The organism is Pelobacter seleniigenes DSM 18267 (genome assembly GCF_000711225.1).
Taxonomy (GTDB): domain Bacteria; phylum Desulfobacterota; class Desulfuromonadia; order Desulfuromonadales; family Geopsychrobacteraceae; genus Seleniibacterium; species Seleniibacterium seleniigenes.
Genome location: NZ_JOMG01000001.1, coordinates 346,029 through 403,699 on the forward strand (window position 1 = coordinate 346,029; position 57,671 = coordinate 403,699).

General features: G+C 52.9%; 46 protein-coding genes, 2 pseudogenes and 1 riboswitch (2 of these 49 cut by a window edge). Of the genes and pseudogenes, 8 read left to right on the forward strand and 40 right to left on the reverse strand.

All coding sequences use genetic code 11. The features are described from left to right. The 3 genes from N909_RS0101530 to N909_RS0101540 all read right to left on the reverse strand — a co-directional run. Nucleotides 1-78: the start of a flavocytochrome c gene (locus tag N909_RS0101530; RefSeq protein WP_029910332.1), read on the reverse strand. Its footprint begins 1,716 nt before the window's first position; the window shows 78 of its 1,794 coding nt (coding positions 1-78); the start codon lies at nucleotides 76-78; its stop codon lies beyond the left edge, outside the window. 517 nt (nucleotides 79-595) lie between these two features. Continuing rightward, the gene (locus N909_RS0101535) at nucleotides 596-1,450 is read right to left on the reverse strand and encodes an HAD family hydrolase (RefSeq protein ID WP_084167335.1); all 855 of its coding nucleotides are present in this window, start codon (nucleotides 1,448-1,450) and stop codon (nucleotides 596-598) included. 264 nt (nucleotides 1,451-1,714) lie between these two features. Next, complete coding sequence (locus tag N909_RS0101540; RefSeq protein WP_029910338.1) at nucleotides 1,715-2,299, reverse strand: DUF938 domain-containing protein; 585 nt, start codon at nucleotides 2,297-2,299, stop codon at nucleotides 1,715-1,717. Between the two features lie 334 nt (nucleotides 2,300-2,633). Here N909_RS0101540 and N909_RS24275 point away from each other — a divergent pair, with 334 nt between their 5' ends. Further along, on the forward strand, nucleotides 2,634-3,227 hold the full coding sequence (locus N909_RS24275) for a TetR/AcrR family transcriptional regulator (protein WP_051689435.1): 594 nt from the start codon (nucleotides 2,634-2,636) through the stop codon (nucleotides 3,225-3,227). Continuing rightward, nucleotides 3,224-3,718 carry a GNAT family N-acetyltransferase gene (locus tag N909_RS0101555; RefSeq protein WP_051689436.1) on the forward strand — a complete coding sequence of 165 codons (495 nt, stop codon included), beginning with the start codon at nucleotides 3,224-3,226 and terminating at the stop codon, nucleotides 3,716-3,718. The genes N909_RS24275 and N909_RS0101555 overlap by 4 nt, the downstream gene beginning before the upstream one ends. Nucleotides 3,719-3,844: 126 nt before the next feature. On the opposite strand, the gene N909_RS0101560 is transcribed toward N909_RS0101555, so the two are convergent. Beyond that, the gene (locus tag N909_RS0101560; protein ID WP_051689437.1) at nucleotides 3,845-4,138 is read right to left on the reverse strand and encodes a glycogen-binding domain-containing protein; all 294 of its coding nucleotides are present in this window, start codon (nucleotides 4,136-4,138) and stop codon (nucleotides 3,845-3,847) included. Between the two features lie 1,073 nt (nucleotides 4,139-5,211). Then, complete coding sequence (locus N909_RS0101565) at nucleotides 5,212-6,405, reverse strand: rhodanese-like domain-containing protein (protein ID WP_029910350.1); 1,194 nt, start codon at nucleotides 6,403-6,405, stop codon at nucleotides 5,212-5,214. 318 nt (nucleotides 6,406-6,723) lie between these two features. On the opposite strand from N909_RS0101565, the gene N909_RS0101570 reads away from it, so the two are divergent. Next, complete coding sequence (locus N909_RS0101570) at nucleotides 6,724-7,176, forward strand: rhodanese-like domain-containing protein (protein ID WP_029910353.1); 453 nt, start codon at nucleotides 6,724-6,726, stop codon at nucleotides 7,174-7,176. A gap of 3 nt (nucleotides 7,177-7,179) precedes the next feature. On the opposite strand, the gene N909_RS24285 is transcribed toward N909_RS0101570, so the two are convergent. The 13 genes and pseudogenes from N909_RS24285 to dctP form a co-directional block, all read right to left on the reverse strand. Continuing rightward, nucleotides 7,180-8,970 carry a sensor domain-containing diguanylate cyclase gene (locus N909_RS24285; RefSeq protein ID WP_051689440.1) on the reverse strand — a complete coding sequence of 597 codons (1,791 nt, stop codon included), beginning with the start codon at nucleotides 8,968-8,970 and terminating at the stop codon, nucleotides 7,180-7,182. Between the two features lie 387 nt (nucleotides 8,971-9,357). Continuing rightward, nucleotides 9,358-9,456 (reverse strand): annotated as a pseudogene (locus N909_RS26455) (transposase); the annotation flags it as partial. Nucleotides 9,457-9,641: 185 nt separating this feature from the next. After that, the gene (locus N909_RS0101580; RefSeq protein ID WP_029910359.1) at nucleotides 9,642-10,691 is read right to left on the reverse strand and encodes a hypothetical protein; all 1,050 of its coding nucleotides are present in this window, start codon (nucleotides 10,689-10,691) and stop codon (nucleotides 9,642-9,644) included. A gap of 607 nt (nucleotides 10,692-11,298) precedes the next feature. Then, on the reverse strand, nucleotides 11,299-13,482 hold the full coding sequence (locus N909_RS0101585; RefSeq protein WP_029910363.1) for an RCC1 domain-containing protein: 2,184 nt from the start codon (nucleotides 13,480-13,482) through the stop codon (nucleotides 11,299-11,301). A 118-nt stretch (nucleotides 13,483-13,600) separates the two neighbouring features. Beyond that, nucleotides 13,601-14,176 (reverse strand): hypothetical protein, encoded by a 576-nt coding sequence (locus tag N909_RS0101590; protein ID WP_029910366.1) that lies wholly within the window; start codon nucleotides 14,174-14,176, stop codon nucleotides 13,601-13,603. 129 nt (nucleotides 14,177-14,305) lie between these two features. Next, entirely contained in the window at nucleotides 14,306-14,857 is a 552-nt protein-coding gene (locus N909_RS23520; protein WP_029910369.1) for a tetratricopeptide repeat protein, read from the reverse strand. A gap of 396 nt (nucleotides 14,858-15,253) precedes the next feature. After that, entirely contained in the window at nucleotides 15,254-15,904 is a 651-nt protein-coding gene (locus tag N909_RS0101600; protein WP_051689441.1) for a transglycosylase domain-containing protein, read from the reverse strand. A 308-nt stretch (nucleotides 15,905-16,212) separates the two neighbouring features. Continuing rightward, nucleotides 16,213-18,861, reverse strand: coding sequence for a cation-translocating P-type ATPase (locus tag N909_RS0101605; protein ID WP_051689442.1), 2,649 nt, complete (start codon nucleotides 18,859-18,861; stop codon nucleotides 16,213-16,215). A gap of 57 nt (nucleotides 18,862-18,918) precedes the next feature. Then, complete coding sequence (locus N909_RS0101610) at nucleotides 18,919-19,596, reverse strand: transposase (RefSeq protein WP_029910378.1); 678 nt, start codon at nucleotides 19,594-19,596, stop codon at nucleotides 18,919-18,921. 518 nt (nucleotides 19,597-20,114) lie between these two features. After that, nucleotides 20,115-20,906, reverse strand: coding sequence for an alpha/beta fold hydrolase (locus N909_RS0101615; protein ID WP_029910382.1), 792 nt, complete (start codon nucleotides 20,904-20,906; stop codon nucleotides 20,115-20,117). A gap of 46 nt (nucleotides 20,907-20,952) precedes the next feature. Next, on the reverse strand, nucleotides 20,953-22,230 hold the full coding sequence (locus tag N909_RS0101620) for a TRAP transporter large permease (protein ID WP_029910385.1): 1,278 nt from the start codon (nucleotides 22,228-22,230) through the stop codon (nucleotides 20,953-20,955). 4 nt (nucleotides 22,231-22,234) lie between these two features. Continuing rightward, on the reverse strand, nucleotides 22,235-22,726 hold the full coding sequence (locus N909_RS0101625; RefSeq protein WP_029910388.1) for a TRAP transporter small permease: 492 nt from the start codon (nucleotides 22,724-22,726) through the stop codon (nucleotides 22,235-22,237). A 102-nt stretch (nucleotides 22,727-22,828) separates the two neighbouring features. Beyond that, complete coding sequence (gene dctP / locus N909_RS0101630; protein WP_162179097.1) at nucleotides 22,829-23,842, reverse strand: TRAP transporter substrate-binding protein DctP; 1,014 nt, start codon at nucleotides 23,840-23,842, stop codon at nucleotides 22,829-22,831. Between the two features lie 129 nt (nucleotides 23,843-23,971). On the opposite strand from dctP, the gene N909_RS0101635 reads away from it, so the two are divergent. Then, the gene (locus tag N909_RS0101635; protein ID WP_084167339.1) at nucleotides 23,972-24,934 is read left to right on the forward strand and encodes a LysR family transcriptional regulator; all 963 of its coding nucleotides are present in this window, start codon (nucleotides 23,972-23,974) and stop codon (nucleotides 24,932-24,934) included. A 627-nt stretch (nucleotides 24,935-25,561) separates the two neighbouring features. Here the strand turns inward: N909_RS0101635 and N909_RS0101640 are convergent. Continuing rightward, entirely contained in the window at nucleotides 25,562-26,590 is a 1,029-nt protein-coding gene (locus N909_RS0101640) for an IS110 family RNA-guided transposase (protein WP_029910397.1), read from the reverse strand. A gap of 94 nt (nucleotides 26,591-26,684) precedes the next feature. Next, the gene (locus tag N909_RS0101645) at nucleotides 26,685-27,368 is read right to left on the reverse strand and encodes a transposase (protein ID WP_029910400.1); all 684 of its coding nucleotides are present in this window, start codon (nucleotides 27,366-27,368) and stop codon (nucleotides 26,685-26,687) included. Between the two features lie 217 nt (nucleotides 27,369-27,585). Here N909_RS0101645 and N909_RS0101650 point away from each other — a divergent pair, with 217 nt between their 5' ends. Then, nucleotides 27,586-28,776, forward strand: coding sequence for an alpha/beta fold hydrolase (locus N909_RS0101650; RefSeq protein WP_029910402.1), 1,191 nt, complete (start codon nucleotides 27,586-27,588; stop codon nucleotides 28,774-28,776). 414 nt (nucleotides 28,777-29,190) lie between these two features. Here N909_RS0101650 and N909_RS0101655 read toward each other — a convergent pair whose 3' ends face one another. From N909_RS0101655 to yiaK, 13 genes and pseudogenes are all read right to left on the reverse strand, one after another. After that, nucleotides 29,191-29,877, reverse strand: coding sequence for a transposase (locus tag N909_RS0101655; protein WP_029910405.1), 687 nt, complete (start codon nucleotides 29,875-29,877; stop codon nucleotides 29,191-29,193). Nucleotides 29,878-29,945: 68 nt separating this feature from the next. Continuing rightward, nucleotides 29,946-30,950: pseudogene (locus tag N909_RS0101660) on the reverse strand (IS4 family transposase); the annotation flags it as partial. An 86-nt stretch (nucleotides 30,951-31,036) separates the two neighbouring features. Beyond that, complete coding sequence (locus tag N909_RS25145; protein WP_211253906.1) at nucleotides 31,037-31,252, reverse strand: hypothetical protein; 216 nt, start codon at nucleotides 31,250-31,252, stop codon at nucleotides 31,037-31,039. A 91-nt stretch (nucleotides 31,253-31,343) separates the two neighbouring features. Beyond that, nucleotides 31,344-31,649, reverse strand: a complete 306-nt coding sequence (locus N909_RS0101665) for a hypothetical protein (RefSeq protein ID WP_029910411.1) — start codon at nucleotides 31,647-31,649, stop codon at nucleotides 31,344-31,346. 404 nt (nucleotides 31,650-32,053) lie between these two features. Continuing rightward, the gene (locus N909_RS0101670; protein ID WP_029910414.1) at nucleotides 32,054-32,371 is read right to left on the reverse strand and encodes a DMT family transporter; all 318 of its coding nucleotides are present in this window, start codon (nucleotides 32,369-32,371) and stop codon (nucleotides 32,054-32,056) included. Nucleotides 32,372-32,391: 20 nt separating this feature from the next. Continuing rightward, entirely contained in the window at nucleotides 32,392-34,203 is a 1,812-nt protein-coding gene (atzF, locus tag N909_RS0101675) for an allophanate hydrolase (protein WP_029910417.1), read from the reverse strand. Next, entirely contained in the window at nucleotides 34,200-37,811 is a 3,612-nt protein-coding gene (gene uca, locus N909_RS0101680; protein WP_029910420.1) for an urea carboxylase, read from the reverse strand. The genes atzF and uca overlap by 4 nt, the downstream gene beginning before the upstream one ends. Nucleotides 37,812-37,826: 15 nt before the next feature. Continuing rightward, complete coding sequence (locus tag N909_RS0101685; RefSeq protein ID WP_029910423.1) at nucleotides 37,827-38,480, reverse strand: urea amidolyase associated protein UAAP2; 654 nt, start codon at nucleotides 38,478-38,480, stop codon at nucleotides 37,827-37,829. 12 nt (nucleotides 38,481-38,492) lie between these two features. Next, nucleotides 38,493-39,218, reverse strand: coding sequence for an urea amidolyase associated protein UAAP1 (locus tag N909_RS0101690; RefSeq protein WP_029910426.1), 726 nt, complete (start codon nucleotides 39,216-39,218; stop codon nucleotides 38,493-38,495). A gap of 108 nt (nucleotides 39,219-39,326) precedes the next feature. Beyond that, a complete protein-coding gene (locus N909_RS0101695; RefSeq protein ID WP_051689443.1) occupies nucleotides 39,327-40,130 on the reverse strand; it encodes an ABC transporter ATP-binding protein in 804 nt (267 codons plus the stop codon). Next, entirely contained in the window at nucleotides 40,130-40,954 is an 825-nt protein-coding gene (locus tag N909_RS0101700) for an ABC transporter permease (protein WP_029910432.1), read from the reverse strand. Before N909_RS0101700 ends, N909_RS0101695 begins: the two co-directional genes overlap by 1 nt. 133 nt (nucleotides 40,955-41,087) lie before the next feature. Further along, a complete protein-coding gene (locus tag N909_RS0101705; RefSeq protein ID WP_029910435.1) occupies nucleotides 41,088-42,155 on the reverse strand; it encodes a putative urea ABC transporter substrate-binding protein in 1,068 nt (355 codons plus the stop codon). Nucleotides 42,156-42,233: 78 nt separating this feature from the next. Beyond that, nucleotides 42,234-42,343, reverse strand: a riboswitch (guanidine-I (ykkC/yxkD leader). A gap of 135 nt (nucleotides 42,344-42,478) precedes the next feature. Further along, complete coding sequence (gene yiaK, locus N909_RS0101710; RefSeq protein ID WP_051689444.1) at nucleotides 42,479-43,486, reverse strand: 3-dehydro-L-gulonate 2-dehydrogenase; 1,008 nt, start codon at nucleotides 43,484-43,486, stop codon at nucleotides 42,479-42,481. A gap of 546 nt (nucleotides 43,487-44,032) precedes the next feature. Between yiaK and N909_RS0101715 the strand changes: the two genes are divergently transcribed. Beyond that, complete coding sequence (locus N909_RS0101715; protein WP_051689445.1) at nucleotides 44,033-44,893, forward strand: alpha/beta fold hydrolase; 861 nt, start codon at nucleotides 44,033-44,035, stop codon at nucleotides 44,891-44,893. On the opposite strand, the gene N909_RS0101720 is transcribed toward N909_RS0101715, so the two are convergent. From N909_RS0101720 to glpX, 3 genes are all read right to left on the reverse strand, one after another. Next, entirely contained in the window at nucleotides 44,890-45,558 is a 669-nt protein-coding gene (locus N909_RS0101720) for a class I SAM-dependent methyltransferase (RefSeq protein ID WP_029910445.1), read from the reverse strand. The genes N909_RS0101715 and N909_RS0101720 overlap by 4 nt on opposite strands. Nucleotides 45,559-45,679: 121 nt before the next feature. Continuing rightward, entirely contained in the window at nucleotides 45,680-46,462 is a 783-nt protein-coding gene (locus N909_RS0101725) for an MlaD family protein (protein WP_029910448.1), read from the reverse strand. A gap of 256 nt (nucleotides 46,463-46,718) precedes the next feature. Beyond that, nucleotides 46,719-47,726, reverse strand: a complete 1,008-nt coding sequence (gene glpX / locus N909_RS0101730) for a class II fructose-bisphosphatase (RefSeq protein WP_029910450.1) — start codon at nucleotides 47,724-47,726, stop codon at nucleotides 46,719-46,721. Nucleotides 47,727-48,301: 575 nt separating this feature from the next. Between glpX and gltB the strand changes: the two genes are divergently transcribed. Both gltB and N909_RS0101740 read left to right on the forward strand, forming a co-directional pair. Beyond that, nucleotides 48,302-52,864, forward strand: a complete 4,563-nt coding sequence (gene gltB / locus N909_RS0101735) for a glutamate synthase large subunit (RefSeq protein WP_036682635.1) — start codon at nucleotides 48,302-48,304, stop codon at nucleotides 52,862-52,864. Next, nucleotides 52,857-54,335, forward strand: a complete 1,479-nt coding sequence (locus tag N909_RS0101740; RefSeq protein ID WP_029910456.1) for a glutamate synthase subunit beta — start codon at nucleotides 52,857-52,859, stop codon at nucleotides 54,333-54,335. Before gltB ends, N909_RS0101740 begins: the two co-directional genes overlap by 8 nt. Nucleotides 54,336-54,446: 111 nt before the next feature. On the opposite strand, the gene N909_RS0101745 is transcribed toward N909_RS0101740, so the two are convergent. The 4 genes from N909_RS0101745 to ptsP form a co-directional block, all read right to left on the reverse strand. Continuing rightward, the gene (locus N909_RS0101745) at nucleotides 54,447-54,893 is read right to left on the reverse strand and encodes a hypothetical protein (protein ID WP_155005836.1); all 447 of its coding nucleotides are present in this window, start codon (nucleotides 54,891-54,893) and stop codon (nucleotides 54,447-54,449) included. A 243-nt stretch (nucleotides 54,894-55,136) separates the two neighbouring features. Further along, nucleotides 55,137-55,757, reverse strand: coding sequence for an OmpW/AlkL family protein (locus N909_RS0101750; protein WP_051689446.1), 621 nt, complete (start codon nucleotides 55,755-55,757; stop codon nucleotides 55,137-55,139). A 517-nt stretch (nucleotides 55,758-56,274) separates the two neighbouring features. Next, nucleotides 56,275-57,183, reverse strand: coding sequence for a shikimate dehydrogenase (aroE, locus tag N909_RS0101755; RefSeq protein ID WP_155005837.1), 909 nt, complete (start codon nucleotides 57,181-57,183; stop codon nucleotides 56,275-56,277). A gap of 263 nt (nucleotides 57,184-57,446) precedes the next feature. Beyond that, nucleotides 57,447-57,671: the 3' end of a phosphoenolpyruvate--protein phosphotransferase gene (gene ptsP, locus N909_RS0101760; protein ID WP_029910467.1), read on the reverse strand. 2,268 nt of this gene lie beyond the right edge of the window; 225 of the gene's 2,493 nt are visible here — the last part of the coding sequence; its start codon lies beyond the right edge, outside the window; its stop codon occupies nucleotides 57,447-57,449.

Sequence of the window (57,671 nt, forward strand, 5' to 3'; positions counted from 1 at the left end):
TTTGGGGCCGCTCCTGAAACTGCTACAAGCAGTTACTGCCAAAACCGTAACCAGAATGAATAGATATCGTTTTTTCACAAACTATCTCCTTCCAAAAAAAATGAAATTTACAGAATTTCGGCAAATTAGCACACAGAAGACACAAGTCAACATAGTGACATTAAAGACTTTTACGCCTTTTCTGCCGGTTTTGTCGTTATTGGTATCAGGACCGCCAAGTGGCGATTAGAAGGCCTTCTGAACCGGATTACTGTTTGCAGGAAAGGCTGTTACGTATGACGGGTTGCAAAAAATGGTATTGAATGTCTAAAAACAGGGCGAATTGCCCCCGGGGAAGAAAAGTGCAATGTCCCGAATGGCGCTAGTTTAAGCACTTTCGTAGCAAACTCGGAACTGTCCCAAGCCCTATCTGGGGCTGTCCCAAATGTTTGCGGCCCTTGGAACGCTGGCGGTTTTGCTGCCATCTACTCTTAAGCTAGCACCATTCTGCGATGCCTCTACCTAACAAAATCAATGACTTAGAAATGCGTTATTGATTTTGATCGCCCATCGGTGGGCGCGGCAGGCTGTTTTCCTGATTTTGGGGAATCATCTCTTAGCGACCTTTAAAGAACGCCCCAACAATTTCCGAAAAACCATCTTCATGATTGGTAAATAGTATGGCGGGATATTGATTTCTCAATTCCTCAGGTGCATTTTTTACGGTATAGGAAATGCCGGTAAACTCGAGTAAGTCGATGTCGTTATAATCGTTCCCAATGCCCATGGTTTCCGTTTTTGCAATACCCAGTTCATGGCACAGCCATTTAGCGGCATGCCCCTTGGAAACTGTTTCTGGAAATACTTCGAGCCAAATGTAATCGGCATTCACCGGCGACGTGGCCCGAATCACCTTTATGTCGTTTCTGACCTTGTACAAAGCGGCTTGAATGGATGCAAACAGGCGCACATCGTTTTCAATAATGCACATCATCTGTCCGGCATGTTCAGGCAGTGCTTCAAGGGGTAATAGTTGGCAGTCCTGTATATTCCGTTCAAGGTATCGCGCAAATTCGCTGCACAGCCCTGCCCCCTGATGAAACCAGAACTTATTGTTGTTTGGGATGGGTTTAAACACGACAAAATTCTGCTTCAGCTCAATCAGATTTGCGCACAGGACCGGGGCCGTTCCTTTTTCAAACTCTTCCCATTTCAGAAGTCGTTTGCTTTGCCAATCATAAACTCCGGCACCCGATGAAAAAATCACATAATCAAGGGGGACGTCCTCAGCAATGACCGCATTCACTTTAAATAAACTGCGTCCTGTCGCAGCAACAATTAATACTCCCTGCTCCTGCAGATAGTGCAAATGTTTCAGATTTATGGCTGTAAGCAGATGATCGTTATTGAGCAACGTTCCATCGAGATCAGTAATAACCATTTTTATCGATGTTCTGGTTTTTCTTTCCATAGGGGTTCTCGAATTTTTCTTATTTAGAGAGCTCCAGATATAAGCCCCCCAAATGGGACAAATCTGAATGGCGCTCGTTTAAGCAACTTTGCAGTAAACTCGGGACTGTCCCCAGGATCATCGGGGGCGGTCCCAAGAGTTTGCGAGCCATGAAAGCAGTAGCGGTTAGCACCGCAAAGACCTGGGACAGCCCCCATGCGGGGACAGTCCCGGTTTTGCTGCCATCTCCTCTTAAACTAGCACCATTCGAGGCAGATGTATTTTTTAGAAAGCCTTCCAGACCAGAAGAAAATTGTTCGTTGGCATGGGGATTTTTTCCACCAGCTGCAGGCCTTGCCCCCAGCTGACCAATTCTTCGACTGAACGGATTCCGCCATAACCTTTATTTTTAAGGGTTTGATCAAAATCCTGATTGCTTTTACTGGTATATTTTCCATCCATATTCATCGGCCCGTACTGGCAGAAGACTCCGTCCCGAGGTAAATTGGCGGCCACCAGTTCCATCATCAGCTTTGCTTCCGCTGGTTGCATAATGTGAGTTGTGTTGGCTGTAAATACGCCGTCAACCTGAATAGCGGGCCATGGATCACGGCCGATGGTAAACTCAAGCGGAAGCACAATATTATCCAATTTTGATTCGCTGATCCAGGCTTTCACGCTGGCATGATTTTCAATCCTGTCACTGGTATGCCAGACGAGATGAGGTAGCTTCTCAGCAAAAAACACCGCATGCTGCCCTGTTCCGGAACCAATCTCCAGCACGTGTCGAGAGGATGCAAAATAGACTTTCAGCTGATCCAGAATGGGTTGTTTATTTCTTTCACAATGAGAAGCAAAATCTTTGGACATAAGATGACCTGGCTTGAGAATATTGTTGCTTTATTGTTGATTCTTTTAGAAAAAATCATCCTGTAGCGCTTTTATACTCCTTTTTTCGGATTCATCTCTAATTTTATTGACCTTTTCCTGCCGCATAGTTCCGACCCTGCGAGCCTTGATCAGCTTGTGCAGAAAGATCATGAGTCGCCACTGTCCATCGCCGATCTTCGTGTCCTGCCGAGAAAGTCGTTTTAGGGGAAATGTCACTCGTTTTTCTCGGGAAGGCCCTCTCCGATGGTGAAAAAGTGTTTTGAGGAAATATTATCTCTTTACGAGACGATACGTCTCGTCTATTATAAGACTTATGAAAATCAATCCACAAAAAACAAAACGCAGATCCACACTCAAGCACCGGGCGATTCTTGAGGCCGCTGCGACCTGTATTGCTCGCCACGGGTATGCCGCGACCACTATTGAGGCCATCGCCGCAGAAGCCAGTGTTGGAAAACAGACCATTTATCGCTGGTGGTCGTCCAAGTCGGCTTTGTTCGTCGAAGTCTATACGGAGATTGTCAGCCGCGAGGCTCTCGCCATATCGTACACCGGAAGGGCCAGGAACGATCTTGAGGCGGTTCTCAAAGCCTTGTTTACTCTCTACCGGCAGACTTGCGCCGGTGCAATTCTAGCCGGATTGATCGGCGATGCAGTTATGGATACAGCAGCGCGAACTGCGCTTGCAGAAGGCCTGGTAACAGGGCGCGCCGATATTGTGACCGATATCATCCGCAGCGGTATCGCTCGTGGAGAGCTTTCTGCTGTGCCAGAGATTGTCAACGAAGTGGTCGTTGCGATGGTCTGGAAACGGCTGGTGATAAATATTGAAAGCTTGAATGATGATTTTGCCGTCAACCTTGCCACGCTTGCCATTTCAGCTGGAAAAACAGGAGTTCAACTATGACGACAAGCTTGATATTCGGCAATTACAGACCCGGTGTCATCGCCGCGAACATTACCCTGCATATGGACTATTATGCACAACTGTGGGGATTTGGGGTGCGATTCGAGGCCAAAGTCGCTGCAGAAATGGGTGAATTCCACGCACGCTATGACCCTCAACGCGATTTCTTTCTCGCCGCCTACAAAGCGGACGGATCGCTGCTTGGGACGATCACTATCGATGGGATTGCAGCCACGGAGGAAGGGGCTCATTTGCGTTGGTTTATCGTTGCTCCGGCAGCACAGGGTCTTGGCCTGGGCAAGGAGCTCATGCAACAGGCCGATTCTTTCCTACGTGAGCGTAATTACCGGAACACCTATCTGACGACATTTTCCGGCCTGGATGCCGCACGTTCTCTTTACGAACGGTACGACTTCAGACTGGTCTCCGAAAATGCAAGGGACCCCTGGTCGGGGATGGTCGGTATCCAGCGTTTTGAGCGCAGGCTCTAAAAATCTCGCCGGCATCTGTTTGCTCAGAATGCGCTGGGACGAATTGCCCTTTTACGGATCAATTCCTTTTATGAATTAACATAGCTAGGTCCGACCCCGCACTACCAATGTCCCTAGTTTTAAGTTTTAGTCCACAACCTTGAGATTGTTATAGCTTCCGAACTCATTTTCAATCGTCGCTGGGTTTTCCGTATCGTTTTCCCAGTCCCCATCGACAATATACCGATATTCATAGGTTCCTTGAGAAAGCGTGACCATGATTCGCCACCTTCCTTTGATATCTTTGTTCATCGGGTGTTTTGTACTGTCCCACTGATTGAATGAACCGACAAGAGACACGCTACTGGCAAACGGGGCATAAACAGTGAATTCGACAGGTTTGCTCAGATTTTCTTTGGCTTTTGTCTTTTTATCAGTCATGTGCACCTCTCTGGCTTTGAAGTGTAAACCTATTTTTCTCAGCCTGATTCCAGAATATCAAAACCTCCGGAAATAACAACGAGACCGGGTCAACTTCACAACGAATGGGGTGCGACTGGGGTCGGACCAACACATTTATCTATTTTTAAAATGAAATAGAGTGAATGACCCTCAATATTCTGCCTTAGAGCATGATTTTCTAAGCTAAAATGCGATAGCTGCTTTCCTCCTCACGAAGGACATACCCCTCTGGGCCGTCCAGGAGGGTTCTCTGCCTCCCCTGATGCCCCAAAGCCAGCGTCACTTTCCCCACAAAACTCTCATTCCCAACGGCGAGGCTTTCCGACCAGCAAGAATGACGTTCCAAGTTATTATTGTGTAGAGTTTCTGACGTTCCCCCGGTTTCGTGGACACAGGGGGAACGTCAAATAGCGTATTTAAACGCAATAATTGCCCTCTTAAAAATTGATTTCTTTTATGAATCAATCACATCGCCCCCAAGATAAAACATTTTTAGAGACTGTAATGCTGACGGGACAGACGGCCGCAAGCAAAAGATTTCGACTTTAAAACCTGTGCGGAATAATACATTCTGAAGAGGTATTACCCCGGTCAATGAGAATAAACTAGAATTCTGACAAAAAGAAAAAAGGGGGCAGATTTATTTTTTAGAGGGTCGGCCAAGGGCCACGCAGTTCTATTCGCCGCTTGAGCCTTTCCTCAACCTGATCAGCGAAACGTCCCTCCCCTGTTAGTTGACCACGCTGCACTACTTGCTGAATCACATTTTGTGAATATGATCGGCCATAAGGCAAAAGGCGTACACCTTACGATGGTATCCAAGAAGAGAGCCTCCGACGCATCAGAGGCTCTCTTCTTGGAATCGTCTACTTAGTTGCCATCCGGAAACTCCGCAGGGCAACGGCTAAGTTTTCAGATTGGAAACGAGCAATTTTTCGTTGTGGCAAGGAAATCAAGGGGTTGCGCGGAGGCGTAGTCCTTTACGCCGCACAAGAAAACCCGCAGATTGACACCGCCACAGCGGAAAAGGGCCGTATCCGGATGAAAACTACTTAGTGCTTCTTCTCAAAAGTATAGCTGCCATCAGCATTTACGATGATGGTTGAGTCCAGATACTGCAGATTGCTTTTGTTGCCATAGTCGGTATCCAGAATCGCATAGAAAGCACCACCGGCACGGCTGCCAGTTGCACAGTGGAGGGCGATACGGCCTTCTTTGGGCAGCTTGGCAATGGATTCCTGTTCTTTGGAGTAGAAGTCTTCATCAAAGATGTTTATAGCACCGGGAATATGAGCTGCGTCAAAGTCTTCTTTAGAGCGGACATCAACGACAGTCAGTTTTCCGGCAGCCAGAAGCTTGGTGAACTCTTCCGGGGTAATGACTTCCGGAAGGGCATTTTTAGCAACTGCCTTTTTCTTTACGCCACTCGCTTCATTACCCCACAGAGGTAACCCGGCTTCCTTCCAGGCGGGTTCGCCTGCGGCATAAACCGAGACGTTTTTATAGCCCATGGACAATGCCAGGGTGGCGCTTTCATGACTCAGTTTGCACTTGTAGCCGCCGCAATAAAAGACCAGCGGAATATTCTTGTCTTCGGGGAGCAATCCCTTTTTGGCTTCAAACTCTGCTTTAGGCAGCGACAGAGCTGAAGGGATGAAGGCTTGCTGGTATTTTACGCCAGGGCGGGCATCAATGATCAGTAACGGCTCTTTGCCCGGTTTAGTGACCAGTTTTTCAAGCGCCGGAGTCTCAATTTCTGCGTAATTTCCTGCTGCAATCCAACCAGGCATTCCTTCATACCAGACTTTGACATTTTTATAGCCCGCTTTCATGGCAATCTGGGCAGAAGCCGGGCTCAAGCCGCAATGCAGCCCGCCACAGTAAAAAATCAACATCTTATCTTTGGCCAGTTTATCCAGGTTTTGAGGCAGAAGAGGTTTCGGAATATTGACAGCACCCGGCACATGGCCTTCTTCAAACTTAACGGCAGGACGCGCGTCAATCAACTGGAATGACTTATTCTGCTCCAGTGTTTCTGCCACCAGTGTCGCACCGGCAAATTCTTTGCTGAACAGCGCCATCACTTCTTGAGTGGTTATTCTCAGCTTAGGATCCTGTGGGACATTTTTCTGTTCAGGAGCTGTCACTTTGTCAGCTGCTGCTTCCTTTACGGTTGTTGAGGCACAGCCTGTAATCAAAAAGGTTGATGTCAAAATCGCTAACAGCAGTAGAACCAGTTTCCTCATGCTTATACTCCTCCTGAAGGAAAGGGATGCGAAACAGGCCAGCTCATATCCGGGAACGGATCCTTCTTCCCATGGCTTTTCAATCCTGATTATTGAACGCCGGGCGATACCCTGTGTGGCTGCGACCAAAACCTGATTGTCCAGACATTGCGAAAAAACATTCGTTCCAATCTAAAGACCTGGCAGTCGGTGTCAGAATTTTCCAGATATCAACATGTCAACAAATATGTTAGTTTTCCCCCTATATATACATATAGAGAAAATACATGTCCATCTTCATTTAACAGTCTTCCATGATTAATTCTGAGGAGATCGAGAATGGTTAAAGTCATCACCCTGATGGGGGCCCTTGTTTTTGCCGCTTCCGTAGCGGTTGCCGCTGAACCGTTACTGGAAAACTACATCAGGACCTATGATTACGCTGCCCGTCTGGAAATGAAAGTCAGTAGCCAAAAACTGCTGGATATGCTGGAAGATGGCAAGGCGGTATTGGTGGACATCCGCTTCAAAGAAGAACAGGACGCCTGGGGACCCAGTTTTGCGTTGAAGATTCCGTTGAATGAGCTTCCTGAGCGTCTCGGAGAACTTCCAGCGGACAAGATTATTGTCACCGCCTGCCCGCATAAGGATCGGGCAATTATAGCCATGACCTATCTGCGCTCCAAAGGGATTGCCGCGCGTTATTTAACCGACGGGCTGCTTGGGCTGCTGGCTAATCTGCGTGGCGATGATGCCAAGTATTTTCTGGAGATGTATAAGCAGAACAAATAGTTGTCATTCCTGCTTTGCATTGTTATGAAATACCGCACCTTCAATGCGGTTTCTGCCATTGTTTTTGGCCTTGTAAAGCAACGCATCACACGCATTGAGCAGCTCTTCGGCTAGAACTTCCTGTGCACCGGTCAGGGTCAATACGCCGATACTCACAGTCACATGATCTGAGACTTTCGAACCTTTATGTGGAAGGGCCAGGGCTTCAATCCCGCAACGAACCTGTTCTGCCAGTGCCAGGGCATCTTGGTGCTCGGTTGCCGGCAAGATACAGACAAATTCTTCACCACCGTATCGGGCTACAGTGTCCGTCGGACGTTTAAGCGTTTTTGCAAAGACCAGCGCTACGGCCCGAAGACAGTCATCTCCGTGTAAATGGCCATAAATGTCATTGAATTGTTTAAAGTAGTCAATGTCCACCAAAAACAGAGAGAGCGGTGCTTCAGACCGGTTTTGACGTTTAATTTCACTGGCGAAGGTTTCATCAAAAAGGCGCCGGTTCACCAGGCCGGTCAGCGAATCTTTGCTGGCCAGTTTGGCGAGTTCCCGGTTCATGGTTTCAATTTCGCGGGTTGATGTGTCAACCAGACGGTGCAGGACGCGCATGGTGCGGAATTGCCGTGACTCTTCCAATTTGGGATCGTATTTTTCTGAGTCTGATGCCGCTACGGGATCTCCTTCGGATAGGGATAAAACGGTCATCGTCTGGCTGAAGAAATACGGCTTCCCGGATTTATGACTGAAATATTCGCCGTAGCAGAAGAACCCGCAGGCCGGTGCAAGATCTTCCAGCGATGACAGCTCCACCGTAATATCTGCGCCCAGGATCCACTTCCGGGAGACGCAGGAGTAGATGAAAATCGATTGCGGATTGTAGGCGCGCACCTCTTCATTGATCAGCTGAGAGCCAATCGCCAGCAGTCCGGCGTGGCAGAAGCCGAAGCGTAACTGTTCCCCTGGATAGAAGTCGTGGATATAATGAAACGATCCATCTTCATTGACGCCCGTAGCATGAATCGCCATGGGAATACCGTCGCGTTCGATAATCAGGGGGAAATCGGCAGCGGACAAGGGCAAACCGTCAGCAACTTCCTGCCCCAGATAGTGGGCATAAATGTCATAGGGCGACATGTCGTCAATGGAATAGACGACCGGTCCCTGGGCTTCGGTGATGGTCAGTTTTTTGCCGATGGGAACCCAGCTCAGGTTGTAGGCGTTATCCGCCCTGAGCGCCTTGCCGGATAATGACGCTGCGGCAATCCCGTGTTCGGTCAGTCCGTGCTGAGTGAACACAAAAGTTATCGCGCCTTTACCGTTATCTCCAGCCTGTCCGCCGGCAATGATGGCACTACCGCTGCGGGAATGGATGGCATCCAGCAGTGGTTCGCCATTGATTGTGTGCTTGTTCTTGATCCCGCATCCGAGCACGATGAGCGCCTTGGTATCCGGTCGGCACAGCGCATCACCTATTTCCTGACCGGCACCTGGCAGATCGTCATTTTGGGTGACCAGGTGGGAACAGATGCACGAGTGTTCAAACATCAAAATACTGATCAGAATCTGTCCGTCCAGAGAGCGGGCATCAATAATCTCACCAGCGGTGCTGGTTCCGATCAGGGGTACGCCGGGAAAACATTGGGTGATGTGTGAGACAAGCTTGAGAACGACAGCTTGATCCTGTTCGCCACTGAAGACCTGAATCAGGACCTGTTCCGGGGGGTAAGAGTTCACCTGATCCTTCACTGCGTCCAGATCGGCATAATCGTTATAGACGATATTGATAGTTTTGATCATAGACGCTCATGTCTTTGCTGGTTAGTTTGCGAGATATGTTATTCATCTACTCGTGTCCCGTTCGGTTAATTATATGTATTAATTTTGAGTCCTTTTTGTTGCTGTCAAGGCGTGCCGCAGGCCTAGCTTAGGCTAAGCCGAGAAGGCAGAACGTAGACAGCGGCAAAAAGGACCGAAATCGGAATAGAGAACTAACCGTACGGGACACGAGGTCTTGAGTATACCAATTGCTTCTAAACTCATGCAGCGCCCCCTCCACGAATCTGCCATCCTCCCCTGAGTCGAGCTAATAAATGAATTTCAGTATGTGATAGGTTGGGAGATACTAGGGACATCCATGATAAGTAAAGTCAAGGGGAAAGCAGAGGTTTCCCTTTACCTCGCGGGCCTATCAATCGCAAATTTAAGCAGGAAAACCTGCTTGTGGCATCGATGAGTGATGTGCCAAACATGATCGGGTAAACAGTAACAATTTGCACGTGGCATTTCGTTTCCCCCTATGATTTTTAGGTGAAAATAGCAAGTCTAAATACGACAATTGCCCTTTTATGACTTAATTTCTTTTATAAATCAAACACATAACTAGATCAGACCCTGTAATCAGAAAATTTAAGTTACTTGACCAGGCCCACCTCCAAGCCGGTAATGCTCCGCTGCCCAGACCGGATAGCCTACCTTCTCAAAAAACCCTTAAAGCCAACTCCCCCTACGGCAAAAATATCAATGGCATTCATACTATCCCGTGCATGGCGCCGCAGATGAAATCCATCACCGTCCTTGGCAACCTTGTAAAGAGTTTCCTTATATTTTTCATTTCCCGAGGTAGCAAGAGCCTTACAGAGCCAGGCGATTTCGTCGACTGAATGGTTCTCATCGATATCCAGATAATTGTCTAGAATTTTCCTGTTTATGACTTCATATAGAGCTGGGGCTTTCATCAACCCGCCCCTGACGATATGCTTGGCAGCAATAATGACAGTTGCAATCGAGTCTGAATTAATTTGTTCAAGATATTCTTTTTCAATTGCAGACATCTGTATATTTGGCTTTTTCAGAAATGATTTTTTTTCAGGCGCGGCAATAAAAATTTGATTATTTGCCAATAACTGATTGATCGATTTATGAATTTCTTCTGAGACAACATCAATTTCGTTCTGGTTTAACCATGGATAAAAAGGAAAGAAAATCCAACCAGCATACACATCAAGATCGACAGAGAAATTCAATTTTTCCAGAACTTCCGTCCCTTCCAGTATTGCAACCTCCACGCTGATAAAATCATGGTGTCGAATATAGCTTGGGATCGCTCCTAAACTTAAACCAGTAAAAATATCTAACAAGCCTGCATCTCCATACCACTTTTCGGTGATTGTAACCGCTATCTGATGGGAGAATCTCATATTTGAAGATTTGTCATAATAGATAAATTCGTAGCCATCTTGAACAAGTAAAGCTTTAATTTTATCGCGATAGAGGTACCGTGTGAATTGATTATGAGCCTTACCCGATGGCCAAAGATAGTCAATACTAACCGGCAAGAGAGAGCCATTGAGCGTCATCACTTTTGAATAGTGATTCTCGTTTTTGATGGGAACCCTGACAAGACATCCAGTTACTAAAAATGAAAAAAGCACGATAACTGTAGCTATTGATAAAAAGCGTAACCATCTTCCCTGCTGTTTCGATCGGCGTATCGATTTTAATTGTGCATTGAGATCCATCGCCCTCTCCTTAAATATTAGTGAAAGAAGTTTTCCGAAATGGTTTATGATTCCATTCCAAAGAAGCACGAAATCACCTTTTGCTATCCATTATGGTTAATAGGCAAATATTATGCCGATCATAAGAAAGCCCCTTAACCACCTTAAAATAGGTATATTTAATCGAGACAGGAACAGTAGAAAAGCAAACAAAAATTAAAAATAAGTGCAAATTATGTCAGAAGGTGTACAAAAATAGCTCAAATGGCGTTATTAGGAAGGGATTTAAACAGTTTAATCATTGATCAAATTTAGGTCTTTGGGGGTCGCTATTGTTTTTAAAGTGAAATGAGTGAATTAATTCTCATCTTTTTTATCTTAAAGTATGGTTTTCTTAAGCTCAACGGGGCAAGACCGCCTTTAGCTTTTCTCGCACAAAATTCAATAGAGAACAGAACTTTATTCTTCAAAAGCCAAGAGCAGGCCTGCCCCTCTTCTCCTCGATTAGGGTCACCCCAGAGATCAGCCCGTTTATATATAGGCCTTTGCATAGTAGCTAAATATTGAATTGAAAATCACACATAAATTATGTCTTGCCAATTTCCTCATATCTCGTTCCAATGAACCATTATGGGAAATGCACTTGGCTGGGTGTTTCAACAAATGCCGTCCCTTCCCCCAATTGTCCCCAGATATTCGTCCCCCAACTCCACAAGGAACCATCCGTTTTTAAACCAATCCCATAAGACTGGCCTCCCGCCTCAGCAGCTTCCCAGTCAAGAGCGGTGCCTATGCGTGTCGGGCTAGAGAGACCCAAAATGTCTGTATTCAGGGTGCCAACGTTATAAAGAGGAACACCCCAATGCCACAAACTGCCATCGGCTTTTTGTGCAACCACGTATGAACTTCCTGCTGAAACGCCTTGCCAGTCGGAATCCGTACCAATTTGGACTGGAAGATAGCTGCCATAAGTCGTACCTGTCACAAGTCGCCCTGCGTTATTTGTTCCCCAAGCCCACAAGGTACCGTCTGTCTTCCGCGCGACACTGAAACCATCACCGCCCGCACACTGGCTCCAGTCGGTATCACTGCCAACCTGGGTTGGCACAGTGTTGTCGATTAGCCCAGAACCTAATCCAAGCTCGCCATCCGTATTGCGCCCCCAACTCCAAAGAGACCCGTCAGATTTAATGGCCAACACATGTCCATATCCGGCATCAATTGCCGTCCAGTCGGTATCACTCCCAACCTGCACCGGGCTCGACTCCGCCAGAGTGTTTCCAATACCAAGCTGCCCAAAATAGTTTTCTCCCCAGGCCCAGAGGCTGCCATCGGTTTTTATCCCAAGGAGATAAGAGGGGACACCATGGCCCGCAGTCAGCAGGGTCCAGTCCGAGTCTGTTCCGACCTGAACCGGATCATCAACAAATCGAGGAGTTATGTTCACACCGTCCACGGCGGATATATAACCCCAGCACCAGATCGTTCCATCTGTTTTCGTCGCACAGGTGAAATCTTGTCCGAGGGCAAACTTTTCCCATTCGCTCTGGTCGATCAACTTGGACGGGAAATCTCTGCTCAAGTAGGTTCCATCACCTAATTGAGCATTGTTGTTTTTGCCCCATCCCCACCAGGAGCCATCCACTTGACGCGCAACAACATGCGTTGGTCCGGCAACAATTCGATTCCATGTGGATTCTGCGGCGATCGGCACCGGTACGTTCTTGCTGCCTGCTGTCCCCAGCCCCAACTGCCCGCTGTTATTGAAGCCCCAACTCCAGATCGAGCCATCGGATTTCATGGCAAAGCAGGACTCCTCACCGGCGACAATATTGGCCCAATCGGTCGCGCTTCCAATCTGTATCGGGATTAAACTGGCTTTCTCCTGAAAATCTGCTAACTGGCGGAAACCGTTGCTTCCCCAGGCCCAGAGGCTGCCATCTTTCTTCAGGCCTAATGTATGGCCATAGCCTGCTTGGGCCTTCGCCCAGTCTCTGTCGCTGCCGACCTGCATCGGACTGTTGGTAATACCGCTAGCCCCAACCTGACCGAAATCGTTGACTCCCCAACCCCAGAGGGTGCCGTCCGACTTGAGCCCCATTGAATGGCTAAAGCCTGCCGAAATGTCGATCCAGTCTTTGGCAGCCCCAATCTGTACCGGATCATGCCGTTCGATGGATGTCCCGTCACCTAGCTGCCAGAAATTATTTTTGCCCCAGGCCCACAAGCTTCCATCAGTCTTGAGAGCAAGCGTGTAATCATACCCAACCGCTACCCTCTGCCAATCATGATCCGAACCAACCTGGACGAAGCCGTTGGTGTCCTTGGATTCCCAGAGGCTGCCATCGGTTTTGATCGCCGCAGCATGACTCCACTTAAGGTCCATTGTCGCCCAATCGGAGTCATTGCCGATTTGGGTCGGCAGAAGAATATCTGCCGTGGAACCGTCTCCCAGGAAACCTGATCGATTTCTACCCCAGGCCCAGAGTGTGCCGTCTGACTTCAGGCCCAGGTTGCTGAGATATCCGCTCGCAACCCGGCTCCAATTATTATCGCTGCCAACCTGGGCGAGCGTTTCACGACCTGTTGTTGTGCCATCACCCAACTGTCCAGAGTCATTGGCACCGCTACTCCACAAGGTTCCATCCGATTTTAAAAACAGGGCATGTGCCGCTCCACCAGCCATCGGAGCAGCAGGCAAGGCTGTTCCTTCAGACATTTCTTCGCCACCACCACCTCCTCCTCCGCAAGCGAAAAGAAATAAACTGAAAACGCAGAGAAGCAGCCACCAGACAATTTTTAATTTCAGCATGAACACCCTCCTTGCAGTAGCATTTAAAATCAGGCATAAAAGTTTTAAACTTCAACCATTTTTTTAACTGCAATAATCATCGATGAAATACTTCCTCTATTATGGAAGATCGCTTAATTTATCTAAAAGATATTTTTTCGTTATCTTTTTTAAGTTCATTGAGTATTTTTTTGTTTTCCAGGCAGGACTCAATAGACTTTTGGATAGCAAAAACAATGATGATGAAATATAGAATAATTCCTTTTTCGCTATATTGATAAATCATGAAAAATGAAAAAGCGATAAGAGAGATTGACGATAGAAGGACTCTTTTTATTGAATAGTCAATTGTCCCAAAAAATATTATCGATATTGTAGATAGCACTGATAATGCTATGGCAAAAAATTTATAGGAAAAAAACAGGAGCGCAATAGACAACAGAGGGAGTAACATAAAAAAAGAAAAATAAAAAATTGAAAACCTTGGCGGGTTATTTTTTCTTGCGCTAACCCTTTCTTCGTCTACCGGAAGAGTCACAGCACCACGAATAATGATTATATTTGAGGCAATTAAAACGAATAGTAGCCAAATAATCCAAATTGGATCTGGGAGAAAACGAATAATTGCTGCGCCAAATCCCCCCCAAAATGGCCAGTATTTGGCAATGGAATATGTCGTTTCGCTGGGCTGATAAATTTCTTTAAGAATCTTCATAAAAAAACCACAGAGGACCAACTAATTTTTAGGTGAAAAAGCATGTTTAAGCCTAATAATTGCCCTTTTACGGATTAACTCCTTTTATGAATTAACCACATAGTTAGGTCCACCTCCGTACTCTGTAACCTAGCGGCAAATGCCTTTACTTTTTGCATCATTGTAGGGTCTACAATCACCCAACTGACATGCTCTTTTGTAGTCATTACATGCATTATCATTATTTTTTAAATGCACGTAGGTTAACCCTCGGTTGTTATATGCAAGAGCATATGAATCGTCTATTTCAATGGCTTTAGAAAAGTCATCAAGGGCTTTGCTATATTCGTCGATTGTCCCATAAACCCAACCTCTACCATTGTATGCTTCGGCAATGTTCGGATCGAGTTCGATTGATTTTGTGAAATTTTGGATAGAAAGGTCGTATTGCTTCAGATTGTAGTAGGCAAAACCCTTGGTGTAGTAAGCTCGGCCATATTCCGGGTCTTTCTGAGAAGCCAGTTCTGCATATTTTAAGGCCAATTCAGGATCTGAATACTTTCCATTTTTCCAGAGTTTTACAGATAACTCATTAAGTTCTTGAACGCTCATAGTGTTGAGTGATTCAGGCGAAGGCTTATTTGTTGCTGCGCACCCAGCGAGAAAAGTAAGACAGACGAGCATAGTAGCAATTTGTTTCAATGTTCCCTCCTGTATTTTCCATACAACGAGTCTACAGAAAAACCTAAACACCAATCATCCTACAGCTTAGACCCTAATTTTTGTTATGACCAATTACCAGCCGATAGGCTGGCCTGCTTTTCAGTCACAAGATTGATTCTTTCAGAAGAAATCATCCCATAATATCCACTTTATCTGATTTATCTCTGACTTTATCGACCTTTTTCCACCTTGTTGTTCCAAACCAGTGAGCCTTGGTCAAATTGTGCAGAAGGGTCATTAGCTGCCACTGACTATCATTCGTCTTCGTATCCCACGGAGTAAACCGTTTTGTAATACGGGAAATGTCCCTAGTTTTTCCTTGGTGAAAACTCCAGGATGGCGGGTTATGTCATGATTAAATTCTCTGCAATGTAGCTACGGTCGACGATTACTCTCAGAACATTGGTCTAAGAATATTTGAGACACATGCTCGTAGATACATTCACCATTCAATACCTGTTTGATACGGCGCACCCTTTCTCTCGACGCTGCTGTATTTGGCCTGAGCCTGTTTGGCCCCGGGAGCATAGCGACTAATGATAAGTATTCATCATCATTTAATTCTGATAGCGATTTGTTAAACCAAGAATGTGCTCCCTGGTCAAAGCCAAACAGTTGCTTGCCGTCTTTTTCGCCCAAATATGCAGTAGACATAAAGGCTACAAGCTGGGTTTCCTTTGATATGTTGGGATTTACAACAAACCGAGCAATCAATGTTTGCTCTATTTTCTTGAAGCCTTTCGTAAATTTGTCAAAAAAAAGTCTCTTTACCAGACTTTGGGTGATTGTAGTGGTTGTTAGTGGACTAGGCCATTCTATACCGGTGTGATCAAAGAATGCAGGATCTTGGATTTTTATTAATATTTCCTGGCGCTTTTCATTTAAACCAAGATCCCTTGGTGTTACTGAAGCATAGGGTAAAAATTGATGATCAAGCTTTTTGTATGCAATTCCTACGGCATATGCTTCATATGCAACCAATGCCCCGCATAAAAGCGCCAATAAACATATCAGTTTTCGTCTCATGATAATTTTATGCCTAACGAGTCTGTAGGAAAAACCGCCCTACAGCTCAGATTCTCAATTTTGTTATAGCCGGGCACAGGCCGATGGACTCCCCTGCTTGTTCGTCTCTCTCCCTCATATTTTGCGCGATGGTCGAATGCTGTTCGATCAAGCACAAATTTAAGCAGAAAATCCTGCTTTTGACATCAATAAGTAATGTGCCAGACATGGCCGGGCAAAAAATAACGATTCACACGTGGCATTTCATCCCCCCTCTGATTTTTAGTTAAAAATTGCGTATTCAAGCGTGACAATCGCCCTTTTACCGATTAATTTCTTTTATGAATTAACCACATAGCTAAGTCCGCCCCCGCACTAGCAGTCAGCTGATAGATCAGGCTGATCGCGGCGAACAGCACCCCGGCGCCGAATAACAACGCGAGGTCGGCAACGCCGAGCGGGACGATTTTGAACATCGCCGCCAGCGGCGTGTACATCAGCAGCGCCTGCAGCGCTACCGACAGCAGGGCCGCCGCCCAGACCCAGCGATTGGCCCAGAACGGCACCTGGTAGCTGGTGCGGATGACGAAGGTCAGGATCACTTCGTAGAGGACAACGAAATTGAACACCATGGTCTGCGCGTGAACCAGCTGTGCGGCAGACTCGCCGGCGCCGCCGAAATAGAAAAACAACAGCAGTGCCAACAAGCTGCCGACCGAGCCGAGCACCCCAAGCAGGGCCAGCTTAGCCGCCGGCAGAATCCCCTCGGCGCGCGGTTTGGGCCGCCGCGACATGATGTCGCTGCCATAGGGATCGACGCTGTAGGCCAACGCCGGAGCACCATCGGTCACCATGTTGATCCAGAGCAGCAGCACCGCGGTCAGCGGCAGGTTCATGCCGAACAGCGCCGCGCAGAAGATGATCAGCACCTCGCCGAGGTTCCCCGAGAGCAGCAGCATGATCGATTTCTGGATGTTGTCGTAAATTCCGCGCCCTTCCTCGATGGCATTGACGATGTGGGTGAAGCTGTCGTCGAGCAAAACCAGGTCGGCCGCTTCCTTGGCGACCTCGGTGCCGCTGCCGACGGCGACGCCGATGTTGGCTTTTTTCAGCGCCGGCGCGTCGTTGACGCCATCGCCGGTCATGGCGACGGTGTTGCCCATCTTCTGCAGCGCGTCGACAATCTGCTGCTTGTGCTCAGGAGCGACGCGGGAGAAGATATTAACGTTCTCCTGCAGCGCCTGCTGCAGCGCGGCCGCATCCAGCCCGGCCAGTTCGTCACCGGTCAGCGCCCGCCCTTCGATGCCGATCTCGCGGCCGATCGCCTTGGCGGTTTCGCCGTAGTCGCCGGTGATCATGATCACGCGGATTCCGGCTTGCCTGGTTCTGCGCAGCGACTCGACCACATCCGGGCGCGGCGGATCGATCATCGCCTGCAGGCCGAGAAAGGTCAGTTCCCGCTCCTTCAACTCTTTCGCCTTCGCCTTGCGGGCAAAAGCGAGGACACGCAACGCCCGCGAGGCATAACTGGCGTTCTGTCGTTCGATCTGCTGCCGCCACGCATCGCTCAACGGCTGCTCCTGCCCGTCGACCAGAATCGTGCTGCAGCGATCCAGCAGCTGCGTCAGCGCCCCCTTGCAGTATGCTGTCGCCCCCGTCTCGTCGCCGACCAGCACCGACATCAGCTTGCGTTCGGAGCTGAACGGCAACTCGGCGAGCCGCCGCCGCTCGTCGCTCACCCCGACTTTTACGGCGCTGGTCAGCAGCGCCGCCTCGGTCGGGTCGCCGGTCACCTGCCAGCGGCCCGACTCCAGCTGCAACGAGGCGTTGTTGCAGAGCAGACCGCAGACAAACAGCTCCTTGACCAGCGGGCCGTCGACCTCCCCTTCCGGCACATAGCCGCTGCCGGAGAGCGTTATTTCGCCAGCCGCCGTCCAGGCGTAACGAACGGTCATCTGGTTGGCGGTCAGGGTTCCGGTCTTGTCGGTGCAGATCACGTCGCAGCTGCCGAGGGTCTCCACCGAGGAGAGGTTGCGGACCAGGGCTTTTTTTGCCAATAGGCGCTTGACCCCAACGCTCAAGGCGATCGTCACCACCGCCGGTAACGCCGTCGGTACCGCCGCGACCGCCAGGCTGATGGCGATCAGAATCAACTCCAGCACCGCATGCTGGTCGAACCCATTGGCCAGATAGTCTTTGAAAAAGAATAGTGCGAAGACGATCAGGCAGATCGCGATGATGACATAGCTGAGTTTTCTGCCGAACTGGTCGAGTCGTCTCTGCAGAGGCGTCTGCTCCTCCTCGGCCGCCTTTACCAGCTCGGTGATTTTCCCCAGCTCGGTCTGCATACCGGTCGCCACCACCAGTGCCAGGCAGTTGCCGGTCGCCAGCGTCGTCGCCGAATAGAGCATGTTGCGGCGATCGCCGAGCGACACCTCCCGCGTTATCGTTTCCGGGCCCTTTTCCACCGGGACACTTTCACCGATCAACGCCGATTCCTCGACCTTCAGCTGCACGGCCTGGATAATCCGCAGATCGGCCGGCACCCGATCGCCCGCCTCCAGTAGCACGACATCCCCCGGCACCAGCTCGCTGGCCGGAATCACCTTGCGCACCCCGCTGCGCACCACGGTCGCCTGCACAGTGCTGATCTTTCTGAGCGCTTCCAGCGATTTGTGCGCGCTCAACTCCTGATAGAAACCGATGATCGCGTTCGCCAGCAGAATGATCAGAATGATCACCGAGTCAACGTACTCGCCGATCAGCAGCGAAAAAAAGACCGCGAACAGCAGGATGTAGATGATGAAACTCTTGAACTGATTGATAAAGACCAACAGCGGGTTGATAATGGTTCTGGTTTCCAGTTGATTCAGCCCGTAACGCTTTAGGCGACTTTCCGCCTCATCTTTGGTCAGGCCTTCAAGCCCCGATTGCAGATGCTGAAACAATTCGGCGTGTGTCAAGCGGTGGAAATCCATTCCGCCTCCTCCCGGTTGGTTTTGAAACAGACAGGAATGAATAAAGTTAAGGAAAAACTAGGGCCCCCCCCCAGTTTTTCTGGGTCTCCCCGGCTTACGAGGCCTCAATGTAGCATTCAACTGATATTCCATGTTGTCAATAAAGTTCTCCGAACCGAACGGGCGACCGGTGCGGGTGGCGCTACGCAGCTTGGCTTCCGCGTCCTCATCGCTGTTTAGAATGAATTCGGCATACCGGCTTCTGTCTGTTTCTTCCAACCAGGATGGCTCCTGTAAAAGATCGTCCTGAGCCAGTTTCAAATGGGCTTTGGCGCTGGACCAACGATAATCCTCGGCATAGCCCACCAGACCGACCTTGATCGGATTACGCTCAATGTACCGTGCCACGGTCCAAAGGTGTTCGTCGTTTTCGACAATGCAGGAGAAAAAGCGATTCTGCCAAATACGACCGCTCTGATTCAGCTTACGATTGAGATATTGCGTATAGACCTGATTGGTCAAACCGACAGCACGGGCAAGCGCGTTTTCTTTTTCCGGGACAACCAACAGATGAACATGGTTATCCATCAGGCAATAAGCCCAAATGGGTAAATGAAATGCTTTGCTGTACTTACCCAGCAATTGTAGGTAGGTCTGCCTGTCCTCGTCGTCGAAAAAAACAATAGAGCGGTTATTGCCACGCTGGGTAACATGGTGAGGGTATCCGGGAGCAACTATGCGAGCGATTCTTGGCATGAGGGAGAGTCTAGCGGCATTGCAGTTTTAAGACAACGGTTAAATAGGGGCAGTGTCCCTAGTTTTTCACAAGCGGAACATCCGGAAGTGACCCCAAAAAACGCTTTAGTGATGTAACCCCAATGGCAACGTTACACCGCAGGGACCATTTATGTATAATTTCGGTAGGTTAAATAACATGAGAGTCTTTTTATCGTGCGGGAAAAGCCCCAAACACAGGGAAGTTCTTTACTTATAAAAACTAGAATCCGATCAGACAGGTCATGTCTGATCGGATAGTACTTAAAGAGAACTGTACCCCAGTCAAAAATCCTAAGGTGTGCAGAAAAAAATAGTTTTGACTGGATTTATGAAATATAAATGGAAAGGTTTAAAATATCCGAATAATTCACTTCATAACTTCTTAGTTTTAAAATGACCTTTCTCCGATTCAGGAATATAAATAAAGTTTGTTGACTCTCGATTCTGATAAGTCAGAATTGGCAGGTCAATGTTCCCTTGGGAAATCCCAAATCAACTCAATTTAGGAATGTGGTGATGGCCTCCAAAAAAGCTTCTAAGTTATCGATATTTACAAGATGTGCAGCTTTTGGTATTTCTTGAAAGCGGGCATTTGGGATAAGCTCCGCTGCTCGACGAGCCACTGTAGGAAACGGGCTCAGCGATAGCGCTCCGGCGAGCACCAACGTCGGCGCAGAAATGGCACTCAATAACGCAACAGATAGCGGAGGCCGTTCCTTGTCTTGCATCTGAAGGATCAGTGATTGTGCATTCGCAAGAGAAATCGATTTCAACTCAGGCGAGCGATCCTCCCATTTAGGCTCTCCACAAACACTGTCTAGGTAACAAGCCACGCCATCACGCATCTTGCCATCCATCAGCATTTTCAGTGCGGCATTTTGCTTCGGTGCCAAAGATTGCACTGGTCCCTGGCCTTCTATGGAACCGCCAGGCTCCATCAATACGAGCGAAGTGACCAGATCAGGACGCAAGCTGGCAACACGGGCTGCAAGATAACCGCCATAGGAATGACCGATGAGATTAATGGGTCCACGACCAATTTTCTCCAGAAAGGCGATCACATCCTCGGCCTGATCTAGTGCGCGATAGGTGCCGTCTAACGTCGTATTTGGCAACGGCCAGTGGAACCGTCTGCTCAGAGCAATGCAGCGGTGGGTCTCAGATAGCGAGGCGATGGTGTCTTTCCAGTATCGCATATCCAAGGCCGATCCGTGGATGAAAACAACTGTGGGTCCACTCCCCTCTTCAACGTAGAAAAAATCATATTCTCTGACAGTTATCTTTTTCACTGTCTACTATCCCCTGTGTATTGGAATGGAAAATTCAAAACGTGCTTCATCTATAAACCAGCGTTGGAAGCCAGAGCGACACCTGGGGCACGTACGTCACGAAAATCAATAGCAGCAGCATGATGATAATGAAAGGTAGTACACCTCGGGTTACTTCAGCCAACGGTGTCGATGTCGACGACGAAAGTACAAAAAGATTGAGGCCGATAGGTGGTGTGATCAGCGCTAGCTCCATGTTGACAACCATCACAACTCCGAAGTGGATTGGATCAATGCCAAGTGCCCCCAGAATTGGCAAAATGATCGGCAAAGTGATCAACATGATCGCCATCACTTCGAGGAATGTCCCCAGGACAAGGAAGAATATATTAACGACGATCAGAAACTGCCATGGCTTGAGATTTGCTCTAACAATGAATTCGGCGAGTTGCTGCGGCCCACCTGATCCAGTCAGCCAGTGACCAAAGGTGATAGCCGTCATTATGATCGCGAGGATCGTTGCGGTCCGACGCATCGATATTCCAATTATCGGTATAACATCACGTAGTTTGCATCCATCATAAAAAACGACGCTAACGATGATCGATAGCAAGGCCGCGACCCCTGCAGCCTCGGTCACTGTTACGATGCCCGAATAAATACCACCTAAGATGACCACTGGGATGGACAGTGCCGGGAGGGCTGCCCAAGAACGCTGCAGCGCCTCTTTCCTGCCTATCTGTGATGACTTTAGATAGTCTTTTCGCCTTGACGTCATAATTGCATAAATGATGAACAGGCCCGCCTGAATCAGTCCCGGAATAAGTCCAGCCAAGAACAGCCGCGGGACCGATTGTTCGGCAATCATTGCATAGACTATAAAGGCCAAACTTGGTGGGATCAAAATGCCCAAAGTGCCAGATGCACCGATCAAACCAACCGCAAAAGACCGGTCGTACTTCTGGTCAACCATCGCTGGCACGAGGATAACGCCCATAGCAACGGCTGTGGCGACTGAGGAACCACATATCGCTGCAAACACTGTGGTTGCCAAAACACCGGCAACCGCAAGGCCGCCAGTCATTCGTCCCACCACGACTTTTGCGAAATCCATGAGTGAGGCAGCAATTCCACCGCGTTCCATGAACGTCGCAGACATAATGAAGAATGGGATGGCCAGTAACGTTAGAGAATTCAGGTGATCCATATAAATCTGGGAAACACTCATGATTGGGACGCCTTCAAACACGATCAAGCCGCCCGATATCACCCCTAATACGATATAAACTGGGACTCCCGCTGCAAGCATGGCAAGCAAAACAACAGTCACAATGATATATTCCATATGACTAGACCTCTAACGATTCTGTATCGGTGGACTTACGGGACACTAATTGTGCCCCATAAACAATACATTGCAGCAGCATACCAACAGGCAATGCGAGATAATAAAGTGCCTTAGGGAATTGCAGCGATGTGTCACCAGTCTCACCGATCATGAGAGCGAATGACACCATCTGCCACCCAGCCCAAACAAGAACTGCTGAAAAGCAGAAGCCAACTATCAACATTACAGTACGGTATATTTTGTGCCCCACGCCCTTTAAGTTCGCAACCAAGAAGTCTGCACTAATATGCTCGCCACGTCGGGCTAGCTCCCCGAAAGACAGAAAAACACCCCAGATTACGGCGTAAACGGTGACCTCCGCGCCCCAGTCAGTAAGAATCGACGGCGCAAAATATCTGCCCACGACTTCATAACACACTACAAACAGAGCAATTAAGCCGATGATGCCGGAAATGAACTCGGCACCTCGGCTAATGTATCCAATTGTTTTCATAACTTCCTTTCCCCAACCCGGTGCCGGTGGTAGCGCATCGAGATCATTTCCGATGCGCTACGATTATTCAAAGACGTTGGAAATTGTCCGGTGAGAGACGACTCAGTTCGAAAGCTTGGTGAGCTCGGATAAAACCAGCTCGATAAAATCGGGGTTGATACCAAGTTCTTTGACAAGTGCAGGTTGGCCCATCATGAGTTTTTCGCGTGTCGCTTTGAGGACGACCGGATCGGGATCCACAGTTTCAATCCCATTCTCAGCGTTGACCCTCCGTGCTTCAAACTGAATGTCCAGCGCTGTTTTCCGCGCATCAGCGACCAAATCATTCCAAGTCTCTTCAATCAATTGCTGAATTTCGGAAGAATAACTGTTCCAAGCCTTCTTTGAAATCATCGGAACATATTGAAGGAAGGCCTGCCGGTCCTCGAACCCGTATTTTATGCCGCTGTCAAACAGCTTTGAGCTACGGACCGATTCCTGTGTACTCCAAATCCCATCAACTGTGCCTCGCTGCAACGCCTGTGGAACGTCTCCCCATGAGATAATCACTGGCGTCGCCCCGAGAGCTTTGTATCGTTGTGTCGTGGCGGCACCACCCGGCACACGCATCTTTAATCCGACCATATCTTCAGGAACCATTATTTTCTTTGAAGTCGTAAAGACACTTCCAAAACCTAAATCAAAATAGCCACCAATGACTTTCACCTGCAGTTTTGATTCGATCAACTGATTAAGCTTCTTGCCAGCAGGGCCATCCCATAATTTGCGGATCGTTTCGGCGTCTACGCCATAGAACATCGGCAAAAGCGGCACATTTGCTTCAGGAATGACTTTGGTCAGATGTTGATGGAGCGGGGCACCCATATCAATGGCACCCTGAGCCAGCGCGATTGGAACTGTAGCACCACTGTACTTTGAACCAGACGAGTAGACATTCACCTCGATCGCACCTTTCGATCGTTTGCGCAGTTCCTCAGCGAACTTGACCATCGCCTTGCTGCGAACATGCGTCGGTGCCGATTCTAACGCGATGTCAAGCTTGTAATCTGCAGCCGCCGCATTTGTACTGAGAAATGCCACCATGCTCATTAGAAGAATCGCTACAAGATTTCTCATATTTCCATTCTCCTCCATTGTTAGCTCGCCTCGCCCGTCGAGGGATCCTTTTATAGTGTCAAGTAAGCATAAATGTCTTAGCATATTTAATAAAATAATATTGCATAATAAGTGATATCACGGTATGAGATGAGTATGGTTGACTTTCGGGACATACATCTTCTTGGTGATTTCATCGTTGTGTGCCGCACACGCAGTATCAGTGCTGCAGCGCGCGAACTGAACACAGTTCAGTCCGCTGTCACTCAACGTATCCACAGACTCGAACAGGCCTGCGACACCCAACTTCTGACCCGACATTCGCGGGGCGTTTCACCAACAGGTCAGGGCAAAGTTCTCTTGCAATTTTCGGAAAAAATCGAGAGCTTATTGTATGAGGCCAATCAGGAAATGCACGATTGGCTATCATCACCCTCGGGCAAGGTTACCATCGGAATGCCGCCGTCAATCACGCCGGTTCTAGCCACACCGCTAATCGAAAATTTCACCTCTGAACTGCCTAATATTGACTTATCGGTGACTGAGGCAATGTCGGGTTACCTTGAGGGATGGCTGGAGAATGGCGACACTGATTTTTCCATTGTGTTTCAAAGACCCAGAAAAGCTGGTATCCACGCGACACCGCTTCTGGATGAAGATCTTTTCTTGATCGTAACGCCAGACCTGGCGGCGGGGTTGCCTAGTACAGTCTCAATTCAAGATATCGCTCAACTGCCCTTGGTCGCCCCCAGTCGAATGCATTCTACGCGCCACATGTTGGAGTCTGCGGCTTCTGAAGCAGGGCTGGAACTGCACGTTCTCTCAATTGATGCCGGAAATCTCTTGATTCGACAGAGTATTATCAGAAAGATGGGAATGGTGTTATCTCGAGCAGCAGCAGCACCAGAACTGGAGGCTGGAAGCCTTGTAGCGATTCCAATCACAAAACCAAAATTTACAAGAACTGCTTATCTATTAGAGAGAAGAGAGGCCTCTGGATCGCATCTTATCAATGTGGCAAGATTGCAGATTTTATCGACGGTTTCCATGTTAGTAAAACAGAGGATTTGGAAAGGAAGGCCGCGAAGTGCATTAAGTGATCCTATCGGCTAATTTTCGAATGCTGCAGCACTCTGTTTTGTCATGCATGTCCATCCGGATTGCAACGTAGTGTCCCAATGTGATGAGCCATCAAAAAAGCTCCGTTTGCGGCGCAAAAATTCGGATTAGTCGGTTGTGGCTGCTTTTTCACACGTCAGGAATGTCCACATATCGCCGAACAAAGGACATCATAGAGGCTGTCAAGAACGGCGGCGGAACTTTCCGGTAGAGCGAAAATATCCAACCTTACAGGGTCATTATTTATCCGATGTTGTTTTTCAGCCATGTCACTTTTGTCTCCTTCCTGACGGGAAAATCAGGGACATCCATGATAAGTAAAGTCAAGGGGAAAACGGAGGTTTCCCTGACCTCGCGGGCCTACTCCCGGTGGCGACTCTGTTTTTCCTTGTCCCTTGCATCCTTCGATCTTTTTGATCCGTTCTTTTGGTCCGCTAAATCAGCGACCAGACATCCATGTGCTGTCTCCGGGATATCATTCCTTCACAGAAGATTGAGTTTGGGCCAACCCGCCAGCCTTGACACACTCCCAATGTCGTGCAGCGAAGCTCACGTAGTCCCTAATCCGCAAGGCCCGGCGGGAAGATCGTTTGATGTAAAGATGATCTGTTTTTCTTCAACTCAGGCGACCTGAGATTGTCTCTCCTCAAAAGCAGTACCACGTCGATCAACGGCCAACAGATATTCAACCAGCTTGCGTGCAACAGCTAAAGTGGCTCGGTTGCAATTGCCTTTGGTCAACTCTTTTTCATGCAATTCCGCCAGTTGAATATTCCATCGTGGGGCTAGCTTAGCGGCTTCAATGAGCATGGTCTGCAGGTGCTTGTTGCGTTTTTTGGAGAGTGGCCCGCGTTGTTCTTTCCCGGCCGATTCCCGTTGTGCACTGCAGAGTCCGCAATAGCTGATGGCTTCCCGACTGGAGTGAAAGCGGGTTGGATCACCGATCTCCAACACCCAGGTCAAAGCCATGATCTCTCCAACCCCGGCAATACTCATCAAAAGCTCAACCCTCCGTCGAATCAGCTCATTCTCTCGAAGAGTCCGAACCAGTTTCTTCTGGATGGCGGTAAACAGCTCAAGATTGCTGCGGCTCAGTTGTAACAGCTCTTTGACCGAATCGGGCACAGCTTCTACCCGCCCCATCAGTTGATTGAAGTATTTGCTCCCATACAGCCGTTTTTTGTCGTAGGTCGCGCCGACCTCCATCATCAACCCGGCCATTTTGTTCTTCATCTGCGCTGCTGTGCGAACGACCATGTTCCGATAGCGAAGAGTGCGCCGCAATTCCCGTAGCTCTTCGGACATCATGTGGCATTCCGGCAGAAGATTGACGCGCAGAAGATCCGCCAACTTCTCTGCATCAGCCCGGTCGTTCTTCTTTTTGGCCGCGGTAATCGCTTTGAGCATTTCCGGGTGCGCGACTTTTAACTCAACGGCGTGGGGCTTGAGAAAATCGTAAATCCAGCCGGTAAACAGCGTTGCCGCCATGGCTCCCATCCAGGGACAAGACAATTCTGCCAGCCAGTGTCGTAGTGCGTTTCGTTCTGCGTTCACAACCCCTTGTCGAACGTTCTTTCCGCTCAGGGTTTTAATACAGAAAGCAATGGTTTTCTTGTGGACGTCCAAGCCGATGTAGTAAATACTTTCCATGGAAGCCTCCTCTCTGGGTCTGACTCGGTGCGATTGATTCGACCCTGCCGCTCATTATGAGCCGTCCGCCAGTTGGAGGCTTCCGCTTTCTTACTTATGCATTCAAACACTTCCCCGTTTTTCTAGGTCTCCCAGGCTTACGGGGCCTCAATGTGGCATCCAACTGATATTCCATGCTGTCAATAAAGTTCTCCGAGCCGAATGGGCGACCGGTGCGGGTGGCGCTACGCAGTCTGCTTTCCGCTTCCTCATCGCTGTTCAGAATGAATTCGGCATACCGGCTTCTGTCTGTTTCTTCCAACCAGGATGGCTCCTGTAAAAGATCGTCCTGAGCCAGTGTCAAATGAGCTTTTGCGCTGGACCAACGATAATCCTCGGCATAGCCCACCAGACCGACCTTGATCGGATTACGTTCAATGTACCGTGCCACGATCCAAAGATATTCGTCGTTTTCGACAATGCAGGAGAAAAAGCGATTCTGCCAAATACGACCGCTCTGATTCAGCTTACGATTGAGATATTGCGTATAGACCTGATTGGTCAAACCGACACCACGGGCAAGCGCGTTTTCTTTTTCCGGGACAACCAACAGATGAACATGGTTATCCATCAGGCAATAAGCCCAAATGTGTAAATGAAATGCTTTGCTGTACTTATCCAGCAATTGCAGGTAGGTCTGCCTGTCCTCGTCGTCGAAAAAGACAATAGAGCGGTTATTGCCGCGCTGGGTGACATGGTGAGGGTATCCGGGAGCAACGATGCGAGCGATTCTTGGCATGAGGGGAGTGTAGCGGCATTGCCGTCTTAAGACAACGGTTAAATAGGGGCAGTGTCCCTAGTTTTTCAAGTGTTTTTTTTAGCAAGACTGTTGAAGTAGCGATATATTTATAGAAGCTATTTAAGAGAGCCTGGCGAGGCTTCTCTGTCTGCCTTCAATTTTGAGGGTGGTAACCTAATTGCCTACGGGCACTATCAAAGATGATAAGGAGGAAGTGATGATGTTGTTTAAGGATGCATTGACTCGGGAGGTACGTATGAAGCAAAAAATTCTGGTAAATTTAACAATCTTGATTTCACTTTTTCTCTTTTTATCATCGATTGCAAATGCGTCAGCTCTCTGGCCTGGTGAGGAAACTATTGAGGCCGCAGGGTTCCCAGCAGTGGTTAAATTTGAAAAAGGAGACCCCAATAAGCCTTTGGTCGTTTTTGTCCCAGGAGCTCACCATACCGCGCGGGTTGCTTATGGACATGAGGGATCGCGCAAGCAAGATTTTATTCAATTTTGGCTTCATGAGCAGGGCTATAATTTTTTGGCAATTTCATACCCAATTGAAACTAAGAGCGGATTAATGAACAATACATACCCCAATTTCACCATACAAGATTGGGGGAAACAAGCTGCTGAAATTACACATAAAATCTTAATTGACAACGGATTAAGTGGTAAAGTCATTCTCATTGGATGGAGTATGGCTGGAAAAGTAGCTCAACCGTTTGGTGCGGCTGCTAAAGAAATTGGAATGGACCTTGATTTTTATATCTCCTTTGCAGCAACACCTCCGACTATCGGACTTGTTGGCATGAGTAAGAAAATTGCTATGGCACCGAGCGGTTTAGCGGATAGGTCTAAAGATGTGCCGAACTGGTACGCACAGGTCAAGGCTAATGAATCTTTAAATGGTGGTCGTGTAATTATCCCATGGAAAATATTTGAAGATGAGTATACTGGCAATATTCCTGTTCAACTCCAAGGCTATGGTCTGAGATATAAAAAAGGTGAGAAAGAGTTTGTACGTAATTTTTGGGAAGAGATCGAAGAAGCGAAACCTTATGATTATGCAAATTTTCCGCTAGTGGCAACGGTAATGCCAGCTAGTGCAGTAGATGGCCGTCATGCAATGACTGATTCTTCCGCATGGGCAGTTTATATTGCAAATAAAATTACATGGGATTACTGCAAAGGTATTGATCTGAAAAAACTTTCAGAGAGCAAATTTAGGAGTCTTACTAATTTGGTGAGGACTGCTCCACAACGCCTTTCTTCTGAAACTTTTAAGGGGAATCACTTCTTCTATGTCGGGGAGGCTGGTGCTCGTGAAGCGGTTGTTCGAATTATGACTCTGGAGCAGGAAGTTCACGCTTTTAAAGAGGAGCTGAGTGTCATTCTTGGAGTCGATATAAAATAGAAAAGTTTCAAGATATGAAGCACTGGATCTGTAATTGAGTTTTAAAGGTATGCGAATAGTGCCGATTGCCAACTGTGGGTCGGCACTATTTTTTTGACGGTTTTTTCCTTTTTTACGCAAGAAAGAATTCCAGTCCATTGCACTCCCTCAGAGCTGGTACCAATTTTTCGGACAGTGCATTAAGGTGGACAGCCACGCACTGAGGAAAGAGAGGAACCCATGGGAGATATTAGGGACACTCCCGAATGGCGCTAGTTTAAGAGCAGATGGCAGCAAAACCGGGACTGTCCCCGCACGGGGGCTGTCCCAGGTCTTTGCGGTGCTACCCCCTACAGTTTCATGGCTCGTAAACTCTTGGGACAGCCCCCCGATGCCCCTGGGGACAGTCCCGAGTTTACTGCGAAGTTGCTTAAACTAGCGCCATTCGGGACACTCCCCAGTTTTTCTAGGTCTCCCCGGCTTACGGGGCCTCAATGTGGCATTCAACTGATATTCCATGTTGTCAATAAAGTTTTCCGAGCCGAATGGGCGACCGGTGCGGGTGGCGCTACGCAGCTTGTTTTCCGCGTCCTCATCGCTGTTCAGAATGAATTCGGCATACCGGCCTCTGTCTGTTTCTTCCAACCAGGACGGCTCCTGTAAAAGATCGTCTTGCTCCAGTGTCAAATGGGCTTTGGCGCTGGACCAACGATAATCCTCGGCATAGTCCACCAGACCGACCTTGATCGGATTTCGTTCAATGTACCGTGCTACGATCCAAAGGTATTCGTCGTTTTCAACAATGCAGGAGAAAAAGCGATTCTGCCAAATACGACCGCTCTGATTCAGCTTACGATTGAGATATTGCGTATAGACCTGATTGGTCAAACCGACACCACGGGCAAGCGCGTTTTCTTTTTCCGGGACAACCAACAGATGAACATGGTTATCCATCAGGCAATAAGCCCAAATGTGTAAATGAAATGCTTTGCTGTATTTGCCCAGCAATTGCAGGTAGGTCTGCCTGTCCTCGTCGTCGAAAAAGACAATAGAGCGGTTATTGCCACGCTGGGTGACATGGTGAGGGTATCCGGGAGCAACGATGCGAGCGATTCTTGGCATGAGTGGGAGTGTAGCGGCATTGCAGCCTTAAGACAACGGTTAAATAGGGGCAGTGTCCCTAGTTTTTACCCGATCTTCGCTTGAAATTTCAAGAACGCCAGCACCAGATACGCACACAGGGCAATCCAGAGCTGAGTCATCACGGCATTGCGCGAGGTTCCCAGAAAGCTCTTGATGCGCAGGTTTTGCTTGATCCATTTGAAGAACAGCTCAATCTGCCAGCGTTCTTTGTACAATTCAGCGACCGTTGCCGCTGGAATGTCCAGCGCATTGGTCACAAATTCGTAAGTGATGTCGGTCTCCGCATCCAGATACACGACCTTGCGGAAAGTTCCCACGATGCCTTGCAGCTGAATCTGTTGATCCAAGAGGACCCCTGGACTTTTCCGGCCCCGACGCTTCTTGCCGGGAATGGTGACCGCATTGCTTTTCAGCCGGGCGACAAAGCGGACTTCTGCTTTCGTGAGCTCCTGATACCATGTGTAGTCAGTGTAGCCCCGGTCGAAAACAACGTAGGAGCCCTTGGGAAAGCCCAGTTGCCGAGCGACCTTGATTTCATGCTCCTTGCCTTCAGTCAGATCGACAAAGGCTGGCAAATAGCCGTCTGCATCCAGACCGATATGAAGTTTAGCGGCCCCTTTCTCTTTGCGGTACTTTGCCCAGGGAAACAGGGACAGCGTCAGGTCAATCATTGATGCATCCAGGAGAAAGAGCTTCTCCTTGAACTTAAACCGCTTTCGCGGTGCGCAACTCTGGCAGCGAGCCAATAACTGCTGAAACAAGGCCTCGTACATCTGATGAGGCTGTGTTTCATTCGCTCTGGCCAAGGTTGCCCGGCTGAATGGCCTGACACCAAGGTGGTAGAGCTTGCTGCCTTGAGCCGCGATATTATCGGTAATATCCCTTAGACTGTTGCGGCCGGTCAGTTGGGCTGTCAACAGGGCTATAAATTGAGTCCAACGGGAAAACGAGCGGAATTTCTGACCGGCGTGATGTTTGTTTGCCAGAGCCTGAAATTCATGTCTCGGGAAAATACGTACAATTTGAGAAAGAACAGTGCTACAATGCGCCATGGCTTGGAACTCCTTGTTTTCAATGTGATTTTGGCGAATTCATTGTAACACAAGTGGGCTCCAGGCCATTGTTTTTATTGATCAATCTATGAGACAGCAGTGAAGCTCTCTTTCGTTTCTTGAGGAATATCCCTTGCTTCTTCAAACTCTTTTACCATATCAAGAGAAGGAATGGTCGGTGTCCTGTGCTCTTCGCTATATGAGTCAGCCACCAATTGATACCAATGCTGAGTGGTATAAGCTCCGCAATGAGGGCAGCTAAATGCCGTTTTAGATATCAATGGAGTATTTTTTTCTGACATTGCTTGATTCCTTGGTTGCCCCTAACGCCGCCATAAACGGCGCGAGCTTGCGAGCGTCCGGCGACCGTAGGGAGCGAATTTAATGGCCTTGTTATGTGTTTGATTCACGGTTTGCAGCCTCAATTAGGTCGTAGCCTTTATTTTTAAACCAAATCCCAAAACAAACTGCGACTGACATTAGGATTAGCAAAACTATTAGAAAATCAGAACCATCAACGACTACCGCTATATAGTTTGATATTTTTTCTTTTTCTCCCTCAAAGAGCGCCTTACCAAAGTAAAGAAAAGGTGTTACGAAAATAGCGTATATGACACTCTCTTGGAGCTTCTCACCTAATTTCACCAAAGACTCCCCATGGGACTTTTTTACTTCCGGTGTTCTAGAATTTATATCCATATTTCTCTCTATGTCTTTGAATCAGAGGGCCCTGACACATAACGGTAAATAGACAGTCTGCATAAAACTGCAAACACAGAAAGTCAGAGCTATATAAAATCCTTTACAGAATTTCCGATAAATTTAATTTCCACCATGGATTTCATATCTTTAAAAGCATATCAACCTCTTACCTACCAGATATATACAGACTGTATAAACCGGTACAGAAGCCATCTATCGGGATTTTGATACAATTAAAAAATTCCCCCACACTTCATAACCACATCCCCAACAAAAAGAGCCGCAATCTGTAGATCCCCCAATCTCCCAAATTACGGCTTTTCATTTGAATACCTGAAAAACAACGTCTATAAAACTACACTCAAACAAGCATCATTACAAGATTTTTATATTTCAGCAATTCACCCCGAATAAAACTTCAACCCGACCAACGAAAAGATCAACACCGACAGAAAAAACATCCTTCCGAAATTGACGGGATCGCCGTAGATGGCAATCCCGAGGATGACAGTACCGATAGAACCGATGCCGGTCCAGACGGCGTAGGCGGTGCCCATGGGGATGGTCTGCATGGCGCGGGAAAGGAAATAGAGGCTTAAGCCCGCACCGAGAATGACGCCGGTATCGGGGAGGATGCGGGTGAAGTTGTCCGACGCTTTCAGGCAGGTGGCGAAAAAGACCTCGAAGATACCGGCGATGATGATGTTGATCCAGCCCATGATGATCCCTTTCGGCGCCGTCAGCCCTGTTGCGCTGTCAGGTAATTGCGCCAGCCGCCCAAGTGGGTGATCTCCTCGGCGGCGGCGATGGCCCAGGGTTCACAGATAAAACCTTTCACCGTTGAGCCATCCGCCAGGATCAGGCTGCCGATCCCCAAGGGGGCGGGAACTTCTGCGGTGAACTCGCCGAAAGCCTCGGCGGTCAGGGCCCAGACCTCGACCTCCAGCCCTGCCCCGCTAAAGTCCGGGTCACGGATCAGGCCCGGTTTGGCCGGTTTGGTTCCGGCCAGGGCGTAAAGGCGGTAGTCGCCTGCCGTTCTCGTGGTGGCCTGCAACCTGGCCCCACGTCTGGTCAGCTGATGGTTGAGGGGCTGGCCGCTCAGGTGGGCACCGACGACGGCCAGTTGTATCAGCTCATCCGCAAGGTTCTCCTTCATCTTTGATTCATCAGCCAGTGGATATTCAGTGCCCCCGACCTGGAGCGATGCGCTCTCGGCACGATGCAGGCGGTCGGCCAACCGGGCCAGGTCGCTGTCGCAAAAGGCCGGAGCAATCAGAGTCACGCCGAAGGGCAGGCCGTTGCTGGCGCGGAACCCGGCCGGGACGGCCACGGCGCTGCAGTCGAGCAGGTTGACGAAGTTGGTATAGGTGCCCAGGCGGCTGTTGAGTTCGATGGGATTTGCGGCCACATCCTCAACCCGGTAAATGGTCGGCGCGGTCGGCAGCAGCATGACATCCATCTGCTGCCATTGCCGGTTGCAGATTTTGGCGAGCTCGCGCAGGCGATACTCTCCCTTGAACGCTTCCACCCCGCTGATCCGGGTTGCCCCTTCGACAATGGTGCGCACGGTCGGGTCCATGTCCGCGCCATGTTCGGCCAGAAAGTCACCGATGGCGGCGGCCCGTTCCGCGACCCAGGGACCGGAATAGAGCAGTTCGGCACTCTGCTGGAAAGGACGATAATCGATCTCGACCCCTTCCCCGCCAAGAGCCTGTAAAGCACTGATGCTGGCGGCGTAAAGCGCAGCGGCCTCGTCATCACCGAAGAATTCGCGCTGATCCTGCGGCAGGTAGCCGAAGCGGAATCGTTCGAGGGGCAGCGAGCGCTCATGCATGGCTCTTGAATAAGGATCGCTGTCATCCTCCCCCTGCATAATCCCGCGCACCAGGTCGGCTTCACCGCAGCTGGCGGCGAACACGGTGACGCAGTCGAGGGAGCGACAGGCCGGGACCACGCCGCTGGTGCTGACCAGTCCCTTGGTGGGTTTGACCCCGACCAGATTGTTGAAGGCCGCAGGCACCCGACCAGACCCGGCGGTGTCGGTTCCCAGGGCAAAGCTGACCAACCCCGCACCGACCGCCACGGCCGAGCCGGAGCTGGACCCGCCGGAGACGTAATCGGCATCGAACACGCAGCGCGGAGCACCATGGGGAGAACGGGTGCCGACCAGACCGGTGGCGAACTGATCGAGGTTGGTCTTGCCGATCAGGATCGCCCCGGCCGCCAGCAGTTTGGCGACTACAAAAGCATCGCTGTCAGGCTGATAAGCATAAGCGGGACAGGCCGCGGTGGTGGCAAAACCCAGGCAGTCAATATTGTCCTTGACCGCAAAGGGGATGCCGTACAGCGGCAGGTTTTCCACCCCGCCGGGCTGTTCGATCAGCCACTGCGCCCGTGCCAGCAATTGCTCACGACTGGCGCGGCTGATCCAGACCGCCCGATCCGGGTAGGCAGCGCAGCGTTGCAATACCTCTTCCACCATTTCCACTGGGCTCAGACCGTTGCTATAGGCCTCGCGCAAGCGGGGAATTTCCAGACTGGCAATCTTCATGATGCGACCTCCTCCAGGACGGCCACGGCCTGCCCGGCCTGGAGCGCCTGCCCCGGCTGACAGAGCAGCTCGCGGACAATGCCGCTCTTGTGGGTTTTGATATCCAGTTCCATCTTCATCGATTCCACCACCAGCAGTGTGGTCCCGGCCGCGACCCGTTCACCGGGCTGCACCTTGACCTGCCAGACATTGCCGGGCACCGCGGCCGGGGCGATAAAACAGCCCTCGGGCACCTTGACCGGTTCGACATCGCTGAGCGGGGTATCGGGCTCGGCGACAATCTCGCTCAGGCCCAGGTCCTTCCAGCGCAGCCGCTCCGCTTCAAAGGAGCTTTGCTGATGTTGCTTGAAGGCCGCGATGGACTCATGATTATCCGCCAGGAAGCGGTTGTAATCCTTGAGGCTGAACTGATCCTCTTCAATCCGCACCTGGTATTCGCCATGAGGAAACTTGTCACGGGCGTCAAGCAGCTCTTCGGCCGAGACCGGGAAGAACCGAATCCGGTCAAAGAATTCCAGCAGCCAGGGCTTGCCCTGAGGGAAGACCTCAGTTGCACGGAAGCGATTCCACATCTGGATGGTGCGGCCGACAAACTGGTAGCCGCCCGGCCCTTCCATGCCGTAAACGCAAAGATAAGCCCCACCGATGCCGACCGCGTTCTCCGGGGTCCAGGTTCGCGCCGGGTTGTATTTGGTGGTGACCAGGCGCTGGCGCGGATCGACAGGCGTCGCCACCGGTGCGCCAAGGTAAACATCCCCCAGGCCGAGAACCATGTAATCGGCGTTGAACAGCACATCCTTGACCGCCTGCTCATCCGCAAGGCCGTTGATACGGCGAATGAACTCGATGTTGGACGGACACCAGGGGGCTTCGGGATAGACCAGTTCCTGATATTTGCGGATCGCCAGGCGGGTCTGCTCGTCATCCCACGACAGGGGCAGATAGACAGTACGGCTCGGCACCACGATTTCATCGATGGCCGGCAGTTCCTGTTCAGCAGCCGCCAGCATATCGATCAACTTGCTGCAGGGGAGCAGACGGCTATCGTAGTGAATCTGCAGGGAACGGATGCCCGGAGTCAGATCGATAATCCCGGCGATCTTCTGCTCGGTAACCCACTGCTGAAGGGTGTGGACCCGAAAGCGCAGGTTGAGATCGAGCTGGGCGGGACCGAATTCGATGAGCAGATAGTCGTCGCCGCAGCGCCGGTAGCAGGTGGCCATGTCGCCGACCTGACCATGACGCAGGATCGGACTGGCCGGATCGCCCGCAGCCTTGTTCGGGATAATAAGCTGGGGAGCCGTCGGCTTGAGCCCGGCTAGGGCGGTGTCCTGGGCCTGGCGCTGGGCCGTGGCCACAGTTTCATCGACCTGCACAAAACGCACTTTGTCCCCAGGTTTGAGCTGGCCGATCTTCCACAGATCGGCCTGAATGATGGTGGCCGGGCAGACAAAGCCGCCCAGGCTCGGGCCATCCGGACCGAGGATAATCGGCATATCGCCGGTAAAGTCGACGGTACCGATGGCATAGGCGTTATCATGAATATTGGACGGGTGCAAACCGGCCTCGCCGCCATCCTCGCGCGCCCAGTGCGGTTTCGGCCCGATCAGCCGAACCCCGGTGCGGGCGCTGTTGAAATGGACCTCGTAGGCGGTGGCGAAGAAGGTCTCGATATCCTCAGTGGTGAAGAAATCGGGAGCCCCATGGGGACCGTAAAGGACCTTGAGGGTCCAGTCGTTGGTCAGCTCGGGCAACAGTCCGGCGGCGACCGTATTCACCACCGGTGCCACCGCTCCCTCCCCTGCCACCCGCAGGACATCCCCGGCCTTGAGCACGGCCGTGGCATGGCCGCCGAACCGGCCGAGGCTGAAGGTGGCCTTGCTGCCCAGATAATCGGGGGCGTCAAACCCGTTGCGCACGGCCAGGTAGCTGCGCTGGCCGGGACCGTCGATCTCGGCCAGTTCCAGAGTCTGCCCCGGCCGCACGCTGACTGGCTGCCACATGGGGAGAGGTTCACTGTCGAGCAGCGCACGCATGGGCGCACCACCCAGGGCGATGACGGTCTCACAATTGAAGCTGAGCACCGGCCCGGTCAGGGTCATCTCCAGCCCGCAGGCCCCTTCATCGTTACCGACGATGCGATTGAGCAGGCGGAAAGAATAGTGATCCATGGGTCCGCTCGGCGGCACCCCGACATTCCAGTAGCCGAGGCGGCCCGGATAGTCCTGCAGACTGCTCTGCGCGCCGGGCAGCACCACATTGATGGTGTTGGCCTGGTAGGGGAGCGCGTCCAGGGCCTTGGTATGGACCCGCCCTTCACAGAACAGCGAGGTCGTGCTGATCTGGGTCAGGTAAGCGAGGTTGGTCTCGATGCCGTAGATGGCGCTGTGTTGCAGCACCTGCTGGAGCTTGGCGACGGCCTCGGCGCGGGTCGCCCCGCTGACGATCAGTTTGCTGAGCAGGGGATCGTAAAAGGGGGAGATCTCGCTGCCTGTTTCGACCCAGCCGTCCACCCGGCAATCTTCGGGAAAGACCACCTTGGTCAGAGTGCCGGAACTGGGCTGAAAGTCCTTGCCCGGATCTTCGGCATAAACCCGCACTTCGATGGCCGCCCCCTGCGGCTGCCGCACCAGGGAACTTAACGGCGGCAGCTCATCGGCGGCCTGGCGGATCATCCATTCCACCAGGTCGACGCCAAAGACCTCTTCGGTCACACCATGCTCGACCTGCAACCGGGTGTTGACCTCAAGGAAGTAAACCGCGTCACTGCCGGTGTCGTAGATGAACTCGACGGTTCCGGCCGAGGCATAATTCACCGCCCGCCCCAGCTGCACGGCATAGGCGGCCAGCTCGGCCCGTTGCAGGTCGGACAGGCCCGGCGCGGGAGTTTCCTCAATGACCTTCTGATTACGCCGCTGCAGGGAACAGTCGCGCTCGCCCAGAGCGATCACTTCCCCTTTGCCGTCACCGAAGATCTGCACTTCGATATGTCGGGCTTTGGCGACGTATTTTTCCAGAAAGACCCCGCTGTTGCTGAAGTTGTTCTGACTGAGCCGGCGCACGCTGGCAAACTTGCTTTCCAGTTCGGCAGCTGAATAACAGAGTTGCAGGCCGATCCCACCCCCGCCGGCGGTACTTTTCAGCATCACCGGGTAGCCGATCTGGGCCGCCGCGGCCAGCGCAGCGGGAAGATCTTCGATAAGCTCAGTGCCGGGGAGCAGCGGCACGTTACTGCTGCGCGCCAGCTCCCGAGCGGTGTGCTTCAAACCAAACTGGCTGATCTGCTCGGCCGTGGGGCCGATGAAGCGGACCCCGACCGCGTCCAGTTGGCTGGCGAAGTCAGTATTCTCACTCAAAAACCCGTACCCGGGATGGACCGCATCGACCTGATGTTCGCGGCACAGGGCGACGATTTTAGCGGCGTTGAGATAACTTTCCGCGGCCGGAGCCGGGCCGACGCAGTAAGCTTCGTCAGCCAGACGGACATGGGGCGCGTGACGGTCGGCCTCGGAGTAGACGGCCACCGCAGCGATCCCCAGCCGCCGCAGGGTGCGGATAATCCGGCAGGCGATCTCGCCGCGGTTGGCGACCAGGACTTTTTTGAACATGATCTCCCCCCGCGGTCAGGCTGCAACAGCGCCGTCCCAGACGAGGATTTCCACCGGAGTCGGGTTGTAGGCGTTACAGGGGTTGTTCAACTGCGGACAGTTGGAGACCAGGATAATAATGTCCATGTGGGCTTGCAGTTCGACGTACTTGCCTGCATCGCTGATCCCGTCCTCGAAAGTCAGGCCACCCTCGGGAGTCACCGGGACGTTCATGAAGAAATTGATATTCTCCGGGATATCCCGCTTGTCCATGCCATACTGCGGATTCTCGGCCAACGCCAGCAACCAGCTGTCGCGGCAGGCGTGCATGCATTTCTTTTCCAGGGCGTAGCGGACCGTGTTCGATTCGGTGGCGCAGGCACCACCCAGGGTGTCATGACGGCCGCAGGTATCGGCAATAATGTCGAGCATCAGGTTGCCGTCGTTGGAGAGCAGCCGGGTCCCGGCGCTGAGGTAGATGTTCCCCTGCTCGCGGATGGTATTGAAGGCGCTGTAGCGTTCGCTGGGATCGGCCGCATTATAAAAAATGGTGTCGGCGGCCTGGTTCCCCTCCATATCGAGAATCCGCACCACTTGCCCTTTTTTCACCGTTTCCATCAGGTAATCGCCGGCCGGGACCACTTTGCGCCAGGCAGCGTTGTCGACATGGTAAATACTTTCCTTGATCATGAGTTCCTCCTCTTACAGGCCAAGATGGTAAAGACGATTGTTTTCGAAACCGCGCCCGTTTTCCGGGCGGGAATTTCGGCACAGGTCGTCCTCGGTCACCGGAGCAGCCTTGCTGATCTGGTAATTGACCGGCTTGACCGGGTAGCTGGAGGCAGGGTTTAAGGGATGGGGACAGGTATGCAGCAGCACCAGGGTGTCCATCTCAAAGCGCAACACCACCGAAGCGCCGGCTTTGCTGTGATCCGGGACAAAGGTCATGCCCCCGTCGCCGTCGACAGTCACCTTGCTGAACCAGTTGACATTGCCCATCAGGTCGCGCTTGCCCAGACCGTATTTGCCCGCTTCAACCAAAAAGCTGTGGCGGCCGCTCAGGGTCCAGTCGTTGCCGCACTCCTGGTAGGAGCGCCGTCCCCATTTCTTTTCGATCATGGCGTCATCGGTATCGCCGCTGACCGTGTCGTGCCAGCCCAGGCTGTCCTCAATAATCGAGCAGAAGATCCGCCCCATATCCGAATACAGGCAATGCCCTGCGGTCAATTTGAAGGTGTGCTGGCATTTCAGGGTATCGGGCGCGTTATAGCGTTCCAGCAAATTGAGGGGATTGTAGAAGAGCATCGCCAGGTTGGCGCCGCCTTCGACATCGGTCAGGCGCAGCTGGGTGCCGCGCCGCATCAGCATGGACCAGTGGGCACCGCCGGGGATGCAGTCCTGGTAGAGAATGGATTGAGAATCGTTCATCAGGTCTCTCCTTGTCGCACAGGGTTTGTGCGCATCCGGGTCGTCCCGGGTTTGTTCCTTTATCGGCCGCGGCCATGACCGGGTCGTCCCGGCCGGAACCAACGTGATTCAGCCCGCCTGCAGTTCCGGCAGGGCGAAGCTGTCCTTGTTCTGATTTTGATAATGTTCCATGGCCCGCGCTTTGAGCGGGTCGTTGTCGTTAAGCTTGAGATCCATGGTAATGGTCGCCCCATAGTAGGGCAGTTCTTCCTCGCGGGTCCGGTGCCGGTCGAAGACGATAATCCGGTTACCCAGATGGAAGGCTTCGCGCAGATCGTGGGTGACCATGAAGACGGTCATCCCGGTTTCCCGCCAGAGCCGCAGCATCAGCTGATGGATATCGGCCCGGATGCCCGGATCAAGAGCCCCGAAGGGCTCATCCAACAGCAGCACCTTGGGCTTTTTGATCAGCGCCTGGGCAATGGCCAGCCGCTGCTGCATGCCGCCGGACAGTTCGGACGGATACTTGTCGCGCGCCGCATCCAGCCCCACGGAATCGAGGTAATGACGGCATTCCTCCAGGACCGTCCGCTTCTTGCGGCCGAACAGCTTGCCAAGCAGGGGTGCCTGGGCAAATTCCAGCCCCAGAGCGACATTCTCCTGCACGTTCAGGTGCGGAAACACCGAATAGCGCTGGAACACCACTCCCCGCTCCTGGGACGGCTCCGGGGAAATTGCCGCGCCGTCAAGAAGAATGCTCCCTTCGCTGGGTTGCTCCTGGCTGAGCAGCAGGCGCAGAAAGGTCGATTTTCCACAGCCGGACGGTCCAACGATGGACACGTAGGAACCGGATTCCACATCCAGATTGATATTTTCCAGCACCGGCTGGGTGCCGAAGCGCTTCCAGACTTTGTCCACCTTGACGTGAGACATCAACGCCCCCTTTCTGCGGCAAACCAGGGGAACAGCAGGCTTTGCGTCCGGCGCAGTAAAAAATCGAGAGAAAAGGCCAGGAAGGTGATCCAGGCCACATAGGGCAGGATCGTGTCCATGGCCAGATAACGGCGGAGCAGGAAGATCCGGTAGCCGAGACCGCTCTGGGCAGCAATGGCCTCAGCCGCAATCAGGAACAGCCAGGCCGAACCGAGAGTCAGGCGTACCGCATCGATGAGCCGCGGCCAGACCTGGGGCAGGATCACCCGCACGGCCAGCTGCCAGGAACTGGCCCCCAGGGTCTGGGCCTTGATCAGCTGTTCGCGGGGGATTTCCTCCACCCGCAGAGCGATATCGCGAATGATCACCGGGGTGATGCCGATGACGATCAACGCCACCTTGGCCACCTCACCCAGACCGAAGACAATGAACAGGATCGGCAGCACCGCCAGCGGCGGCAGCATGGAGACCACCGTGACAAAAGGCAGCAGCCCGGCCCTGAACAGGGGCAGCAGGCCGATATGCACGCCCACGGTCATCCCGAGCAAGGTGGCGACCAGCATGCCGCAACCAAGCCGCGCCAGACTGGCCAGGGTGTCGGTCCAGAGCAGGTAGTCCCCGCTGCGCTTATCCGGCTCGAAGGCGACCCGGGCAATGGCATCGGCAAAGGAATGCAGGCCGGGCAGCAGCTTGTCGTTGGGGTTCGCGGCCAGGCGGATTTCGGAACCGACGACATAAGCCAGCAGCACCAGGGCAAACGGCAGCAGAGTCAGAAAAATACTCAGATGCCGGTCGGGTTTTCGATTAATCATGCGAACTTTCATGATCAGCAGCTTTCCTTGCGCAACAGAGGTGTCAATTCATTCCAAAAGGGTCTTACATTTTGCAGGGTGGGGGAAAAACGCTTCCCCCTGCCCTGCCTGAAAAAGCCTCGGAGCAGGCCTTTCCAACATCCTGCTAAAGCTTGTATTTGGCAGCCAGTTCCATGAACGAGGTATCAAAGCGGAACTTCACATTCCCTTTGTCACCGAGAATCTTGCCGTCCGGGAAAGCAATACCGACCACATCCGGGCTGGGGGCGGCGTCGCCGAGCAGGCCGTGTTCAAAGAGGAAGTTGCGGACCGTATCCATGGTCCGGTGCAGTTGCTGACTCTGGCCGAAGTAGACGGCTTCCTCGGGACGGAAAAACATCTTGGTGCTGTTCAGCTGCATATCGTAACCGGCCAGATCGGTGCCGGAGGCCTTGCCCATGGCGGCCCGAGCCTCTTTACCGGCCGCATCATCCCGCTTCATCAACGCCATCATCTCGTACCAGGCGCCGGTCAGGGCTTTGCCGAACTCGGGATTGTCCTTGAGAACATCGGTGTTGACCACGGTCAGGTCGATAATTTCACCAGGGATATTGCTGGAATCAAAGACCTTGTGGGCATCGGGCATGGACATGATCTCGGCGACCAGCGGATTCCAGGTGACCACGGCGGTGACATCCGGCGTCGAGTAGGCGGCGATCATGTCCGCATCCGAGGTATTGATCACATTGATATCGCGCTCGCTCAGCTTGATCGAGTCAAGCGCCCGGGCCAGCAGATAGTGGGACACGGACAGTTCCACCAGATTAACCGACTGCCCCTTGATGTCAGCCAGTTTGTCGGTGCCCTTGAGGATCACCGCGTCGTTGCCGTTGGAGAAGTCGCCGACCAGCAGGGCGGTGGTATCGATCCCGCCGACGCAGGGGATGGCCAGGGTGTCCATGTTGGTCGCGGTCACCCCGTCAAAAGCGCCGGCGGTGTATTGATTGATGGATTCGATATAATCGTTGAATTGAACGACTTCGATCTCGATGCCGTATTTGTCGGCCCACTTTTTGACAATCCCCTGGGCGGCAGCTTCGCCCCAGGGCATCCAGCCGACATAAATGGACCAGGCCAGTTTGAAATGCTTGCGTTTTTCGGCAAATGCGGATGTGGACAGGGAGGCAGTCACAAAAACTGCCAGCAGAAGTGTTACAAAGATACGCTTTCTCATGGTGTCAGACCTCCTGAAATAAGTTGAGAGGGCTGACGGAGAAACCAAGGTTTTGGCAATCGTCGCCAACCCTCACGAATCTCCCGGGCTTTTATCCCGCCGTGTACCCTGGCGCTGTTCACCGCCAGGAACGCAGCTCTCGGACCAGACACCCTGTTGTACGGATCGGAACCCTAGCTGCTCTTTGTATAGCTAACAGACCCTGCAGCAGCCATGCCAAAGCTGCAAAAGCCATAAAAAAGGCCTGAAGCCGAAACTCCAGGCCGCGACCTGCTGTTTTTTTCACCACATTGATTATTTATTAAGCAGATCAGCAATAAGTATTACAGCCGGAGAATTGCTTCCCAAAGGTCTGTTTCCACCGGGATGCCCGCCCGCAGGTTCTCCTGCCGGGTTGCCAGCATCCCCTGGCCGGGATAGCGAATGGCAGCACCTCCGTCCAGCGACGGAGTAGCAAGGAATTCAGCGATGGCGGTCTGTAGCTGCGCGTCAGCAGCACTCCCTGCCCGTGAGATGCTGTCGATGGCGATGAAGACCTGGGAGACTCCGGTTTCCGGGCCGCGGCGGCTGATCTCGGTGGTCGTATCACCAGCGCTGATCAGGGCGGCAAGCAGATCAAGGGCAAAGGCCAGCCCCGACCCTTTCCAGAAGCCGATGGGCAGGGCCCGACGTGATTGCAGGATGGCATCCGGGTCGGTGGTCAAGTCCCCATTCTGATCATAACCGCCAACCAGGGGGAGCTGTTCGCCACGCCGCCGCAGAACTTCGAGCTTGCCGTTGGAAAATTGACTCATCGCCATGTCCAGCAGGATCGGGCTCTCCCCGTTAGGAATGGCTATGACCAGCGGGTTATTGCCGATCTTTTTCTCAGCCGCGCCCCAAGGTGGGAGCAGCGCCATGGTATTGGTCCAGCAGATCCCGATGCAGCCGGCCTCGGCCGCAAGCAGTCCGTAAGTACCACCGCGCATCCAGTGGTTGGTGTTGCGCAAGCCAACGCAACCGATGCCATGCTCACGCGCCAAATGAAGCGCCCGCTGCATGGCCCGTTCGGCATTGAGCAGCCCGATTCCCCGCTGCCCGTCCCACTGTTCCATGGCCCCGAAGAATGACACCCGTTCGGACTCGGCCTTGATATCGACCAGGCCGCTTTTGATCGCTTCGACAAAAGCCGGAAAACGGTTCAGCCCGTGGGACGCCACGCCGTCACAGCTGTTCTGGGTGAAAATCTCCGCACAGCGCTGCGCTTTATCGGTTGCCAAACCTAGCTCAAGCAGGATACGGCTGAGTTCCTGCTGGATCTGGGCGAAAGGAAGACGTTGAATAGAGGTCATGGGTACGCTCCGCTGCAAAAGTAAGGGACGGCCGTGAATGGCGCTCGTTTAAGAGTCGATGGCAGCAAAACCGGGACTGTCCCCGCACGGGGGCTGTCCCAGGTCTTTGCGGTGCTAACCGCGACAGTTTCATGGCTCGCAAACTCTTGGGACAGCCCCCGAATGGCGCTCGTTTAAGAGTCGCTAGCAGCAAAACCGGGATTGTCCCCGCACGGGGGCTGTCCCAGGTCTTTGCGGTGTTAACCGCGACAGTTTCATGGCTCGCAAACTCTTGGGACAGCTCCCGATGACCCTGGGGACAGTCCCGAGTTTACTACAACATTGCTTCAAGGCTAACAAATGCCCTGTAAAAAGAAAACCGCTCTTTCCCCTGCACTTCAATGAGGCCCGGCAATCGGTCCGACGGCAACCAGGGCGACAAAAAATAAACCGCACAAAATGCCGCCGCTGGCCCGCTGCTGCGGTAAACTTAGCAACAGGAGACAGACCCAAAGCGGTTATGTTGATCGCTTTGTTTGCTTTTGAAAAAATGCGATGAAAGCTGTTATGTTCCTGACCAGTCTTATCCTGTTGCTGCTCGTGGCGACATTCTTCTACCTGATCCCGCTGTCGAGCCATTTCCTGCGCTACCTGTGGTGGCAGTTTACCACCGATATCCCGGTCCGCAGCGGTGTCGTCATCTCGGACAACAGCGCAATCCATTATCAGGTTTACGGCCAGGGGCAGCCGGTCCTGCTGTTGCATGGTGGCCTCAGCAACAAGCTGAGCTGGTTCTCTCAGCTGCCCGCGCTGGCGGATTGCGGCTATCGACTGATTCTGGTCGATTCCAGGGGGCATGGGCTTTCCGCCCTGGGGCAGGGTGAATTGAGTTATCGGCTATTGGCCAACGACGCGCTGGCCGTGCTCGATCAGCTACAGATCGGTCGGACCGATATTGTCGGCTGGAGCGATGGAGCCAATACCGCCTTACTCATGGCCGAACTCTGGCCACAACGAGTCGCCAGGATTGTTTCCATCAGCGGTAATTACGACCCTGCGGGATTAACACCCCTGGCCCAGCAGGACAACTTCGAATTGTCCACCGGGCTGAAGTACTGGCTGTATCGCTGGTGGACCGGAGCCGGGGCAAAGCTCAGCGAACTGGAGAAACGGTTGAAAAAGCTCTGGCGCAACGGGCCGAAGTTCAGCGCCGCCGACCTGCGGCGGATTACCGCACCGGTCCTGGTGATTGTCGGTGATCACGACATCGTCACCCTGGAGCATACCGAGCTGATGGCCCGGCTGCTTCCTGACAGCACCCTGAAGATTATTCACAACGGCGGTCACGCCACCCTGATGACCCATCCCGAGCAAGTCAACAGCCTGCTGCGTGAGTTCCTCAAAACCCCGGAAACGCACTGCCCTTAAGCAGCTGGCGGACGCTGATAGACCGCGAAGAAGTGCGGCACCGGCGGGTCCTGATGATCATCATAGGCAAGAAAGTGGGTCTCGAGCAAGCCGGCCCGCTGAAAGCCGTCAATTTCATCCCGGTCCAGTTCAATGGGAAAGGCCTGCGGATTCACGTCCCCATCGCGACTGCGGCAGGAGACCAGCACTTCTCCCAGCGGAGCGGCCAGTTCAGCAATGGCGACAATGGATTTGGCCCGGTTCTCACCACTGAGGATCTGGACCGTGTTGCATTCATAGACCAGATCAAAGCTGCGCCGCCATTGCTCAGGATAGTCAAACAGATCGGCCACCAGGTAGTCCACGCGACTGGCGGGGTAGCGCTGCCGGCACATGGCAATGGCGGAGGCAGAGATATCAAAGGCCACCACCTGATAACCGTACTGGGCCAGCAACTCGGCATCGTCGCCCAGACCGCAACCGATGGTAATGGCGCGACGACCGGGCGGAGCCGGGTTTTCTTCCAGCCAATCAACCAGCAAAGGGTTCGGTTCCAGGTCGGCCCAGTAAACTTTTTGAATATCGCCGTCGGCCCGGGCGTAAAATTCCTCGAACCAGCCGTCCGGATCACCCTGCGCGGCGTATTCTCTGGCCAACTGCCGGGTTGCGGTTTTTGCATCTTTCATGAGTAAACCTTTCAGGCTTGAAAAAGCTCCGTTGCGATGATGGTGGGGCCAAACAGGTAGCGCGGGGGACGGTCTGACCGGAATCCGAGCTGTTCATTGCTCCGGGCACCCGATTCGACCGTTAAACACTCAATATCCGCTCCAGCTCACCATCCACCTGCTGGGCCTCCTCGGTCTTGTGCTCCCGCTCCAGACGCTTCTTCAGCGCCTCCAGCTGCTGCCGCAACTGCGGCAGGACCTCTTCGCGAAGCTTATTTTGCAGTTCCTGCCCGGCACGGTTGAATTCTGCGACAAAAGCATCCAAGGACTGTTGCAGCTGCCGGAGCTCTTCTTTGTTGCGGGGAGAATTCAGGGATTGATCAAGATCGCGGAAATAATTCTCGATCTCGGTGAGGGAGCTTTCCAGCTGCGCGTTCAGACGCTGCGACCCTGCCGACAACGATCCCTGCAGGCTGGCCAGGGCCTGGTTGAGTTGTTTCGCGGCTTCGCTTTCGGCCTGCTGCAGGCTGCTGGCCAGGCGGTTGATCAGCCCCAGGCGTTTTTCGCCCGCCACGATACTGCCAGCGGCCAGGACCGTTCCGCCAGGGGGATCCTGTTCAATCACCAGGGCGGTCTGCTCGGCATCGGTCGGATCATAGGTCAGATAAAATCGGGAATGATCCGTGGCCACGCTGCGCTGATCCGGGTCGATGGCAATCTCGACCAGGTAATCGCCGTTCCGGGTGGAAGAAATTTTCTCCACTTGGCCAACCCGGGTGGACTGGTAATACACTGGAGCCCGGGGTTTCAAATTGTCCAATGAGTCGTAGCGAATTGACAAGTCCAGCGGGCCGTCCTTGCAGCCGGTCAGGGATATCATGACCAGCCCCAACAACAGCGGCCAGCCCAACTTCAATCTTTTCATTTCAAACTCCTTTACGGTGGATCGCCAAGCAGGCTATTTAAAAACAGTCTGTCGAGCCCAGGGATGGACTTTGTCAACGCCCGTTGGTCCATTATTGTCTATCGAAGGTTTTTTTTCCAGCGTCCAGGGGAGAACGACGGACAGAACAAGGCGCCCAATTGTCAGCGGCCGCAAACAGAAAAGGCCGCATAACGCGGCCTTTTCCGGTAACAGGGTTCAGACCGCCCTTGTTGCGGACTGCCTGGCTGGCTACAAATCACATGATAATATCGCGCACTTCCGGATCTTTGCGATCCAGGTAATGGATCGATTTAATGCGCCGGATGGTACGGGAGCGGCCGCGGATCACCAGGGTTTCGGTGGTAGCGATGTCACCTTTCCGACTGATCCCCTCAAGGAGATCCCCTTTGGTGATGCCGGTCGCGGCGAACACCACGTTTTCACTACGCGCCATATCTTCCAGTTTGAGCAGCTTTCCGGCTTCAACGCCCATTTCGGCACAGCGCTCCAGTTCTTTGGCACCATGGCGGCGGTTCTCTTCGGTGTCGCCTTTGACCTGATGACGGGGCAGCAGGCGCCCTTGCATATCGCCGTTCAAGGCCCGGATCACTGCGGCCGAGACCACACCTTCCGGCGCGCCACCGATACAATACATGGCATCGACATCGCTGTCGGGCATGCAGGAGAGGATGGATGCGGCGACATCGCCGTCCGGGACGGCAAAGACCCGCACGCCGTGCTGCTGCATCTCTGCAATGACCTGGTCGTGGCGCGGTTTGGCCAGGGTGATGACCACCAGTTCCTGAAGCGGTTTATTGAGAGCAATGGCGATATTGCGCAGATTTTCCATCAGCGGCTTATCCAGATCGATACACCCTTTGGCACCAGGGCCCACCACCAGTTTTTCCATGTACATGTCCGGTGCCCGCAGGAAACTCCCCTTTTCCCCGGCAGCCAGCACGGACAGGGCGTTGGACTGCCCCATGGCGGTCATACGGGTCCCTTCGATGGGATCGACGGCGATATCGACCTCATCGCCGCCGCGACCGACCTGCTCGCCGATATAGAGCATGGGTGCGTCATCAATCTCCCCTTCGCCGATGACAATCTCACCCCTGATCTCTGTTTTATTGAGCAGGCAGCGCATCACTTCAACCGCCGCTCCGTCCGCGGCATTTTTATCGCCCCGGCCCAGCCATTTGTAACCTGCCAACGCCGCCCCTTCGGTGACTCGGGAGAAGGCCATTGCTAAATCGCGATTCATTCGACAAACTCCATAAAAAAAGTATTGAAAATTCCGGCGCGAAATTCTAGCACATCTTAGCGAGAAGGTTGCCATTTTTAACCTGACCGCTGGGAATCTCCGAAAATTCTTTAGTCCAAACCGGTAAAAAGACATCAAGGCATCAGCGCAAAACTTTATCTTTTTGCTACCGTCTCAACCCGCTGCTCAAGCTTCCTCCCGCGCCAAAGCCATCTTCTACTGAACTGATTTTAGGTTCTTTTTCGCCACAGCCGCAGACATTGTCAAATCCCGCGAACCTCTCGATGCGGTTTTCCTCCCGGGATGCTGGCAGCAACCCATCAGAACCTTGAAGTCATGAATTTTGGACGACATTATCAGCAGATCTTTACTTTTTGCTGCAAAAAAACTAAACTGCTGCGAGATCCTGTCAGGAAGCAAACTTCAGGCAGACTAAAGTTCATCCGAGCATCACCCCCCCAACAAACTAAATAATAAGCCTTTACCGTTCCGGGAACCGTCTCTTGGCTTGTTGACTTTTTGTTCCTTTTTTCAGGAGCTGACTCGGGAAACCCATAAACGCAGGATAAGAACAGATGAAGACTACAGGCATGCCGCCCGCTCAGGGCCTTTACGATCCAGCCAACGAACACGACAACTGTGGTGTCGGCTTTGTCGCCAACATCAAAGGCCGGAAAAGTCATAGTATTGTTAAACGTGGTATTGAAATCCTCTGCAATCTGACCCATCGTGGGGCCGTGGGCGCCGACCCGCTGGATGGTGACGGCGCAGGGCTGATGATTCAGATGCCTGACGCTTTTTATCGCGAAGTCTGTGACTTCGAACTGCCGGCAGAAGGTGAATACGGCGCGGGAATCGTCTTTTTGCCCCGCAAGCAAACCGATCGTGAAACCTGCATCGAAGTCTTCAACCGCGAACTTCAGCGGGTCGGCTGTGCCGTACTCGGCTGGCGTGAAATCACCACCGACGGCAGCACCATCGGCCGCAATGCCCGTTCGGCGGAACCCCATGTCATGCAGGTCTTCGTCGGCCGCGGCAGCGTTGAAACGGCCCAGCTCGAACTGATGCTGTACCTGGCCCGCAAGCGCACCGAAAATGCCATCCGCAAAGATAAGCTGGCCGGAGACGAGATGTTTTACGTCTGTTCCCTGTCCAGCCGCACCATTCTTTATAAAGGAATGCTGCTGTCCGAACAATTGAACACCTTTTTCCCGGAACTGGATGACGAACGCCTGGTCAGTGCCATCGCCTTTGTCCATCAGCGCTACAGTACCAATACCTTCCCAACCTGGGATCTGGCCCAGCCGTTCCGCTATGTCGCCCATAACGGTGAAATCAACACCCTGCGCGGCAATATCAACCGGATGCGCGGGCGGACCGCCCTGTTCGCCCACATGGACCTGGCCGAAGGGGTGGCCGACCTGGACCCGGTGATCATCGAGGGGAGTTCAGACACCGCCTGTTTCGATAATGCTCTGGAGCTGTTGGTGGTGACCGGCCGCAGTCTGGCCCACTCTCTGGCCATGATGGTCCCGGAAGCCTGGGCCTCCAAAGCCAACCTCCACCCGCATGTCAAAGGTTTCTTCGAATATCATGCGACCATGATGGAGCCCTGGGACGGTCCGGCCAACATCGTGGCCTGCGACGGCAAACAGGTGGTGGCCATCCTCGACCGTAACGGCCTGCGTCCGGCCCGCTACTGGGTTACCGCGGACGATGAAATCATCTACGCCTCGGAGGCCGGGGTGCTGGATATCCCGCCGGAAAAAATTCTCCGCAAAGAGCGTCTGGCTCCCGGAAAAATGATTCTGGTCGATGTTGAAACCGGCGAGTTCCAGGAAGACCAGGAGATCAAACATGACCTGGCCGCAGCCCATCCCTATTCATCCTGGGTCAGCGAATACCTGATCCGCCTCGACGATCTGCCGGCCCCGGCCACCAAACGGGTCCCGGGACTCAGCGAACTGCGGCGGACCCAGGGCAGCTTCGGCTACACCCTGGAAGAAATGCGCATGATCATGGCGCCGATGGCCCTCAACGGGCAGGAACCGGTCGGCTCCATGGGGACCGACACCCCGGTTGCGCCGCTGTCCAAAAACAGCAAACTGCTCTATTGGTATTTTAAGCAGTTGTTTGCCCAAATCACCAACCCGCCCATCGATCCGTTGCGCGAAGAGGTGGTCATGAGCCTCACCCAGTACCTGGGGCCGGCGCGGAACATCCTGATGCCGGGACCGGAACACTGCCAGATGCTGGAGCTGGACCACCCGATCATCACCAACGATGTGCTCGAGCAGTTGCGCCACAGCGACCTGCAGAACTTCCGCGGCACCACCCTGAGTACCCTGTTCGACGCCCAGCAGGGTCCCGCCGGGCTGGAAAAACGCCTGGAAGAACTCTTTGTCGAAGCCGAGGTTGCCGTTGACGCGGGGCGCACCATTCTGGTGCTGTCCGACCGCGGAGTCTGTACCGAGAAAGCCCCGATCCCGGCGCTGCTGGCCCTGGCCGGCATTCATCACCACCTGATCCGGGCCGGCAAACGCAGCCAGTGCTCGCTGATCGTGGAAACCGGCGAGGCCCGCGAAGTCCACCACTTCGCCCTGCTGATCGGATTCGGCGCCGCGGCCATCAATCCATACCTGGCCTTCGAAACCCTGCAGGACATGGTCAACCAGGGCTTACTGCCCGGTTTTGATGGCAATGACCAGGCCGATGAAAATACCGACGTGGTCAATAAATATATCCAGAACTTCATCAAGGCCGCGGGCAAAGGCCTGCTCAAAGTCTTCTCCAAAATGGGGATCAGCACCCTGCAGAGTTACTGCAGCGCGCAGATTTTTGAAATTGTCGGCCTGAATGAAGAGTTCACCGGCAAATACTTCCCCGGAACCGCCAGCCGCATCGGCGGGGCCGGAATCACCGAAATCGCCACCGAGAGCTTGCTCCGCCACCGGGTCTCCTTTACCGACCAGATTGACATCAACCGTGACCTGGAGCGGGGTTCAGAGTACCACTGGCGCCGCGACGGCGAACTGCACCTGATGAATCCCGAGGTGATCGCCTTGCTGCAGCACGCGGTCCGCTCCGGAGACCGTGAAGAGTTCAAGCTCTTCTCGCGGATGGTCGATGATCAGAGCGAACAGCTCTACACTCTGCGCGGCCTGTTCAAATTCAAGAAGCTGAATCAGCCCGTGCCATTGGACGAAGTCGAACCGGCCAGCGCCATTGTTAAACGTTTCTGCACCGGGGCCATGAGCCTGGGGTCGATCTCGAGCGAAGCCCATGAGACCCTGGCCATCGCCATGAACCGCATCGGCGGCAAATCGAACACCGGTGAAGGGGGCGAAGATCCGCGCCGTTATACTCCGGACGCCAACGGCGATCTGCGCCGCAGCGCCATCAAGCAGGTGGCGTCCGGCCGCTTTGGGGTCACCCCCCACTACCTGGTCAACGCCGACGAGCTGCAGATCAAAATCGCCCAGGGCGCAAAGCCGGGTGAAGGCGGCCAGCTGCCGGGTCACAAAGTCAGTGAATATATTGGCGAGCTGCGCTACAGCGTGCCCGGTGTGACCTTGATCTCACCGCCGCCGCACCATGACATTTACTCCATTGAAGATATGGCCCAGCTGATTTTCGACCTGAAAAACTGCAACCCCGAGGCCGATATCACGGTCAAGCTGGTCAGCGAAGTCGGTGTCGGTACGGTTGCCGCCGGGGTCAGTAAAGGGCACGCGGAGCGGGTCATCATCTCCGGCTATGACGGCGGAACCGGCGCTTCGCCGATCTCCTCCATCAAGCACGCCGGCATGCCCTGGGAGATCGGCTTGGCCGAAACCCAGCAGACCCTGGTCCTCAATGACCTGCGCGGCCGGATTATCGTGCAGACCGACGGCCAGTTGCGGACCGCCCGGGACGTAGTCATCGCGGCCCTGCTCGGGGCCGAGGAATATGCCTTTGCCACCGTCGCCCTGGTTACCGTCGGTTGCATCATGATGCGCAAGTGTCATCTCAACACCTGCCCGGTCGGGGTTGCCACCCAGGATGCCGCTCTGCGCGGCAAATTTGCCGGCAAACCCGAGCATGTGGTCAACTATTTCAACTTCCTCGCCGAAGAAATCCGCGAACTGCTGGCTGAACTGGGTGTCCGTTCGCTGGATGAGCTGATCGGCCAGACCCAGTACCTGGAGATGGATCAGGCGATCAAACACTGGAAAAACCAGGGCCTCGATTATTCACGGATTCTGGTCAAACCCGAGGTCGCTCCGGAGGTCGCCACCCGGCGTATTCAGGGGCAGGATCACGGCCTGGACAAACAGCTCGATCACCAGCTGATCAACCTTGCCGCACCGGCCCTGGAACGCAAGGAGCAGGTCACCATCGACCTGAACATCCGCAACTCGAACCGGACCTTCGGCACCATGTTGTCAGGGATGGTCGCCAAACTGCACGGCCGCGACGGCCTGCCGGACGGCACCATCAATGTCAACCTGCGCGGTATTGCCGGGCAGAGTTTCGGCGCCTTCCTGGCCCCCGGCATCAACCTGCACCTGGTCGGAGAAGCCAACGACTATGTCGGCAAAGGGATGGCTGGCGGCCGCATTGTCATCCGCCCGGACGAAAAAGCACCCTTTGTCTGGCATGAGAACTCCATTGCCGGCAACACCGTCCTTTACGGGGCGACCGGCGGCCAGGCCTTTTTTGCCGGCAAAGCCGGCGAACGCTTCTGTGTCCGTAACTCGGGCGTGACTGCCGTGGTCGAAGGGACCGGCGATCATGGCTGCGAGTACATGACCGGCGGCCGGGTGGTCTGCCTGGGCATGACCGGACGCAACTTCGCAGCAGGAATGTCGGGTGGCTTCGCCTATGTCCTGGACGAAGACAACCGTTTCCGGCGGCGCTGCAACCCGGCCATGGTCGATATCGAACAGATGTCTGCCGATGACGAAGATGTCGCGTGGCTGAAAGAGACAATTAAAACCCACTATGAACTGACCGCCTCACCACGGGCTGCGGAAATCCTGGCAGCCTGGGATGAACAACTGACCCGCTTCGTGCGTGTCTTCCCTCACGAATACCGCCGGGTACTGGCCGAGACAGCAGCCAAGGCGAATACGATAAAGGAGGCCGTCCATGGCTGATCCTCGCGGATTTATCAAATACGGTCGCCGTGACAAGACCATTCAACCGGTCCAGGACCGTTTGCATCATCACGACGAACACTATAACTACCCGTCTGAAGAAGAGGTCAAAACCCAGGCAGCCCGCTGCATGGATTGTGGCGTCCCCTTCTGCATGAGCGGCTGCCCGTTGGGGAATCTGATTCCGGAATGGAATGACCTGGTCTACCGGGGTCAATGGCAACAGGCCCTTAAAGCCCTGCATGCCACCAATAACTTTCCGGAATTCACCGGCCGGGTCTGCCCGGCCCCCTGTGAAACCTCCTGCGTGCTGGGCATTAATGAACCTCCGGTGAATATCAAGTTGCACGAGGTCTCGATTATCGACAAGGCCTTTGAAGAAGGCTGGATCGTACCGCAACCGCCTGTGCGCCGCAGCGGTAAAACCGTTGCCATCATCGGCGGCGGGCCGGCCGGACTCGCCTGTGCCCAACAGCTTAACCGGGCCGGTCATCAGGTCACGGTTTATGAAAAGGCGGACCGCGCCGGGGGCTTGTTGATGTACGGCATTCCCCACTACAAACTGCGCAAGGAAAAAGTCCAGCGGCGGATTGATCTGCTGATTGAAGAGGGGGTCAATTTCCACTTCAATTGCGAGGTCGGTCACGACACCCCGTTTGCAAAAATTAAAAAAGCTCACGATGCCGTGGTCATAGCCACCGGCGCTGAAGAGCCACGCGACCTGCCGGTAAGCGGCCGCGACCTGGACGGGATTCATTTTGCCATGGAATTCCTGCCCCAGCAGAACCGCGCCAATTGGGGCGACAGCGATGTGGCGGCCCTGCATCCGAAACATCAGCCGATCAACGCCAAGGGGAAACGGGTGATTGTCATCGGCGGCGGCGACACCGGCTCCGACTGTATCGGCACTTCGATCCGCCAGGGCGCCACCAGCGTCATCAACTTCGAGCTTCTCGGTCAGCCCCCTCTCGACCGGCTGGAGTCAAACCCCTGGCCGCAATGGTCACGAATTCTGCGAATCAGTTCCTCCATGGAAGAGATGCAGGTCATGGGCGGCGACGTTCATTATGAAATCATGACCACCCGGTTTATCGGCAGCGGTCGGAAAGTCACCGGGCTGGAAACGGTCAAGGTTGACTGGTCGAGCGGCCGTCCAGAGAAGGTCGCCGGCAGTGAAAAGATCTGGAAGTGTGACCTGGTCTTGTTGGCCATGGGCTTTCTGGGACCGCGACCGGCCCTGATCGAACAGTGCGGCTGCGTCACCGACCCGCGCTCCAATATTAAAACCGATCAAAAGACACGGATGAGTTCGGTGGACGGCGTGTTTGCCGCAGGCGACAGCCGCCGCGGCCAAAGTCTGGTGGTCTGGGCCATCAGCGAAGGGCGCGAAGTCGCCCGCTGCGTCGATGAATATCTGACCGGCGCGCCGAGCCTGCTGCCCAAGGTCCGTCTGGAGACCTTCGTTTATTGATAGTGAGATAGTGAATTCAGGTTTCATATTGAACCGGCAACAAAACAGCGTCCGCAATTTCAGAATGCGGACGCTGTCTTTCTTTAGCCATGCTTTATGAAGTCACCCAAACTACCTCTTGCCCGTCGAGCGGAAAATGACGATCGTCTCTTTGCCAGCGGCGCTCAACCTCACCATTTTCAACCGGTACCCGTCAAATCCCTTATACTTATGCCGGGTTCCGTCCTGCCTGAGGAAAGAGATACTGTCATTGTCGACGCTGATCTCTTCTACCTGGCCCGGCCAGTGATCGCCAAAACTTCCGATTTTGAGATAGCCCGCGGCCCGCTGATCCGCAATCAGGTCATCCAGGGAGAGATAGCGTTCAGCCAAGGCCAAGTGACTTTTGGCTGTTTCGGCAACAGCATCACTCTTCAGTCCTGGCTCAGCACTTCCACCCGGCAAGACATGACCGACCGGATCAGAGGTGATGCGCTGCACGGACCCGAAGTCAAAATAAGCGATCACAAACATGACCGCCAGAAATCCCCCCAGTATCTTTAAAGTCCATCCTCGCATGGCTCAAAACCATCGCACGCTGTTTGCAATCAGGGTCACTGGTCGTGTCAATGTATAATGATCGGTCACAGGGGGGCAATTTATTAATCAGCAGCAAACGGATAACGATTAAGAAAGAGGCAGTTTCTGAGTGACTTAGTGCAACAGAGGTGGTGACAACAGGCGAGAAACTACCCTCCCCGACCAGAGGCCGGGGAGAATAAAGAGAGCAAAACCTCAGCGGAGGGCGCCGCGGCAGAAAGTCTAGAACCGGTACCCGACCCCGATTCCGACCACCAGCGGGTTAAGATCCAGATCGTATTTCGTCCCGGCAATATCCATCTCGGTTTCAAGATTGAGATACTTGAGATCCAGGTTGGCATACCAGTCGTTGCCCAGGGCAAGGTCAACGCCGACCTGGGCAGCCCAGCCCAAGCTACTGTCGATGCTGAAGTCATTGGTCAGATTGAGTTTTTCTTTAAACGGGATCACATAGTTGATCCCGGCCCCCACGTAGGGACTGATTTTGCCGTCGGGCATGAAGTGATATTTCAGAGTCAAAGTCGGCGGCAGCAGCCAGGTACTGCCGACATAGTCGCTACCCGCGGTAATGTCATGCCGGCTGACACCCAGGATCAGCTCGGTAGAGAGGTAAGGTGTAAACCAGTACTCCAGGTCAAGTTCCGGAGTCAAATCCTCGGAAACGTCCAGATCGAGACTGGACAGGGCACTGTCAGCTTTGGCATCAGGGAAGATTCCGAGCCCCCTGACCCTGACCCCAAATTTTTTGTACTCATCGGCGGTGGCAGTTCCGGCCAAAAAGCAAACCATAACGGTAATAATTGTAAGCCCAAGCAATACCTTTCCGTGCCATTTCATTGTCATGTTCCTCTCCTTTGGATGTTTTACCTAGTTAGACATAGTGTCTGTGCAGGCGCCCTCCCCTGCCCTCCTTCTTTCAGCCTGAATCACGGTATGAGAAAAACGGGTTGACCATCAATTAATGACAATTTTAGTTATATTTTAGACCGTAAATAACCGGTCTTCCTGGTGACATTTTTTAACGCACGGATAGGCTCAAGACATACAATTGGCAGTCTTTAAATATTACTATTTTTGTATGAATTTACCTGATATTTCTAGACCTTAACGGCCTTTCTGTCAAGTCATTTTTTGAGATTTCAGGTATTTTTTACGCTAACTCAGGGGGGAATCTTTTGAGAGATCCAAAATTTTAGCACTATGGGGAGCGGATGAGTTATCTGTTCCACGAGGCAGGGAAGAGTTGTCTTCGCCAAAAAAAACGCAGCCGAATTCGGCTGCGTTTTTTTAATCCCTGATGAGAAATTTACCGCCCCTCCCAAGAAGGGAAATTCGTTCGGCAGTGGTGATCAGGACAGTTTCAGGAACCGATCATGCCGGCCAACAGGTTGCCTTCCATCGGCAGCAGAGTGGGTTTACCCTGGGCGGCATTCAGACAGGAACGCATCAGCCACTCTTGTGGCGCAATCCCGGTCCAGAGTTCGAAGGCTTTCTCCCCCTGGGCAGCGAGCATGCCGAGCCCGCCGGTAGCCATATGGCCATGGCGTTTGGCGGCGGCGACAAAAGACGTCTCTTCAGTGCTGTAGACGATATCGAGCACCGGGGCATGGTCAGGCAGCGCCGGCCAGGGGAAGTCGACAAAACGATCCCCTTTCAACCCCACCGAGGTGGCATTGATAAGCAGATCGGCCTTCTTCAAGCCATTGCCAAGGTCAAGGGAGGACAGCGAGCAGGCGTGAAAAGCGGTCTTCGGAAATGCCGGGGCAAATTCGGCAATGAGCGTTTCGGCCCGCGCGACGGTGCGGTTGGCAATGCCGAGAGAAGCGGCTCCGGCCTGGCATAGGGCAACGATAGCGGCCCGGCTGGCCCCACCCGCCCCGAGAATCATCACCCGCTTTCCGGCCGGATCAAACCCGAGATCAAGATCCAGGGTCCGCCGGACTCCATAGACATCGGTGTTATACCCCACCAGGTGACCGTCCCGGTTGACGATGGTATTGACCGCACCGATCAGTTGCGCGGCAGGGTCAAGCTCATCAAGGAAAGGACAAACGACTTCCTTCAGGGGAACCGTCAGGTTGACACCCCAGACATTCAGCAGGCGAACAGCGGCCACCGCTGCTCCAATCTGCTCTTTGGGAACCCGGCAGGCTCCGTAAACGGCATTGACTCCCGCTTTCTGCAAAGCGGCATTCTGCATCAGCGGCGACAGCGAATGCGCGATCGGATCGCCAAAAACCAGCATGACTCTAGTCCCTGTTCTATTCACAACAGTATCCTTTTGGAAATCTCAGCCCGGCCACACAGCCCGGGAATTTAATAGCGAGCTATTTTTTTACTACAGGGCAGGACAAAAAAACAAGCGAAGCAACCAAAACTGCACCATGATATGTTGAAATTAAAGGCGATGAAAAACCCGATCAGTCTGGCCGAACCCTACCGCCACCCCGGCCTCCGTGGTTTCAGCATAATAAAACGCCAGCCAAGGGATGCCCTCGACTGGCGTCTGGTTAATTCGGGACAGGATCCGATTCAGGGGGCAGGCTGCCGGTTCCGACTCAGTTGGCGGACATCCGCCGCCGAATTTGCGGCGAGCGCGTCCCGGGTCAGTTCTGCGGCGGTGGCGGCGGACCACTGGCGGAGCGCATCCTTCTGGGCGGGAATTGCGGCCGCATTCATGCTCAATTCATCCAGGCCGAGACCGACCAGCAACCCCGCCGCTTCCGGCAGGCCGGCAAATGCTCCACACATGCCGAC

Coding starts and splice junctions, on each gene's coding strand:
- N909_RS0101535 (WP_084167335.1), bottom strand. CDS start 1,450: ATGGAAAGAAAAACCAGAACATCGATAAAAATGGTTATTACTGATCTC.
- N909_RS0101540 (WP_029910338.1), bottom strand. CDS start 2,299: ATGTCCAAAGATTTTGCTTCTCATTGTGAAAGAAATAAACAACCCATT.
- N909_RS24275 (WP_051689435.1), top strand. CDS start 2,634: ATGAAAATCAATCCACAAAAAACAAAACGCAGATCCACACTCAAGCAC.
- N909_RS0101555 (WP_051689436.1), top strand. CDS start 3,224: ATGACGACAAGCTTGATATTCGGCAATTACAGACCCGGTGTCATCGCC.
- N909_RS0101560 (WP_051689437.1), bottom strand. CDS start 4,138: ATGACTGATAAAAAGACAAAAGCCAAAGAAAATCTGAGCAAACCTGTC.
- N909_RS0101565 (WP_029910350.1), bottom strand. CDS start 6,405: ATGAGGAAACTGGTTCTACTGCTGTTAGCGATTTTGACATCAACCTTT.
- N909_RS0101570 (WP_029910353.1), top strand. CDS start 6,724: ATGGTTAAAGTCATCACCCTGATGGGGGCCCTTGTTTTTGCCGCTTCC.
- N909_RS24285 (WP_051689440.1), bottom strand. CDS start 8,970: ATGATCAAAACTATCAATATCGTCTATAACGATTATGCCGATCTGGAC.
- N909_RS0101580 (WP_029910359.1), bottom strand. CDS start 10,691: ATGGATCTCAATGCACAATTAAAATCGATACGCCGATCGAAACAGCAG.
- N909_RS0101585 (WP_029910363.1), bottom strand. CDS start 13,482: ATGCTGAAATTAAAAATTGTCTGGTGGCTGCTTCTCTGCGTTTTCAGT.
- N909_RS0101590 (WP_029910366.1), bottom strand. CDS start 14,176: ATGAAGATTCTTAAAGAAATTTATCAGCCCAGCGAAACGACATATTCC.
- N909_RS0101600 (WP_051689441.1), bottom strand. CDS start 15,904: ATGAGACGAAAACTGATATGTTTATTGGCGCTTTTATGCGGGGCATTG.
- N909_RS0101605 (WP_051689442.1), bottom strand. CDS start 18,861: ATGGATTTCCACCGCTTGACACACGCCGAATTGTTTCAGCATCTGCAA.
- N909_RS0101610 (WP_029910378.1), bottom strand. CDS start 19,596: ATGCCAAGAATCGCTCGCATAGTTGCTCCCGGATACCCTCACCATGTT.
- N909_RS0101620 (WP_029910385.1), bottom strand. CDS start 22,230: ATGGAATATATCATTGTGACTGTTGTTTTGCTTGCCATGCTTGCAGCG.
- N909_RS0101625 (WP_029910388.1), bottom strand. CDS start 22,726: ATGAAAACAATTGGATACATTAGCCGAGGTGCCGAGTTCATTTCCGGC.
- dctP (WP_162179097.1), bottom strand. CDS start 23,842: ATGAGAAATCTTGTAGCGATTCTTCTAATGAGCATGGTGGCATTTCTC.
- N909_RS0101635 (WP_084167339.1), top strand. CDS start 23,972: ATGAGTATGGTTGACTTTCGGGACATACATCTTCTTGGTGATTTCATC.
- N909_RS0101640 (WP_029910397.1), bottom strand. CDS start 26,590: ATGGAAAGTATTTACTACATCGGCTTGGACGTCCACAAGAAAACCATT.
- N909_RS0101645 (WP_029910400.1), bottom strand. CDS start 27,368: ATGCCAAGAATCGCTCGCATCGTTGCTCCCGGATACCCTCACCATGTC.
- N909_RS0101650 (WP_029910402.1), top strand. CDS start 27,586: ATGATGTTGTTTAAGGATGCATTGACTCGGGAGGTACGTATGAAGCAA.
- N909_RS0101655 (WP_029910405.1), bottom strand. CDS start 29,877: ATGCCAAGAATCGCTCGCATCGTTGCTCCCGGATACCCTCACCATGTC.
- N909_RS25145 (WP_211253906.1), bottom strand. CDS start 31,252: ATGTCAGAAAAAAATACTCCATTGATATCTAAAACGGCATTTAGCTGC.
- N909_RS0101665 (WP_029910411.1), bottom strand. CDS start 31,649: ATGGATATAAATTCTAGAACACCGGAAGTAAAAAAGTCCCATGGGGAG.
- N909_RS0101670 (WP_029910414.1), bottom strand. CDS start 32,371: ATGGGCTGGATCAACATCATCATCGCCGGTATCTTCGAGGTCTTTTTC.
- atzF (WP_029910417.1), bottom strand. CDS start 34,203: ATGAAGATTGCCAGTCTGGAAATTCCCCGCTTGCGCGAGGCCTATAGC.
- uca (WP_029910420.1), bottom strand. CDS start 37,811: ATGTTCAAAAAAGTCCTGGTCGCCAACCGCGGCGAGATCGCCTGCCGG.
- N909_RS0101685 (WP_029910423.1), bottom strand. CDS start 38,480: ATGATCAAGGAAAGTATTTACCATGTCGACAACGCTGCCTGGCGCAAA.
- N909_RS0101690 (WP_029910426.1), bottom strand. CDS start 39,218: ATGAACGATTCTCAATCCATTCTCTACCAGGACTGCATCCCCGGCGGT.
- N909_RS0101695 (WP_051689443.1), bottom strand. CDS start 40,130: ATGTCTCACGTCAAGGTGGACAAAGTCTGGAAGCGCTTCGGCACCCAG.
- N909_RS0101700 (WP_029910432.1), bottom strand. CDS start 40,954: ATGAAAGTTCGCATGATTAATCGAAAACCCGACCGGCATCTGAGTATT.
- N909_RS0101705 (WP_029910435.1), bottom strand. CDS start 42,155: ATGAGAAAGCGTATCTTTGTAACACTTCTGCTGGCAGTTTTTGTGACT.
- yiaK (WP_051689444.1), bottom strand. CDS start 43,486: ATGACCTCTATTCAACGTCTTCCTTTCGCCCAGATCCAGCAGGAACTC.
- N909_RS0101715 (WP_051689445.1), top strand. CDS start 44,033: ATGTTCCTGACCAGTCTTATCCTGTTGCTGCTCGTGGCGACATTCTTC.
- N909_RS0101720 (WP_029910445.1), bottom strand. CDS start 45,558: ATGAAAGATGCAAAAACCGCAACCCGGCAGTTGGCCAGAGAATACGCC.
- N909_RS0101725 (WP_029910448.1), bottom strand. CDS start 46,462: ATGAAAAGATTGAAGTTGGGCTGGCCGCTGTTGTTGGGGCTGGTCATG.
- glpX (WP_029910450.1), bottom strand. CDS start 47,726: ATGAATCGCGATTTAGCAATGGCCTTCTCCCGAGTCACCGAAGGGGCG.
- gltB (WP_036682635.1), top strand. CDS start 48,302: ATGAAGACTACAGGCATGCCGCCCGCTCAGGGCCTTTACGATCCAGCC.
- N909_RS0101740 (WP_029910456.1), top strand. CDS start 52,857: ATGGCTGATCCTCGCGGATTTATCAAATACGGTCGCCGTGACAAGACC.
- N909_RS0101745 (WP_155005836.1), bottom strand. CDS start 54,893: ATGCGAGGATGGACTTTAAAGATACTGGGGGGATTTCTGGCGGTCATG.
- N909_RS0101750 (WP_051689446.1), bottom strand. CDS start 55,757: ATGACAATGAAATGGCACGGAAAGGTATTGCTTGGGCTTACAATTATT.